The sequence below is a fragment of the Streptomyces sp. GLSS-08 genome (assembly GCF_056387915.1).
Genome location: NZ_JBWJAQ010000019.1, coordinates 54392 through 110550 on the forward strand (window position 1 = coordinate 54392; position 56159 = coordinate 110550).

Genomic DNA, 56159 nt, shown 5'->3' on the forward strand with positions numbered 1-56159 from the left:
CGTACGCCGCCGGTTCCGGCGCCACCGCCAGCGCCTCCGCCGTCTGCAGCGCGAAACGGTCCAGCCGCTCCAGCGCGCGCACTACGGACGCGCGGGTGCCGGCCCGCGTCGCCAGCTGGGTGAGATCGGTGGGGACGGGCGTGATGAGGTCCGGGCGGGCACGCAGCAGCGCGGCCAGGGAGGCGTCGTCCCGCGCGCGGAGGGCCTCCGCCAGGGAGCGCGGTGCGTTCCCCGCGGGTGCGGACTCCGTCGTGGGCTGCTCCTCGGTGCTCATCCGGCCAACGGTAGCGGTTCCGCTTGTCCGAGGGCTCCGCCCCCGGACCCCCGGACCGCACCGGCACGCCCGTCCTCACCCGCCGGACGGACCGGGACCTCCAACCGGCAAAGACCCCTCCGGCGGCTGGGCAACGGGGTCCGGGGCCGAGCCCCGAAGCGGCACGCGACGGGCGGCGGCAGGGGAAGACCCGGTACCGTCGGGGACACTGGGTAACCAACACACCCGCCCCGGAGGGGACTTCGTGGGGATCGAGAGTGATCAGCTCGTCTTCGACTATCTGAGCCGGGTCGGCGACCTGGCCCAGCAGCGGCAGCTGCCGTCCGCGACGCGGATGCGGCTCGTGTCGGAGCTGCGCGGCGAGATCGACCGCCGCCGGGCGAAAGCGCCGGTCGACACCCCCGCGTCCGTCCGCCGCATCCTCAGCCGCCTCGGCACCCCGGACGAGGTCGTCGCCACCGCCGCCGACGGGGCCACGGGCGGCGGGACCGCCGCGGACGAACCGGAGACCCGCGCCGCCGTCCCCGCCCAGCGCACCCGCCCACAGCGCACCCACGACAAGCACGAGCGCCCGGCCGACGACCGCCCCCGCGGCCTGCGCCGCGTCGTCCCGCGCCCGCGCCCCGCGGAACCCGAACCCGTTGAAGCACCCCGCGACGCCGCGTCCCCGCCGCACCTGGCCGGCACCCACGAACTGGGCGACAGCGCCACGCAGCCCGACTGGTGGCGGGTGGACGGCACCACGTTCGGCCCGGGCGAGAGCGTCCCCGGCTTCGTCGGCGGCGTGGAGATCCCCGAAATACTCAAACCACCGCCGGGGAAACCCGAACCCACCGACGCGGACCCGCCCCCCGCCCTCCCGGGCCAGACCCGCACCCCGGCCGCGACGGAGCAGGACGTGGAGGCGGCGCCCGCCCGCCGTCGCCGCCTGCCCCGGCTCGCCGGCCGGCGCAACCCACTGCTGCTGCTCGCCGCGGCGCTTCTCGTCGCGGGCGCCGCCCTCGGCAACTGGATCGCCCTCGGCCTCGGCTGGCTCATCGCCTACACCTCACGCCGGCTGACTCCAGCCGAGGCGAAATGGGCGGTCCTCGTGCTGCCGGGCCTCGCCGTCACGGCCGGAATCGGCTGGCTCTGGGGGCGCACGGAGGGCCGCTGGGGCGATCCCGTCGCCGACGGCCACCTGGGCGACGCGATGGCCGGCACCTGGCCCTGGGTGGTCCGCGGCGCCGCCGTCACCTCGGCGCTCTACCTGGCCTGGCGTTCCCAGCGCCCGCGGTAGCGGCGGAATCCGGAGGACCCCCTTCGATGGGCTCGGCACAATGGCCCGTATGACTTCGCGCCCCCCGACCGTCGGCTTCGACCTCGACATGACCCTGATCGACTCCCGCCCCGGCATCCACGCCTGCTACCGGGCACTCTCCGCCCGGACGGGGACGTACATCGACTGCGACCTGGTCGTCACCCGGCTCGGGCCGCCGCTCGAGGACGAGCTCGCGAACTGGTTCCCGGCCGAGCGGGTCGCCGCCGTCGCCGGCCTCTACCGTGAGATGTACCCCACACACGCCATCACCGGCTCGCCCGCGATGCCCGGCGCCCGCGACGCAGTCGACGCCGTACGGGCGGCGGGCGGCCGCGCCGTCGTCGTCACCGCCAAGTGGGAGCCCAACGCCAAGCTGCACCTCGAACACCTGCGCATCGACGCGGACGCGGTCGTCGGCAACCTGTGGGCCGAACAGAAGGCGGACGCGCTGCGCGAGCACGCCGCGAGCGTCTACGTCGGCGACCACACCGGCGACGTCCGCGGCGCGCGCCGCGCGGACGCGTACTCCGTCGCCGTCGCGACCGGGCCGTGCGACGCGGCGGAACTGACCGCGGCGGGCGCCGACGTCGTCCTCGCGGACCTCACCGAGTTCCCGGCGTGGCTGAGGAGCCACACGGCCCGCTGAGACCGCGCGGTTTCGCGTTCGCGCCGCGCCCCCGGACCGCCCCCGCTACGGCTGCCGAGCGGCGCGGGCCCGGCGGCGCCCGGCCGCGAGCGACTGGAACACCCCGCCCCCGGCCATCAGGAACCCGACGCCCATCAGCATGCTCAAGCCGAACATGTACGTCGGAAAAGGCGTCGTGCCGAGCAGCAGCGGGGCCACGGTGACCAAAGTGGCCACGGCCCCGACGAAGAAGACGATCGCACCGGCACGGATCAGCCAGTCACCGGGCTCGGCGGAATTCGCTTGGGTTTTGTCACGCACCCGACCAGGGTAGTTCCCAGCGCAGAGGAACCGTCCGGCGACGTCTTGTCACCGGCCCCGGGACCATTAGCCTTGGTACCGGCGGGTCCGACGACCCGCTGTAGTGCTGTCCGGGCCCGTTTCCGGGCAGTTGCCCGCGCAGTTGTCACTGAAGTTTTCCGAGCAGTTCCCGACGAGTACGAGGACGAGGACAGACGGTGCCCACCGGCAAGGTCAAATGGTTCAACAGTGAGAAGGGCTTCGGCTTTCTCTCCCGGGACGACGGCGGCGACGTCTTCGTCCATTCCTCGGTCCTGCCCGCCGGAGTCGACGCTCTCAAGCCGGGCCAGCGTGTGGAGTTCGGTGTCGTCGCCGGTCAGCGCGGCGACCAGGCGCTCTCGGTGACGGTCCTGGACCCCACCCCCTCGGTCGCCGCCGCGCAGCGCCGCAAGCCGGACGAACTGGCGTCCATCGTCCAGGATCTGACGACCCTCCTGGAGAACATCACGCCGATGCTGGAGAAGGGCCGCTACCCCGACAAGGCCTCCGGTCACAAGATCGCCGGCCTGCTGCGCGCGGTCGCCGACCAGCTGGACGTGTAGCCCCGCCCCGTCCGGCCGGCTCCCGGCCGGACGTTTCTCCGGCCCACCCCGGACGGTCAGCTCACGGGAAGTCCAGCGCGTCCGGGCCGAGGGGCGGCACCAGTCCCTCGGCCGCCGCTCGCGTGAGCAGCCCGCGCACCGCGGCGTAGCCGTCCTCGCCGAGGTCGGCCGTGAACTCGTTGACGTACAGGCCGATGTGCTGGTCCGCGACGGCCGGGTCCATCTCCTGGGCGTGTTCCAGGACGTAGGGGTGGGAGGCCCGCGGGTCGTCCCAGGCGGCGCGGACCGAGGCGCGCGCGGAGTCGGCGAGTCGGCGCAGCCGCTCCTCGCCCAGCGACCGCCTGGCGATGATCGCGCCGAGCGGGATCGGCAGACCCGTGGTCCGCTCCCAGTACTCGCCCAGGTCGGCGAGCTTGTGCAGCCCGTAGTTCTGGTACGTGAACCGGGCCTCGTGGATGACCAGTCCCGCGTCGACCTTCCCGTCCCGTACGGCGGGCATGATCTCGTGGAACGGCATGACGACGATCTCGCCGACCCCGCCGGGCACCGTGTCCGCCGCCCACAGCCGGAACAGCAGGTACGCCGTCGACGTCTCGCTGGGCACGGCGACCGTGCGGCCGGTGAGTTCCCCGGGGTCCCGGGTCAGCACCAGCGGGCCGCAGCCCCGCCCGAGCGCGCCGCCGCACGGCAGCAGCGCGTACGTGTCGAGTACGTAGGGCAGCACGGCGTACGACACCTTCAGCACGTCGAGTTCGCCGCGCTCGGCCATGCCGTTGGTGACGTCGATGTCCGCGAAGGTCACGTCGAGCGGCGGGGCGCCCGGGACGCGGCCGTGGGCCCAGGCGTCGAAGACGAAGGTGTCGTTCGGGCAGGGCGAGTAGGCGATCCGCAGGGGCGTGGCGGGTGCGGCGGGCTCAGTGGGTGCGGTCATGTCGGTTCCAACTCTCCAGTACGGGCGCGAGCTTCCCGAAGGCCTCGGTGAGGGCCGCGAGGGCGTCCCCGATGCGCCAGGCGGCACGGTCGCGCGGGCCGACGGGATTGGAGACGGCGCGTATCTCCAGTACGGGCACGCCGTGCAGGGCGGCGGCCTCCGCGACGCCGAACCCCTCCATCGCCTCGGCGAGGGCGCGGGGGTGCCGGCCGCGCAGTTCGGCGGCGCGGGCGGCGGTCCCGGTCACGGTGGAGACGGTCAGTACGGTGCCGGTGGCCGCGCCGGTGGCGGCCGCGACGTCCCGTACGAGTGCTGGTGGCGGACGGTGGGTGACGGTCCCGAAGCCGAGAGCGGTGACGGGGACGAAACCGTCCGCGGTGTCCGCGCCCAGATCGGCCGCGGTGATCTCGTCGGCGACGACGATCGAGCCGACGGGGGCGCCGGGCTGGAAGCCGCCCGCGATGCCCGCGCAGACGACGAGGTCGTACGGGGCTCCGGCGAGCGTGGCCGCGGTGAGGGCGCCGGCGGTGGAGGCGGCGGCGAGGGCGGGACCGACGCCGGCGGCGAGCAGGTCGTGGCCCGGCGCGCGGCGCAGGGTCACCCCGGGGAGCGGGACGTCGTGCAGCGGGGCCGGGTGGCCCCGGAGCGGGAACGCCCGGGCCACCGCGTCCCGTTCGGCGGGGACCGCGGTGGCCACCAGGACACGTGCGTGAGACGTGCCCGGGAACTCTTCGGCGGACGTGATCAGGCGTCCTTCTTCAGCTTGAACGACCACAGGCCGGTCACCGACTTGTCGTCGCCCTGCTGGACGGAGATCAGCGTCGAGTTGCCGCTCGCGCCGTACTGCTCGTTGAAGAAGACGCTGCCGGGAATCGTGCGGTAGGTCTTCTTGCTGGAGTCGGTCAGCGGGCGGCCGTTCATCAGGATCGTCCAGCCCTTGTCGGCGACGTCCGGGTCGACACCGAAGCGCACGGTGTCGTCGGGGTCGACCTTGATGGTCTTGATGTCCTTGGACTTCAGGCACTTCGCCAGCTCGGAGGTCTTCACCGTCTTGCCGTCGCCGTAGCAGTCGGTCTCCGAGCTCACCGAGTTCTTGCCCACCGTGACGGTGGTCAGCGGCGTCGGCTTGTCACAGGCGGACAGGGCGAGGAGCCCGGCGGAAACGGCGCCGACGGCGGCGACGGCGCGACGGCGGCGCGCAGAGGAACGCAGGGAGGTCATGGCCGAAGGCTATCGGGCACGTCCACCGGTCTCCCCACGTGGGGTGCGGCGTGCCGCGGGGAGCCGCACGCGCGCTGTCCGGGTTCTGGTCGGTGCCGCCCCGTGACCGGGTGCCGGGCGCCCGCGCCGCCGCGGGGGCGGTGCCGTTCACGCGACCGGGTGCTGGGCGCCCGCGCCGCCGTGGGGGCGGTGCCGTTCAGGCGACCGGTTGCCGGGCGCTCGCGCCGTGCCGGGCCGCGCCGAGCAGCCCCCGCACCGTGGTGAGCCAGCCGACGGCGACGATCGCGGCCGCCACGCTGAGGCCGAGCGTGCCGTTCAGCGGCAGCACGATGCCGATCGCGCCGCCGATCACCCACGCCACCTGCAACAGCGTCTCGGACCGCGCGAACGCCGACGTACGGACCAGCTCCGGGACGTCCCGCTGGATCAGCGCGTCCAGGGACAGCTTGGCGAGGGCCTGCGCGAACCCGGCCACCGCGGCCAGACACGCGACCAGGACCGCTCCGAAGAACACCGCCGCGGTGATCGCCGCCCCCAGCACGAGCGCCACCACCGTCACGATGATGACCTCGGGAGCGCGCGATTTCAGCCAGGCGCCGACCGCGGTGCCGAGCGCGTTGCCCGCGCCCGCGGACACGCCGACGATCCCCAGCGAGACCGCCGCGCTCTCGCCGGTGAGCGGGTGTTCGCGCAGCAGGAACGCCAGGAAGAAGATCAGGAACCCGGACAGGCAGCGCAGGGCGGCGTTGGCGGCGAGCGCGTGCGTGACGGCCGTGCCCACCGTGCGCAGCCCCGGGCGGCGCGCCGTCTTCCGCAGGTGGGGTCCGTGCAGGTGCTCCTCGTCCGACGCCAGCAGCGCCTTGTCCTCGCCTCTCGCCGAGTCGACCTTGGGCGGCAGTGAGAACGACAGGAACATGCCCGCGATGAAGATCACGAAGGCGCCGTACAGCGGCCAGCGCGCGCCGAGTGCCTGCAGGCCCGCCCCGATCGGCGCGGCGACCCCGGTGGCCAGCAGTCCGCCGAGGGTGACCCGCGAGTTGGCCTTCACCAGCGAGAAGCCGGGTGGCAGGAGCCGGGGCACCACGGCGCTGCGCACCACGCCGTACGCCTTCGAGGAGACCAGTACGCCGAGCGCCGCGGGATACAGCTCGATGCTGCCGGTCACCACCGCGCCCGACAGCAGCAGCGCGAGCAGCGCCCGGGCGCCCATCGAGCCGGCCATGGCGGCGCGGCGGCCGTGCGGCACGCGGTCCAGGAGCGGGCCGATCACCGGTGCGAGCAGGGTGAAGGGCGCCATGGTGATGGCGAGGTAGAGGGCGACGCGGCCGCGGGCCTCGTCCGTGGGGACCGAGAAGAACACGGTGGAGGCCAGGGCTACGGTGATCATGACGTCCCCCGCGCCGTTCACCGCGTGCAGTTCGATCAGTTTGCCGAGGCCGGACTCGCCCGCGCCGTGCGCGTGGGTCGCCTTGCGGATTCCGCGGGCCGTTCCCGTCACGGGGAAGTGCAGGGCACGGCCGACCGCGCGGACGGACCCGCTCATCCGGCCCGGTCCGCCACTTCGGATGTTCCCCTTGGTCGCACCGGTTCCGGCGGTTCCCTGGGGCGACCTCGCGGCTGCCACCCCGTCATAGTGCCCCGAGAACGGCGAAGGTAGCGCGGTTACCGCGCGTATGGGCCTGTACGGCGGTCCGCGGGCGCCGCTCTCCGGCGGGGGCGGAGGGCGTACAGGCCCGGAAACAGGGCGGTGTGGGGCCTGCCGCGGGGCCTCGGCGGGGCGGGAGCGGGCCGAAAAATTGGTGCCGGCAGAGGGCGGGACGAGGGTGCGGGCGTGCCGGCGAACGGGGCAGGAAGCGGGTGCGGGGTACGCGGGGTGAGCCGGCCCGCGCCAACCCGGCCGCACGCCGGTGTGGGCCCAGGGGCCGGGAGAAGGTAGCGTGCGTAGCGCGCCTGCGGCGGTTGTTCTCGGCCGCGCGCCTCTCGGCCATCCAGCAGAATGGATGGCGTAGGTGCGCCCGAGTGCGACAGGGCGCGGACGTCGACGCGGCCCTTCGGTCCGCTCCGTCCGCACCTCCGCCGGGTACCGGCGCACCCGTGACGGCGTAGGAGAGAAGCGATACCTGTGAGCGCGACAACGCGAAGCCGCACCCCCGACCGTCTGTGCGCCGAGGCCGTGGGTCTCGCCCGTGCCGCCGCCGAGGAGGCCGCCGCACCGGGCGTCGTCGGTGAGCATGTGGGGCTGGTCTCCGAGGGGGACCGCGTTGTCACCCACTTCTTCGAGTGCGAGGACTGGGGATACCGCGGGTGGCGCTGGGCCGTCACCGTGGCGCGGGCCTCCCGGGCCAAGGTCGTGACGCTGAACGAGACGGTGCTGCTGCCCGGCTCGGACGCGCTGCTCGCGCCGGAGTGGGTGCCGTGGAGCGAGCGGCTGCGGCCCGGGGACATGGGCCCGGGGGATCTGCTGCCGACGGAGGCGGACGATCTGCGGCTGGAGCCCGGGTTCTCCGGTGAGGACGAGCCGCTGCCGAACTCGGTGGTCTCGGACGAGATGGCGGAGCTGGTCGAGGCGGAGGACGCGGAGGTCGCGGGCGGGGCGCCCGCGAGCCTGCCGGTGGTTCCCGCGCGCGGTTCGATCACGTCGGTGGCGGAGGAGCTGGGGCTGCGGCGGGCGCGGGTGCTGTCCCGGTACGGGCTGCATGTCGCCGCCGATCGCTGGGAGGAGGCCTACGGGCCGAAGACCGCGATGGCGCAGGCGGCGCCTGCGGCGTGCGTCAGTTGTGGCTTCCTGAACCGGATCGGGGGTTCGCTCGGTCAGGCGTTCGGGGTCTGCGCGAATGAGTTCTCGCCGGCGGACGGGCGGGTCGTGTCGCTGGCGTACGGGTGCGGGGGACATTCGGAGGCCGCGGTCATGCCGAAGCCGCCGCGGCCGGCTCCGCCGGTGATCGACGAGACGCGGATGGATCCGTTCCCGCTGCGGCCGTCGCCGGACTCCGGGTCGGTGCCGGTGGCCGCGGACGACACGTCGGCGGAGCTGGGGCACTCCTAGGATCGCTGACCGGCGTGGGGCGTCCTCGGCTCCGGTGGGGCGCCCACGGGCTGGTGGGTGGGTCGGGGCCGCGCCGGTACATCCGCCCGTTGCATGTCGGGCGTGTACGTGAGTTGCGGGGGTGGGCCGGGGCCGTCTGCCCGACCTGCAACGGGCATCTGATGTACCGGCACGGCCCCTTCGGTGCGAGGGCGGGTGCGGGTGCGTGGGGGTCGCCGTTGCGGCCTCGGCCGCGGCGCCGGGTGTCGGTGGTGACCTCGGGGGTAGGGCGTCAGGACGAGCAGGACGCCGGACGGGGTGACCGCGTCCGCGCGGTACCTTCGTGCGGCGGCCGGTCCCGCGCTCGCGGCCGTGCCACACGAGAGGGAGAGTGAACCGTGAGCAAGTTCGTGCGGCCGGCGGCCGAGGGTGCGGACCCGTTCGGGACCGCGCGCCTGCGGCGCGGAGTGCTGGACGCCTGGGCCACCAGCGCGGCCCGCTTCCGCGAGGACGCCAACGCCGAGGAGGACCTGGCCCTCGGCGGCTACCGGGACAGACTCGTCGTCGAACTCGCGCAGAACGCCGCCGACGCCGCGGCCAGGGCGGGAACGCCGGGCCGCCTGCGGCTCACCCTCCGCGACGGCGTGCTCGCCGCCGCCAACACCGGCGCCCCCCTCGACGCGACCGGCGTCGAGTCGCTCTCCACGCTGCGCGCCTCCGCCAAGCGGGACGCGCACGACACGGCCGTCGGCCGTTTCGGCGTCGGCTTCGCCGCCGTGCTCGCGGTGACCGACGAGCCGGCCGTCCTCGGCCGGCACGGCGGGGTCCGCTGGTCCCTGGCCGAGGCCCGCGAGCTGGCGGGGGAGACGGCGCGGCACAGCCCGGGGCTCGGCGACGAGATCCGCCGCCGGGACGGCCATGTGCCGCTGCTGCGGCTCCCGTTCGCCGCCGAGGGTTCCGCCCCTGACCCGTACGACACCGTCGTCGTCCTGCCGCTGCGCGACGCCGCCGCCGAGGATCTCGCCGAGCGGCTGCTGCGGGGCATCGACGACGCGCTGCTGCTCGCCCTGCCCGGCCTCGCGGAGGTCGTCGTCGAGACCGGCGACGGGGACGTCCGCACCCTGCGGCGCCGCGCCGACGAGGACGGCGTCACCGTCGAGGACTCCCGCGACGGCACCACCCGCTGGCGTACCGTCGCCCGCCACGGCGGCCTGGATCCCGCGCTGCTGGCCGACCGCCCCGTCGAGGAGCGGCTGCGTCCGCACTGGTCGGTGACCTGGGCGGTGCCGGTCGACTCCGACGGCGGCCCGGCCCGCCCCCGCACCAGCCCCGTCGTGCACGCGCCGACGCCCAGCGACGAGCCCCTCGGCGTCCCCGCGCTGCTCATCGCCTCCCTCCCGCTCGACACCACCCGGCGGCACGCCGCCCCCGGCCCGCTGACCGGCTTCCTGGTGGAGCGGGCGGCGGACGCGTACGCCGAACTCCTCGCCGCCTGGCGCCCGGTGGGCCCCGGGATCATCGACCTCGTGCCGGGCCCGCTCGGCAAGGGCGAGCTGGACGGGGCCCTGCGGCAGGCGATCCTCGACCGGCTGCCCCGTACCGCCTTCCTGCCGCCCGCGGTCGAGGCGGACGTTGCTCAGTCCCCGGCCGACTGGGCCGATCCGGGTGCCGAGGAGACCGCGGCCCCGACCGTCGCACTGCGGCCCCGGGACGCCGAGGTCGTCGAGGGCGCGGGCGCCGACACCGTGCGGGTGCTCGCCGAGGTGCTGCCCAGCCTGCTGCCGGCCGGCCTCGAACGGCGGGTGGAGCTGCGCACGCTGGGTGTGGCCCGGGTGCCGCTCACGGAGGCCGTGGACCGGCTGGCGGGTCTGGAGAAGGAACCCGGCTGGTGGCGGCGGCTCTACGACAGTCTGGCGGGCGTCGATCCGGACCGGCTCTCGGGACTTCCCGTGCCGCTCGCGGACGGCCGGACGACCATCGGGCCCCGCCAGGTGCTGCTGCCGTCCGGCGGCGGGGCGCAGGTGGCTCCCGAGGCGCTGGCGCGGCTCGGGCTCAAGGTCGCCCACCCGGACGCCGCCCACCCGCTGCTGGAGAAGCTCGGCGCGCTGCCCGCCACGCCCCGTGCCGTCCTCACCACTCCCCAGGTGCGTGCCGCGGTGGCCGCGTCGCTGGACGACGAGGGGGGCTGGGATCTGGCGGGCCCGGACGCGGAGGAGCTGGCCGAGACCGTGCTCGCGCTCGTCCGCGACGCCGCTCTCGACCCCGGCGACGAGCCGTGGCTGGGTGCCCTCGCCCTGCCCGACGAGGACGGCGAACTGGCGCCCGCCGGTGAACTGGTCCTCCCGGGCAGCCCGTTCGCCCAGGTCATGCGGGAGGGCGAACTCGCCTTCGTGGACGCCGAACTCGCCGGGCGCTGGGGCGAGCAGCCGCTCGCGGCGTGCGGTGTGCTCGCCGGTTTCGCCCTGGTCCGCGCCACCGACGTGGTACTGGACCCGGACGAACTGGAGCCGCGCGACGGCGACTTCGCCGAGCCGGACGACGCCGGACTGCTCGACGCCGTCGACGTGTGGTGCGAGGACGTCCTGGACCAGCTGCCCGACACGCCCGTGCCGCCGGTCGCCACCGAGCTCGTCGCCGTACGGGATCTGGACCTGGTGGACGACGAGCGCTGGCCGCAGGCGCTGGCCCTGCTCTCGCGGCCGCCGCTGCGGGACGCGCTCACCCAGCCGGTGCGGATCCTGCTGCCGGACGGCACCCACGAGATCGTGCGGCCGTACACCGCCTGGTGGCTGCGCGGTCACCCGGTGCTCGACGGGCGCCGTCCGGCGGGTCTGCGGTCCGCGGGCGGCGACCCGCTGCTGCACGGCCTGTACGAGGAGGCCGACGCGAGCGGCTTCGACGACGAGCAGGTCCTGCGGGCGCTGGGGGTACGGACGTCGGTGGCGGCCCTGCTCGACGAGCCGGGCGGTGCGGCCGAGCTGCTGGACCGGCTCGCCGACCCGGAGCGCGAGGTGTCCGCCGCCCAGCTGCACGCCCTCTACGGCGCTCTGGCCGAGCTGGACCCGGAGAAGGTGACGCTGCCGGAGGAACTGCGGGCCGTCGTCGACGGGCGGGTGAGAGTCGTGGACGCGGCGGACGCGGTGGTCGTCGACTCGCCCGATCTGCTGCCCTTCACGGCCGGCATGCCGCTGCTGCCCGTCCGGCCGGCCCTGGCCGCCGAACTCGCCGAGCTGTTCCAGGTGCGGCGGCTGAGCGAGTCGGTGACCGGTGAGGTGACGTCCGAGGGGACCGAGCACGACGTGCCGGAGTCCGTGCGGGTGCTGCTGGGTCCGTCCGCTCCGGCGTCGTACGTCGAGCACGGGGAGCTGGTGGTCGACGGCACGGAACTGGACTGGCGGCGCACCCGGGACGGGGTGCTGCACGCGTCCACCCTGGAGGGCGTCGCGGCCGGACTCGCCTGGGCGGCCCACCAGTGGCCGCGGCGCTTCGAGGTGGCGGCGCTGCTGGAGGATCCGTCCCGCACGGACGAGCTGGCGCGGGACCGCTGGTTCGACTGAGGTGGTCGGGGGACGGGGCCGCACGGACATCCTCCGGTGCGGCCCCGTCCCTGTGCGGCTTCTGTGATCTTGGTCATGCGCGCGTAAAAACTTCACGTCTCGTACAACTATCCGTTGCCTCCGTGGATCTGATCATCGGAGTCAACAGACTCACACCGCCGTGGGCCCCCGCGTGAAGATGACAACCGCAGGGCCCCTTTCTCCACATGGGGAACGCATGCGCTTTCGTGCCACCGTGGCCGCCGTCTCCGGCGCCCTGGCCCTGTCCGCCCTCGCCGTGCCCGCCGCACAGGCGAGCGGACCCTCGTACGACCACGACGACCTCGTGAAGGCCGCGCAGCTCGCGCGGCAGGCCGCCTCGGGGAAGACCGCGTTCACCGGGGCCACCCCTGTGGACGGCGAGCCGTACGTCCTGGACCTGTCCTTCTCGAACGTGAAGGTCAACGGCGGCAAGCCGATCGTCGCCGGCACCAGCAAGGAGGTGACCGCTCCGGTCACCTACACCGTCACGCACGGCGCCGACGTCGACATCACCGCCGACGACTTCCTGATGGACGTCGAGATCTACCGCGGCTCGTACGACGACCCGGCCAACGTCCTGGTCGACAGCGACTGGCCGTCCTGCACCGAGACGTCCACCACCACCGCCACCTGCACGACCACCATCGACATCTTCCCGGACGTCGAGCTGGCCAACGCCGACGCCGCCTCGTGGAAGGCCCTCGGCTACGCGATCGCCCTCAACGGCGTGGACATGGACGACGAGAACGCCGACTGGAGCAAGGTCGGCCTCGCCGAGCAGGACGCCCTCGCCACGACGAAGCTCCAGCGCTACTCCAAGCTCACCGTCAACGCCTCCCCGGAGCCCGTCAAGAAGGGCCGGACCATCACGGTCACCGGCGCCCTGACCCGCGCCAACTGGGAGACGCACAAGTACGCCGGCTACACCGGCCAGTCCGTCCAGCTCCAGTTCCGCAAGAAGGGCTCGGACACCTACACCACGGTCAAGTCGGTGACCTCGTCCTCCACGGGCGGCCTGAAGACGACCGTCACCGCCGCCACCGACGGCTACTTCCGCTACAACTTCGCGGGCACCTCGACCACCCCGGCCGTCAAGGCCACGGGTGACTTCGTCGACGTGCAGTAAATCCTGACTCCCGCGAGGGAGTTCACGCCGGGAAGCGGCGGTCGACCCATTTCCACAGGAACTCCAGGACGACCGCCGCGACCGCCGCGACGCCCACGGCGATCCACGGCACCACCGAGCCCACCAGCTTCAGCGCGAAGAAGTGCTGGAGCCCGGGCACGACGAGCACCAGCACGAACGCCCCCGCCATCGCCGCCACCAGGCAGACCCGCCACCAGGTGTAGGGCCGGGCGATGATCGCCAGCACCCACATGGAGATCAGGAAGAGCGTCAGGGTCGCCGCGCTCGTCTCCGCGGCGAGCGCGTCCTCCCCGCGGTAGTGGTGGCGGGCGATCAGATACGTCACGAAGGTGGCGACCGCGGCCAGCACCCCGCCCGGGATCGAGTACCGCATCACGCGCCGGACGAAGTGGGGTCTGGTCCGCTCCCCGTTCGGGGCGAGCGCGAGGAAGAACGCCGGCACGCCGATCGTCAGGGTCGAGAGCAGCGTCAGGTGGCGCGGCAGGAACGGGTACTCCACCTGCCAGCACACCACCAGCACCGCCAGCAGCACCGAGTAGACCGTCTTCACCAGGAAGAGCGTCGCGACCCGGGTGATGTTGCCGATGACCCGGCGCCCCTCCGCCACCACCGAGGGAAGCATCGCGAAGCTGTTGTCGAGCAGCACGATCTGCGCCACGGCCCGGGTCGCCTCCGAACCGGAGCCCATGCTCACCCCGATGTCGGCGTCCTTGAGGGCCAGCACGTCGTTCACGCCGTCCCCGGTCATCGCCACCGTGTGGCCGCGTGACTGGAGCGCGCCGACCATCTCGCGCTTCTGCTGCGGGGTGACCCGCCCGAACACCGTGCCCTCGTCCAGCGCCTCCGCCATCCGTTCGCGCTCCGCCGGGAGCCGGCGTGCGTCCACCGTCCCGCCGCTGAGCCCCAGCTTCGCGGCCACCGCGCCGACGGAGACCGCGTTGTCGCCGGAGATCACCTTGGCCCGTACGTCCTGCTCGGCGAAGTACCGCAGCGTGTCCGCCGCGTCGGGGCGCAGCCGCTGCTCCAGCACGATCAGGGCGGTGGGCCGCACGCCCTCCGTGACCCGGGCGTCCTCGAGGTCGCGGGAGGTCCGGACGAGCAGCAGCACCCGCAGCCCCTGCTCGTTGAGCCGCTGCGTCTCGTCGAGCGCCGGATCCTTGGGGGCCAGCAGCACGTCCGGGGCGCCGAGCAGCCAGGTGCTGCTCCCGCCGTCGCCCTCGCTGAAGGTCGCGCCGCTGTACTTGCGGGCCGAGGAGAAGGGCAGCGACTCGGTGCAGCGCCACTCCTCGCTGTCCGGGTAGGCGGCGACGACGGCCCGCAGGGAGGCGTTCGGGCGCGGGTCGGACTCGCCGAGCGCGCCGAGCACCTTGCGTACGTACACCTCGTCGCTGTCGCCCAGCGGACGCAGCTCGGTGACGTCCATGCCGCCCTCGGTGAGCGTGCCCGTCTTGTCGAGGCAGACGGTGTCGACGCGGGCGAGGCCCTCGATCGCCGGCAGTTCCTGGACCAGGCACTGCTTGCGGCCGAGCCGGATGACGCCGATCGCGAAGGCGACGGAGGTCAGCAGGACGAGCCCTTCCGGCACCATCGGCACGATGCCGCCGACCGTGCGCGCGACGGAGCCCTTGAAGTCGTTCTGCTTGACCACCAGCTGGCTGACGACGAGCCCGAGCGCCGTCGGGATCATCATCCACGTCACGTACTTGAGGATCGTGGAGATGCCGCTGCGCAGCTCGGAGTGGACCAGCGTGAAGCGGGACGCCTCCTCGGCCAGCTGCACCGCGTACGCCTCCCGGCCCACCTTCGTCGCCGTGAACGCGCCGCCGCCCGCGACCACGAAGCTGCCCGACATCACCTGGTCGCCCGCGTGCTTGGCGACCGGGTCGGCCTCACCGGTGAGCAGGGACTCGTCGATCTCCAGGCCCTCGGCCTCCACACAGGTGCCGTCCACGACGATCTTGTCGCCGGGCCCGATCTCGATGACGTCGCCCAGCACGATCCGCGAGACGCTGACCTCGGCGGCCACCCCGTCCCGGCGGACCGTCGGTCTCGCCTCGCCGATCACCGCGAGGGAGTCGAGGGTCTTCTTGGCCCGCCACTCCTGGACGATGCCGATGCCGGTGTTCGCGAGGATCACGTAGCCGAAGAGGCTGTCCTGGAACGGCGCCACGAACAGCATGACCAGCCAGAGCACCCCGATGATCGCGTTGAACCGGGTGAGGACGTTGGCCCGGACGATCTCCCGCAGTGAGCGGCTGCTGCGCACGGGGACGTCGTTCACCTCGCCGCGCGCGACCCGCTCGGCCACCTCGGCCCCGCTCAGCCCCCGCGCCCGTCCGGGCGGGGGAACGGGATGCACCGGGTCGAGTTCGGCGCCCGCTTCCATGTGCGTCATGGACTCGACGGTATCTGCGGACATACGGCTTCACCCGCCGAGTGCGCCGAAGATCCGACCAGGGGAGGACGGTGCCGCCGCCGAGTGCTGCCGTGGGCGTACGGGGGCCGGCTATTCCGCGGGAGCGGCGTCCCTGGCGGCGGCCTCGCGCTTGATGGCCGCGTCGCGCCTGCGGACGTACCAGATGCCGATCAGGCCGAGTCCGGCTCCGGCCAGGCACGTCCACACCCACCAGGTGTGTCCGTGCTCGTCGAACCAGCCGTAGAAGGGGAGCTGCACCAGGAAGAGGACGAACCAGAGGATCGTGCCGCCCGTGATGGTGGCGACGACGGGCCCCTCCAGGGGCTCCGGCGCCTCGTGCTTGGGGGTCCACTTGGCCATGGGCACAGCTTACGAGCACGCCCGGCGGGCTCGGCCGGGCCCGGCCCCGGCCGGCGCGGAACCGTCGCTTCCCCGGTACACCAGGGGTCTACGCGCGGAGATAGCGATTTCCACCTCATATGTTCATACTGAAACGGCTTGATGCTGGCTCTTTCTGTTCGTACGAAACTCCAACAGAAACGTCGACGAAACCTTCTGGTGATCAGCTGACGGCCAGACTCGGTCACGTTCCGCCGCGCGAACCCTTCCGCCATCCGGCTCCGCCCGGCGCCCGTCCTGGCCCTCCGAGGCCCCGCACGTATGAGGTCCCGCATGTCCCCGTCGGCCACGACCACGGCCCCCACACCGGAGAAGCAGCCGTCCCCGCGGCCCGCGCACGGTGCACTCGACCGCTACTTCAAGATCTCCGAACGGGGCTCGACCCTGGGGCGTGAGGTCCGCGGCGGTCTCGCCACCTTCTTCGCGATGGCCTACATCATCGTGCTCAACCCGATCATCCTGGGCAGCGCGAAGGACATGTACGGGCACCACCTCGACAACGGCCAGCTGGTCACCGCGACCGCCCTGACCGCGGCCTTCACCACGCTGCTCATGGGCGTCATCGGCAACGTGCCGATCGCGCTCGCCGCCGGACTCGGGGTGAACACGGTCGTCGCCCTCCAGCTCGCGCCCCGCATGTCGTGGCCGGACGCCATGGGCATGGTCGTCCTCGCGGGCCTCGTCGTGATGCTGCTGGTCGCCACCGGTCTGCGTGAGCGGGTCATGAGCGCGGTGCCGCTCGGCCTGCGCAAGGGCATCGCGATCGGCATCGGCCTGTTCATCATGCTGATCGGCCTGGTCGACTCCGGGTTCGTCTCGCGCATCCCGGACGCCGCGCAGACCACCGTGCCCCTCCAGCTCGGCGCCGACGGCCACCTCAACGGCTGGCCCGTCCTGGTCTTCGTCCTCGGCACACTGCTCACCCTCGCGCTGATCGTGCGCAAGGTGCCGGGCGCGATCCTCATCTCGATCGTCGCGATGACCGTCCTCGCGGTGATCGTCAACGCCGTCGCCGAGATCCCGTCCTGGGGTCTGACCACCCCGAAGTGGCCCGGCAACCCCGTCGCCACCCCGGACTTCGGCCTGGTCGGCAAGGTCAGCCTCTTCGGGGGCTTCGAGAAGGTCGGCGTGCTGACCGGCGTCCTGTTCGTCTTCACGGTCCTGCTGTCGTGCTTCTTCGACGCGATGGGCACGATCATGGGCGTCAGCGACGAGGCCAAGCTGACCGACGCCCAGGGCAACATGCCCGGCATCAACAAGGTCCTCTTCGTCGACGGCATCGCGGTGGCCGCGGGCGGCGCCAGCTCCTCCTCGGCCACCACCTGCTTCGTGGAGTCCACCGCCGGCGTCGGCGAGGGCGCGCGCACCGGGTTCGCGAACGTCGTCACCGGCCTGCTCTTCGCCGTGGCGCTGTTCCTGACCCCGATCGCCACGATGGTCCCGTCGCAGGCGGCGACCCCGGCGCTGCTCGCGGTCGGCTTCCTGATCCTGTCCCACTCGATCAAGGACATCGACTGGGCGGACTACACGATCGCGATCCCGGCGTTCGTGACGATGCTGATGATGCCGTTCACGTACTCGATCACGAACGGCATCGGCATGGGCTTCATCACCTTCGTGGTGCTGCGCCTCGCGGTCGGCCGGGCCCGGGAGATCCCGGTCGCGATGTACGTCGTGGCGGCGGTGTTCGGCTTCTACTACCTGATGCCGGCGCTCGGGCTGACCTGACCCGACCGGCACCGCTCCCGCGCGGCGGCGGGGTCCCCGTGACCCCGTCCCCGCGCGGCGGCGGGGTCACGTGACCCCGTAGAACTTCTCCGTCTCTTCGACGGCGGTCTGGAACCGCTCGTCGAAGTCGTCGCGAACGAGCGTCCGGACGACATAGTCCTGGACGCTCATTCCTCTTCTGGCGGCGTGAAGCCGGAGCCGGTCGAGCAGCTCCCCGTCCATCCGCAGGCTGAGCACGCTGGTCCCCATGCGGACGAGAGTCGCGGCACTCCCCGGGTGCGGGGGCCGGTTTTCGCGCTCGGCTCACTCGTACGAGTGACTCACGGGCTCAGTGGTCCGCTTCACGGGCAGCCCGGTGGTCTTTAGTCAGGGTAATGAGTTACGCTAAAGAACATGCCTGACCTCCCCCATGGCGACGACGCTGCCGCCGTGAACTCCCTGCGTTCCGCCGTGATGCGCCTGTCGCGTCGGCTCAAGCACCAGCGGGTCGACGAGTCGCTGAGCCCCACCGAGATGTCGGTGCTCGGCACCCTCGCCCGCTGCGGCTCGGCCACCCCGGGCGAGCTGGCCCGCAAGGAGCACGTCCAGCCGCCCTCGATGACCCGCATCGTGGCGCTGCTCGAAGCCAAGGGACTGGTCAGGCTGGAGCCGCACCCCGAGGACCGGCGCCAGAAGGTCGTCACGCAGACCGAGCAGGCCGAGGCCATGCTCGAGGAGAGCCGCCGCCGGCGGAACGCGTGGCTGGCAGGACTGGTCGCCGCCCTCGACGAGGACGAGCGCGCCAAGCTCCGCGCCGCCGCCCCCGTCCTGGAGAAGCTCGCGCATCTGTGACCCGCCGCATCCGCCGGCCGCCGACGTCGAACCACCCCGCCCGAGGAGGCGAACGCTGTTGAGTTCGGGACCCGGAGCAGACTCCGCCCCCGCACCAGCCACCCACGACACCCCGCCCGACCCCGGGACCGCCAGGTCCTCGATGTTCAGCTCGCTGAGGATCCGCAACTACCGCCTGTTCTTCACGGGCCAGGTCGTCTCCAACACCGGCACCTGGATGCAGCGCATCGCCCAGGACTGGCTGGTGCTCAGCCTCACCGGCTCCTCCGCCGCGGTCGGCATCACCACCGCGCTCCAGTTCCTGCCCATGCTGCTCTTCGGGCTGTACGGCGGTGTCCTGGTCGACCGGCTGCCCAAGCGCCCGGTCCTGCTGGCCACCCAGACGGCCATGGGCCTCACCGGCCTCGCCCTCGCCTTCCTGACCCTCTCCGGCCATGTCCAGGTCTGGCACGTCTACGTGGCGGCCTTCGCCGTCGGCCTCGCCACCGTCGTCGACAACCCGGCCCGCCAGTCCTTCGTCGCCGAGATGGTCGGCCCCGGCCAGCTGCAGAACGCGGTCAGCCTGAACTCCGCGAACTTCCAGTCCGCCCGCCTCGTCGGTCCCGCCGTCGCGGGTCTGATGATCACCGGCGTGGGCACCGGCTGGGCGTTCCTGTGCAACGGCCTGTCCTTCGTCGCACCGGTCGTGAGCCTCCTGCTCATGCGCGGCCGCGACCTGCACCAGGCCCGGCGCACCCCGCGCGGCAAGGGCCAGCTCCGCGAGGGCCTCAGCTATGTGGCGAGCCGCCCGGAGCTGATCTGGCCGATCGTCCTCGTCGGCTTCATCGGCACCTTCGGCTTCAACTTCCCGGTCTGGCTCTCCGCCTACGCCGACGACGTCTTCCACGCCGGCGCCGGTGCCTACAGCCTCTTCAACACCCTGATGGCGCTCGGCTCCCTGGCCGGCGCGCTGCTCGCCGCCCGCCGCGGCACGGCCCGGCTGCGCGTGCTGAGCGGCGCGGCCCTGGCCTTCGGCGTGCTGGAGGTGGTGGCGGCCCTCGCCCCGTCCCTGTGGCTGTTCTCCCTGCTCATGGTCCCGATCGGCGTCTTCGGCCTGACCGTCAACGTCACCGCGAACACGGCGGTCCAGATGGCCACCGACCCCGCCATGCGCGGCCGTGTCATGGCGCTGTTCATGATGGTCTTCATGGGCGGTACGCCGCTGGGCGCGCCCCTCGTCGGCTGGGTCACGGACGCCTACGGCCCGCGCGTCGGCTTCGCGCTGGGCGGGCTGGTGTCGGCGTTCGCCGCGGCCACCGTGGGACTGGTCCTGGCCCGCGTCGGCGGGCTGCGCCTGTCCGTCGGCTGGCACCGCGGCCACCCCCAGGTCCGCTTCGTACCGAAGGAGCGGCTCACCGCGGCCGCGTGAGCCCTCCGCCGCGGACGCCTGCCGCCACCCGGGCCCGGGCCGGCCGGGCGAGGCGGCGTCCACGGCGGGGGCCGCTCGCCAGGTGATCCGTTCCCTGCCAGGGTGACGGCATGAGACTCTTCGCGGCGGTGCTGCCACCCGAGGACGCGGTGCGGGAACTCGCCGCCGCCGTGGACGGATTGCGGCGGCTGTCCGGCGCGGACACGCTGCGCTGGACCGGCCGCCCCGGCTGGCACTTCACCCTCGCCTTCTACGGCGAGGTGGCGGACGACCTCGTCCCGGAGCTCTCCGGGCGACTGGCGCGCGCCGCCCGCCGCACCGAGCCGTTCGCGCTCGCCCTGCGCGGCGGCGGCCACTTCGGCGGCCGGGCGCTGTGGGCGGGCGCCGCGGGGGACGTCGGCGCGCTGCGGCTGCTGGCCGAGCGTGCCGCAGCCGCGGCCAGGAAGGCGGGCGTGCCGACGGAGGAGCACCGCCGGTACCGGCCGCATCTGACGGTGGCCCGCAGCCGCGGCACGGCCGACCTCGGCCCCTGCGTCACCGCCCTGGACGCCTTCGCCGGACGGGAGTGGACCGTGGGCGAGCTGAGCCTCGTCCGCAGCAACCTGCCGGTGTCGGGGGTGCCGGGGGAGCCGCCGCGGTACGAGACGGTCGCCCGGTGGCCGCTGGGAAAGGGCGGCTGAAGCCCCGGCGGGGGCGGGCGGCCGAGGCCCGCCGGCGGCGGCCGGATAACCTCGACCCCGTGGACCCGAAGACCCGGAACCGGATCATGGCCGGTGTGCTCGTGCTGATGTTCGTCGTCGTGGCGCTGGCGGCGGCGGTCAAGTAGACCGCCGCCGCCGGACGTGCCGTGCCCCGGGGCGCCGCACGTCAGGATCCCGAGGGGCCCCGGTGCACGGGGCGGCCCCGGTCTACCAGGCGAACGCCTCGGGCGACGGCCCGGGACCCGGGAAGATCTCGTCCAGGGACGTCAGCACCTCCTCCGACAGCTCCAGCTCGACGGCGCGCAGCGCCGATTCGAGCTGTTCGGCCGTACGCGGGCCGACGATCGGGCCGGTGACGCCGGGACGGGTCAGCAGCCAGGCCAGCGCCGCCTCGCCCGGCTCCAGGCCGTGCTTGTCGAGCAGGTCCTCGTACGACTGGATCTGCGCGCGGATGGTGGTGTTGGCGAGGGAGTCCGCGGCGCGGCCGCTCGCCCGGCGTCCGCCCTGCGCCTCCTTCTTGATCACCCCGCCGAGCAGTCCGCCGTGCAGCGGCGACCAGGGGATGACCCCGAGCCCGTACTCCTGCGCCGCCGGGATGACCTCCATCTCGGCGCGGCGCTCGGCGAGGTTGTAGAGGCACTGCTCGCTGACCAGGCCGTAGCTGCCGCGGCGGGCGGCGGCCTCGTTGGCCTGGGCGATCTTGTAGCCGGGGAAGTTGGAGGACCCGGCGTACAGGATCTTGCCCTGCTGCACCAGCACGTCGATCGCCTGCCAGATCTCCTCGAAGGGAGTCCTGCGGTCGACGTGGTGGAACTGGTAGACGTCGATGTAGTCGGTCCCCAGCCGCTTCAGGCTGGCGTCGACGGCGCGCCGGATGTTCACCGCGGAGAGCTTGTCGTGGTTGGGCCAGGCGTCTCCGTCGGCGGCCATGTTCCCGTACACCTTGGTGGCGAGCACGACCTTGTCGCGCCGCTCGCCGCCCATGGCGAACCAGCTGCCGATGATCGATTCCGTACGGCCCTTGTTCTCGCCCCACCCGTACACGTTCGCTGTGTCGAAGTAGTTGATCCCCGCGTCCAGGGCCGCGTCCATGATGGCGTGGCTGTCGGCCTCGTCGGTCTGCGGGCCGAAGTTCATGGTGCCGAGGACGAGCCGGCTGACCTTGAGTCCCGTGCGTCCGAGCTGCGTGTACTTCATGGGCCCCAAGCCAACGCGCTGGAGTGCGCTCCAGGCAAGGGTGGCAGGGCGGCGGCGCGCTCAGTCGCGGGGGAAATTCCCGGTCTCGAGGGTGAAGCCGGTGCCGCTGACGGTCAGTTCCACGTCTCCGCCGAAGGCGACGGTGGTCTCCGTGACGTAGTCGCCGTTCTTGGGCTGGGTGTGGACGTGGCACTTGCCCGCGTACGGATCCACGATGAGGTAGACCGGGACTTCGGCGCAGGCGTAGGCGCTCTTCTTGGGTCCGTAGTCGTTAGGGGCCGTCGCCTTGCTGAGCACTTCGGCGACGAATTCGATGTCCTGGGTGAGCCAGTGCCCCGCGGCGTCCTGCCGCGCCCCGTCGCGCAGTTTCGCCACGTCGGGGCAGAAGCCGTTCCGGTGGCCCGGGAAGTCGATCCGGACGTCGGACAGGACCAGGGCATCCATGCCGAACGTGTCGTCCAGGGCGTGGACGATCCTGCGGATGACCATCCAGTGAGTGCTCCGCTGCGGCACCATGAAGACGGCCCCCTCGACGACCTCTGCCTTGAATCCCTCGGGGGCGGCGCGCTCGATGGACTCGAACAGCGCGTCCAGAGTCGGCTCGCCGTTGTCGTCGGCCATCTCGATCCTGTCTTCAAGGACGGTCATCGTGGCGCTCCTCCCCGGTCGCGACTCGGTCGAGTGCGGCCGCGCGGTACAAAGATACGCACGGTCACGAGGTCACCAAGGGACCCGCGCCCTGCCCGGTCCGGTCGTCCGGTCAGACGGTGACGGCGTAGGGCGCGCCGAGGCCCCACGCCTGGTGCATCGCCGTCGCGAATCCCTCCGCGATCTTGTGTTCGCCGCTCGCGTTCGGGTGGGTGCCGTCGTACGTGTCCAGGTGGATGTCGTACGAGGCGGGCGGCGACGCCAGCAGGAGGGGGGAGCGCGGCTGGTCCAGGTCGGCGACGGCCTTGGCGAGCAGGACGTTGAAGGCGGCGACCTCGTCGGCGAACGGCGCGTCGGACTCCGCGCGCACGTTGGGTATCACCGGCAGGAGGACCATCCGGACGCGCGGGTTCGCCTCGCGGGCCTCGGTGACGAAGCGGCGCACGTTCCGCGCCGTCTGCTCCGCGTTCGTGTAGAAGCCCAGGTCGATCAGCCCGAGGGAGACCAGCAGGACGTCGGCGCGCTCCGCGCGGACCGTCTCGCGGATCAGCGGGGCCATGTGGAGCCAGCCCTCGCCCCAGCCGGCCAGGTGGGCGCGGGGGAAGTCAGGGTCGGCGTACGCGTACGAGCCGGGCGAGCCGGTCGCCGGGTCGTACAGCGTCTCGCGCGGGCCGACGATGGAAAACGGCCCGCCGTGCGCCGCGCGCAGGTGCTGCCACAACCGGTAGCGCCACGTGTGTTCGCCCGGGCTTCCGATCGTCATCGAATCGCCTACGGGCATGAACCTGAGCATCCGCTCATCATCGTCGATCACCGGGGCGGGCGGGATGTGAGGCTGACCACGCGGAGTGAACTACGGGCGCGGATGGCAGGCTTGGCGCATGCGCCGACCGTTCTCTCTCCTCGCCGGGGCCCTGCTCGCCGCCTCCGGGACCCTGCTCGCCGCGGGCCCGGCCGCGCCGGCCGCCGCCGACGACGGCGGGTTCACCATCGAGGACCCGCGGATCACCGAGTCCAGCGGGCTGGCCGCCTCGCGGCTGCACCCCGGCGTGTACTGGACCCACAACGACAGCGACGACGGACCCTACCTGTACGCGGTCGACAGCCGGACCGGGAAGACGGTCGCCACCGTCACCCTGAGCGGCATCGGCGCGCCCCGGGACGTCGAGGCCATCTCCGTCGGACCGGGCAACCGGATCTGGGTCGGCGACATCGGCGACAACTTCGGCGGCAGGTGGGACCACGTGTGGCTCTACGAGCTGCCCGAGCCGAAGAAGCTGGAGGACCGGACGATCCGTGCCACGCAGTACGTCGTGAAGTACGCGGACGGCCCCCGGGACGCCGAGGCGATGATGGTGCACCCGAAGACCGGGCGGGTCTACATCGTCTCCAAGAACGAGGACGGCGGCGGCCTGTACGAGGCACCCGCCCGGCTCTCCGCCTCCGGCACCAACGTCTTCCGGCGCGTCGCCGACATCGGCCTGTGGACCACCGACGGGGCGTTCTCCCCGGACGGGAGGCAGCTCGCCGTGCGCGGCTACCTCGGCGGCATCGCATACCGGTGGAACGGCGGGAAGCCCGAGCGGGAGGCGGGGCTCGACGTGCCGTTGCAGGGCCAGGGCGAGTCCGTCACCTACACCGCCGACGGGTCCCGGCTGATGTACGGGACGGAGGGGGAGCGGAGCGCGGTGCGGGCGGGGAGCGTACCGGGGTCCGGGGACGGCAAGTCCCCCTCCGGGGGCGGCGGTTCGGCGGACGGCAAGAGCGACGGGGACGGCGGGGCCACCGGTGGTTCCAGGGTCGGCACCGGCGCCGTCGTCGTGGTGGCGCTCGCGGCGGCGGCGGTGTTCGGCGGCCGCAGGCTGCGCCGCCGGGGGTGAGCGCCCCGGCGTCACCGGGCCAGGGGGCACGGGAGGGTGGGGTCCGTGCGGTTCGGGGAGCAGGTGACCAGCGCGAGGGAGAGGTATGAGGGGCGTTCCAGATAGAAGCCCCACGACAGGTCACCGCCGGACCTGAGCCCCTCCGCCGCCGACGCTACGAGGCCGGTCAGGTGACCGGCGTCGCGCTCGGCCCCGGACGCGAACCGGGGCGCGTACTCGGCCAGTCGGGCACCGAGCCAGGTCACCGCCCGCCCCGGGTCCGGCCAGGTGCCGCGAACCAGCGAGCGCGGCTTGACGAGCCAGTACGCGGTTTCCAGCGGGGGCAGGTCGCAGACCGGGAACTCCGCGGCCACGGCGCGGTACCGCTGGATGAGTTCGGGTCGGGCGTCGGGCGGTGGGGGCTCGGGGTGGGGCGCCCTGCGGAGCGCTTCCTGGTCGAAGCGGTCTTTGGGACCTGCCCACAGGTAGCCGTGGTGGTGCACGGGGGTCCTGTCCGGTGTGCCGTCTCGGCGGTCGCGAGACCCCGGCCGTCCCTCGTGGATCGCGTACGTACCAGGGCCGGCCGGGGCGGGAAAAGGGGTGGTTCAGCTGGTCAGGCCGAACCGCGCGGGGTCGATCCCGGCCGCACCCAGTTCCTCGGCGGTGAACCGCAGCGGTTCCTTGTCGGGGCGCTTGCTGTCGCCGAGGGCCCAGGCGTCCTCACCGATCCGGGCCAGGGTCACGCACCCCTCGGTACAGGGGCCCCCGCACGCCTGCTTGAACGAGGCCGAGGTGAGATCGAGCGCGTAGAGGTCGCTTCCGTGCAGCATGGTGGTGCCTTCCCGTATCGCCTGTGTGGCTGGCCGCTTGCTCTGCGTGATCACCGTAGGCGGCGGCAGCTCGGGGAGGCGCGAAATATTCTCCGTTATTCTCGCGCGACTACTCAGCATGCGTGGACATGCACTCAGCGGAGTCGAGAAGCTGGGCGCACGGAGATCGTCGCGACCGAAGGGGATTGCATGGCGCGCAGGCTACGTTTCAATGGGACTGGCAGTGACATCAGCGGATGTCCGTCCTTGCACGAGGACTTGGACACCGGGGAAGTCGTGGTGCACGGGCCTCTGTTGTCCGACCCCCACGATGTCGCGCAGCTTCGGCACCTCTCTGCGGGTGAGGTCGCGGTCGTGGTTCCGCGGGACCTGCTCGTCGACTGGTCGCCGAAGGGGCGGGCGCGGCAGGCGCGGACGATCGACCTCGATGAGTTCAACGGCCTGTTCGCCAGGTTCGAGCACACCGCATGGCGGCTGGAGACGCGTCGGCGCTACGCGAGTGACGAGTCAACGGACCGCTGGGGCCGGTTCATCGAGACCGGAACGGTCGGGGACGACTCGGTGTTGGGCGCGGAGCACAACCGATTCGGCGACATGATCCGCGCGCAGACCGCGCAGGGAAAGCGGATCGAGCGAGTGCGCATCGTGGACCGGCCCCCCACGACCGGTCAGCTCTATCTCCTCGACGGTGCCAGGTGGAACATCGGCAACGGTGAGGACATCCGCAACCTGTGGCGGGGCGACGCGGACCGACTCCGGCTTCCCGCCGAGGACTTCTGGTTGTTCGACAGCCGTCTCATGGCCCTCCTGCGGTTCGATGACGACGACCAGCTCACCCACGTGGACCTGATCACGGAACCCGTGGAGGTGGTGCGCTGCTCCATGGTGCGAGATGCTGCTTGGCACCACGCCGTGTCGCGACAGCAGTTCATGGCGGAGATGTGCAACGACGGGTAAGGGCGAGAACGGTACAGGTGAGCACCGACTATCAAAGGGCGCGCGAGGAACTGGGCCGCAGGCTCCGGGAGTTGCGTATGGAGTGCCCAGGTGGTCGGCTCACCGGTGATCAGCTCGCGCAGCGGCTTGGCTGGCAGCAGTCGAAGGTCAGCAAGCTGGAGAACGGCCGGCAGACGCCCACGGACGACGACCTGCGGGCCTGGGTCGAGGCGACCTGCCAGGCCGCCGCCTTCGGTGAACTGCGTGCGCGACTCAAGGGGTTCGAGAGCCACATCCGCTCCTGGCGACGTCAGCTCGCGGCCGGGCGCGGCCCCGTGCAGGAGACCTGGAACACCCTCACCTCCAACGCTCAGAGCATGCACGCACTGAGTAACGCCGCCGTCAGCGGGATGCTTCAGACGGCCGAGTATGCCCGCTATGTCTTCGAGCACCACGCCGTACTCCAGAATGCGCCACGGGACACGGAGAGCGCGGTACGGGGGCGTATGAAACGACAGGAGTGGTTGTACCGGCCGGGCAAGCGGTTGAACCTGCTCATGCACGAGAGTGTGCTGTGGGCCCGGATCTGTCCGCCGGAGGTGCTGGCCGCCCAACTCGACCGACTGCTCGGCGTGGTGGGCATGGACACCGTGCGCATGGGGATCCTGCCGCTCGATGCCCAGCTGCGGACGGCGCTGGGCAATTCGTTCTGCATGCTGGACGAGCGCCTGGTCGTCGTCGAGGACTGGCACGCCGAACTCTGGCTGGACGACGCGGAAACGATTGCCCTGTACCGGCGGGTCTGGGACACCTTCGCGGAGTCCGCCGTCTTCGGCGCCGACGCCCAGCAGGTGATCGCTCGCGTCCGTCGGGGGATCAGGGTCTGAGGACGAGGGGCCCCGCCGACCGCCCCCACAACCGCGGATTTCGTCCGCTCACTTGACGTGTCCACAGTCGATACGTTCGATAGAGGCACGCGGTCTAGTGGGAGCGCTCCCACTCGGTTCCGGAGCCGCGTCCCTCCCCGGAAGGGACCAGCGACATGCGCCTCACGCATCCGAAGCGCCTCACGCGCCTCGCCCGCAGAGCCCTCACGGCGGTCGCCGCCGTGTGCGCGCTCGTGCTGCCGCTCGCGGTCGCCCAGACCGCGCACGCGGCGGCCACCGCGCCCGGTGCCGGCTACTGGCACACCAGCGGCCGGCAGATCCTGGACGCCGACGGCCGGGCCGTACGCATCGCCGGTATCAACTGGTTCGGCTTCGAGACCGGCAACCACGTGGTCCACGGCCTCTGGTCGCGCGACTACAAGAGCATGATCGACCAGATGAAGACGCTGGGCTACAACACCATCCGGCTGCCCTACAGCGACGACGTCTTCAGGAGCGGGACCGTCCCCACGGGCGTCGACTTCTCCGGCGGCAAGAACGCGGACCTCCGGGGTCTCAACTCCCTCCAGGTCATGGACAAGCTCGTGGCGTACGCGGGCCAGGACGGACTGAAGGTCATCCTGGACCGGCACCGTCCGGACTCTGGCGGCCAGTCCGCGCTCTGGTACACCTCCGCCGTCCCGGAGTCGACCTGGATCGCCAACCTCAAGGCGCTGGCGACGCGTTACGCGGGCCAGGACACCGTCATCGGCATCGACCTGCACAACGAGCCGCACGACCCGGCCTGCTGGGGCTGCGGCGACCAGGCGACGGACTGGCGGCTCGCCGCGCAGCGCGCCGGCAACGCGGTCCTGGCCGTGAACCCCGGTCTGCTGATCTTCGTGGAGGGCGTGCAGACGTTCGCCGGGGTCTCCGGATGGTGGGGCGGCAACCTCATGGGCGTCGCGCAGTACCCGGTGCAGCTGGACGTGGCGAACCGGGTCGTCTACTCCGCCCACGACTACGCCACCAGCGTCGCTCAGCAGAGCTGGTTCAGCGACCCGTCGTTCCCCGCCAACATGCCGGGCGTCTGGGACAAGTACTGGGGCTACATCTTCAAGCAGAACATCGCCCCGGTGTGGGTCGGCGAGTTCGGTACGACGCTCCAGTCCGCCGTGGACCAGAAGTGGCTGGCCGCGCTGGTCTCGTACCTGCGGCCCACGGCCGACGCGGGGGCCGACAGCTTCTCGTGGACGTTCTGGTCCTGGAACCCCAACTCCGGTGACACCGGCGGAATCCTGAAGGACGACTGGACGACCGTGGACACCGTCAAGGACGGCTACCTGGCGAGCATCAAGGCACCTGGATTCCCGGGCGGCGGTGGCGGCGGTGGCGGTGGCGGTGGCGGCGGGAGTACGCCCACGTGCAGCGCGGCCTACACCGTCAGCAGCGACTGGGGCAGCGGCTTCAACGCCGAGGTGAAGGTGACCAACACGGGTACCACCGCGATCAACTCGTGGCGGGTGACGTGGACCTGGAGCGCCGCCCAGAAGGTCACCAGCATGTGGAACGCCTCGTACACCCAGAGCGGCGCGAGCGTCACCGCGTCCAGTGCGGCACACAACGGCGCGCTGGCGGCGGGCGGTTCGGCGAGCTTCGGGTTCGGGGGTGCCCCAGGTGGCGGGATCGTGCCGACGGTGAGCTGTTCGGCGGCCTGACCGGAACGGCCCTCCGGGGGCGCCCGGCGTCACGGTCTGAGGACGTACGGCCGCACGACGTCCTCGTCCGTCTCCCAGGCGGGTGGCCGGGTGCGGTCCGGGGTCTGCTGCCAGCACGTCTCCTCACGCGGGAAGGGGAGTCGTCGGCCGCAGGCCCAGGACCGCCTGGACCAGCGCCGCCAGCGGGCCTCGTACGGGCTCGGCAGCCGCCACACGTACGGGTCGGGCGTCCGCACCTCCCGTGCGAGGTGCCGGTCGTCCGGCCCGGTGGTGCCGGTGCGGGTCCGGACCGACAGGCGGGCCACCGCCTCACGGAGTCGACGGAACACGTGAGCCCTCCGGCCTCGGTGCCGCCGGGAGTGCGAACCGGGCCCACACGCACTTGGCGTGCGGCTCCCGTCGGCACCCCCACGAGTCGGCCAGCGCCGCCACCAGCGCCAGTCCGCGCCCGCCCTCCTCGTCCGGGTCCGGGTGGTGCGGGGCGGGGAGCCTGTCCCGGTCCGGGTCGGACACCTCCAGGACCAGCGCCGGACCGTGCAGGACGAGCGTGACCCGCACCTCGGCGTAGGAGACGCGGCAGTGGGTCACCGCGTTGGTGACGAGTTCGTTCGCCAGGAGTGCGACGTCGTGGGCGAGTTCGCCCTCGATCCCCCAGTCCGCGAGGGCCTTCAGTAAGTGCCGGCGGGCCGTCGGCACGTGCCTGCGGTGCTTGGGGATGCGGAAGGTTTCGGTGGAGGGCATGACCGGAAGGTACGGCCGTATTCAGCGCGAGTGCAACGGATCCGGGTGAATACATTCAGTCGTGCACTCGATCGAGTGATCTCCTCACGAAATCGTCGGCCCGTATGGCATCTTGGCCGGAGACGAGGGGAGATCCATGCCCGCAGGTGGACGGCCGACGGTACGCAGCAGGCGTTTGGGAACTGCGCTCAGGCGGTACCGGCTCGCCGCGAAGTACGACCAGCCGAAGGCCGCCGAGGTGATCGCGGCAAGCCAGGCCAGGATCAGCCGCCTTGAGAGCGGGACTGTTACCGCCCGTGTCATTGAGGTGCGGTTGCTGCTGGACGCGTATGGCGTCGAGGACGCGGAAGTGCGCTCCAAACTGGAGGAGTTGGCCAAGCACTCCAAGAACCGGGGCTGGTGGCTGGAGCATGCGGAACATCTGCGGCCGGACTACCTGGACCACATCGCGTTGGAAGACGACGCGACCTACATTCGGCAGTGGCAACCCGCGCTCATTCCCGGCTTGTTGCAGACCCCGGCCTACGCGGAAGCGATTATCGAGGCTGGGCCTGGCTACATCGCTCCGGAGGTGTTGGAGCAGTTGGTGAAGGTCAGGGAAGGGCGCCAGGCGAAGATCGGGGAGGGCGGGGCCTCGTACACCGCCATCTTCTGGGAGGTCGCCGTCGCGCACCCCCTGGTGAGCGTCGACACCCACCGGGAACAACTGTCCGCGATCCTGGCGGCGATGAAGAGGCAGAACGTCACTGTGCAGGTTCTGCCGCTCGGTGCGGGAGTGCTGGTGGGCTCGATCCCGGCGTTCTCGTCGTTCAGTTTCGACTCGGAGCCCACCGTCGAGGCCGTGGCCATGGAGAACCTGCGAGGCACGTCGGTACTCGAAGCGCCGGATGATCTCGCGGCTTACGGCAACGCGTTCGACCTACTACGATCGGCGGCACTGGCACCGGAGGAGAGCGCGCGACTCATCCGGGACGTACTGCGGAGCATGAAGGAAGAATGATGGTGACCGAGGTTGTGGGCTCCTTTCGGAAGTCGTCGTACTCCGCCCAGCAGGGGGACTGCGTAGAGGTCGCCCCCACCGCCGACCGCGGCCGGGCCGTCCGTGACAGCAAGCGGCAGGACGGCCCCCTCCTCACCGTCTCCCGTGAGGGATGGCAGGCGTTCCTCCGGCAGTTCTGACGCACGACGCGACGAAGGGCGCCCCGCGGTTCTCCCGCCGGGCGCCCTTCGTCGTCGTACTGCGTGGGGCTACAGCTTCTCGATCACGTAGTCGATGCACTTCGTCAGCGCCTCGACGTCCGCCGGGTCGATCGCCGGGAACATGGCGACGCGGAGCTGGTTGCGGCCGAGCTTGCGGTAGGGCTCGGTGTCCACGATGCCGTTGGCGCGCAGCACCTTGGCGACGGCGGCGGCGTCGATCTCGTCCGAGAAGTCGATCGTGCCGATGACCTGGGAGCGCTTGGCCGGGTCGGTGACGAACGGGGTCGCGTGCTTCGACTCCTCCGCCCAGCCGTACAGGCGGGACGAGGAGTCCTTCGTACGGGCCGTGGACCAGTCCAGGCCGCCCTGGCCGTTGATCCACTCCAGCTGCTCGTTGAGCAGGAAGAGGGTGGCCAGCGCCGGGGTGTTGTACGTCTGGTTCTTGCGGGAGTTGTCGATCGCCGTCGGCAGCGAGAAGAACTCCGGCACGTGACGCCCGCTCGCGTGGACGCGCTCGGCGCGCTCGATCGCGGCGGGGGAGAAGACGCCGATCCACAGGCCGCCGTCGGAGGCGAAGGACTTCTGCGGGGCGAAGTAGTAGACGTCGGTCTCGGCGATGTCGACGGGCAGGCCGCCGGCGCCGCTCGTCGCGTCCACGAGCACCAGGGAGCCCGCGTCGGCGCCCGCGACCCGCTTGATCGGGGCGGCGACACCGGTGGAGGTCTCGTTGTGGGTGAACGCGTAGACGTCCACGCCCGCCTCGGCGGCCGGCTCGGGGTGCGTGCCCGGGTCGCTGGCGATCACGGTGGGCTCGGCCAGCCAGGGGGCGAGCTTCGACGCCTTCGCGAACTTCGACGAGAACTCGCCGAAGTTCAGGTGCTGCGACTTGTTCTCGATGAGGCCGTGGGTCGCGACGTCCCAGAACGCGGTGGAGCCGCCGTTGCCGAGGACGACCTCGTAGCCCTCGGGCAGCGAGAACAGCTCGCTCACGCCCTCGCGGACCTTGCCGACCAGGTTCTTGACCGGAGCCTGGCGGTGGGAGGTGCCCAGCAGGGAGGTGCCGGTGGCGGCCAGGGCGTCCAGCGCCTCTGTCCGCACCTTGGAGGGACCCGCGCCGAAACGTCCGTCAGCGGGCTTGATGTCGGAGGGAATCTGGATCTCAGCCACGGCCGGAGCCTAGCCGTTTCCGCAAACGTGGGTGAAACGTCGTCCGTCGGGTGAGACGAGGGGGGCGGCCCCACGGGGGTCGCGCCCCCTCCGCCCCTGCCCGTCCCGTCCCGTCCCGTCCCCGGGGGCTGTGCCCCCGCGTCGCGTCGCGCCTCGTCCTCAGACGCCGGACCGGCCGGAACCGGTCCTCAGGCGTACCGGCAGTTCGAAGAGGTCGTTCTGGGTGACCACGGGCTTGTTGCGGAGGGAGTCCGCTGGGACCGCGAGGTCGAGGTCGGGGAAGCGCTCGTAGAGGGCGGGCAGGGCGACGCCCGCCTCCAGGCGGGAGAGCGCGGCGCCGGGGCACACGTGGGGCCCGTGGCCGAACGAGATGTGCCGGTTCGCGGACGTGCGGGTGATGTCGAAGTCGCCCGCCGTGGGCCCGTGCGCCTGCTCGTCCCGCCCGATCGCCCCGTACGACACGATGAGCGCGTCCCCCGCCGGGATGACCCGGTCCCCGACGCGGACGTCCTCGGTCGCGAAGCGGATCAGGACGTGCGAGGTCGGCGTCGCGTACCGCAGGGTCTCCTCGACGACCGCGGACCAGTCGGCCTCACCCGACAGGACGAGCGCGCGCTGCTCCGGATGGGTGGACAGGTTCACCACCGCGTTGACGATCAGGGAGATCGTCGTCTCGTGGCCCGCGGCGACCATCAGCTGGAGGGTGGAGACGATCTCCTCGTCGGTGAGGTGGTCCCCGTCCTCCGAGGCGAGGATCAGCGCGCTGGTGAGGTCGTCGCCCGGCGCCTCCCGCTTCGCCGCGACGGTCTGCGCCATGATCCCGGCCAGCTCGGTGAGCGTGGCGATGACCTCCGCCGGCGGGGTCTGGGTGGAGAAGAACTTCTCGAACAGCACCTTCAGCCGGGGCAGCTTCGCCTCGTCGATGCCCATGAGGTCGGCGACGACGTACATCGGCAGCGGGTAGGCGAACGCGGCCTTCAGATCGACGACGTCGCCGGTGGAGCGGGACAGCCCTTCGAGGAGCCCCTCGGTCAGCTCGGCGATCCGACCGCGCATCCGCTCCACGCGGCGGGGCGTGAGGGCCTGCGCGACGAGCGTGCGCATCCGCCGGTGGTCGGCGCCGTCCACGGTGAGCATGGAGCGGCCCGGGTTGGCGAGCCCGATCAGCGGCCAGTCGGGGGCTATCTCGCCGCGCTGCCAGGCGCCCCAGTCGTTGATGTCCTTCACCAGCCGGGGGTCGGTGAGCAGCGCGCGGGCCTCGGCATGGTGGGTGACGGCCCACACCGGGACGCCGCCGGGCAGTTCCACGGCGGCCAGCGGTCCCGCCTCGCGCAGCCGGGCGCTCTCGCCGTCGAGGTCGGTGACGAAGGGGTCCAGGGCGATACGCGTGGTCTCGGCGTCGGCCGGACTCGTCTGGGTGGTCATGCGGGCGTGCCTCCAAGGGCCGGGGTCGGGGTGAACCGCACAGGGAGCTCGCTGAGCCCGCGCAGCCAGGGCGACGGGCGGCGGGAGAGGGCGTCCGCGGGGACGGCGAGATCGATGTCCGGCAGCCGGTCCAGGACGACCTCGATCCCGGTCCGCGCGATGACCTCGGCGACCTCCTGGGCCGGGAACGGGCAGCGGTGCTCGCCGTGGCCGAAGGAGAAGTGGGCGTTGTTGCCGCCGGTCAGGGCGGAGCCGTCGGTGCGGATCTGCGGATCGGAGTTGGCACCCTGGAGGCCGAGCAGCAACAGGTCCCCGGCGCGGACGCGGCGGCCCCCGAGCTGGGTGTCGCGGGAGGCCCAGCGGCCCGCCACGTTCTGGCTGGGGGTGTCCTCCCACAGGACCTCGTTCATGGCCTCGGCGACGCTGTTGCGGCCGCCGAACAGCGAGGCCGCGAAGCGCGCGTCCGTGAGCATCAGGCGCAGCGAGTTCCCGATCCAGTCCGCGGTCGGCTGGTGGCCCGCGGCCATCATGACCATCAGGTCCTGCACGATCTCCTCGTCCGTGAACCCGGAGGGGTCCGCGAGCATGCGGGAGACCACGTCGTGCGCGGGCTCGGCCTTCCGGTCGGCGAGCAGCCGGGCCATGGAGGACGCGAGGTGCCGCTGGCCCTCCAGCGCGCCCTCGCGTCCGTTGATCATGTCGTTCAGCGCGGTGACCAGGCCCGGCCCCTCCTCGTCGGAGAAGCCGTACAGCCGGGCCAGTACGCGGACCGGCAGCAGCGCCGCGTAGTCCCCGACGATGTCCGCCTCGCCCTTGGCGCAGACCGCGTCGATCAGCTCGTCGGCGAACTTCTCGGCGTGGGCGCGCAGTTCGAAGGGGTCGACGCCCTCGAGCGCGTTGCTGATCATCGCGGCGCGTTCGCGGTGCCGCTCGCCGACCGTGTAGAGGATCGAGGGCTGCTTGCGGCCGATCATCGGCAGCAGCGGCCAGTCGTCGGGGATGCGGTCCCACTGGTTCCACAGCTCGGAGTCCCGGCTGAACAGCACGGGGTCGCCGGTCACCTGGTGCAGCTCGCGGTAGCCGAGGACCAGCCACGCCGGGATGTCGCCGTCGAGGACCACCGGGGTCACGGCGCCGTGTTCGCGCCGCAGCTCCCGGTACATCGCTGCGGGTTCGGTCTGGAACCTGGGCCCGCTCAGGGGCACGGGGGCGGAGGTCACAGGGCCAACTCCGGGGATTGAATGGCGTCGTCACCGGCGGTCCGGGCGGCGGGGACGGTGCCGCCGCCCTCGGCCGGCCGGGCCGCGTACAGGGTCTGGAGGTGCTTGACGAGGGTGATCAGCACCTGTTTGCTGGACGCGCGGGACCGGGCGTCGCAGTCGAGCAGCGGGACGTGCGGGTCGAGGTCGAGGGCCTCGCGGATCTGGGCGGGGGTGTGCGTGGGGCCGCCGAAGTCGTTGCAGGCCACGATGAACGGCGTGCCGTGGTGCTCCAGGCGGTCGATGGCGTACCAGGAGTCGTCGATGCGGCGGGTGTCGACGAGGACGACCGCGCCGAGCGTGCCCGCGAACAGCCGGTCCCACAGGAACCAGAAGCGCTCCTGTCCCGGCGCGCCGAAGAGGTACAGGACGTTGCGCGCGTCGAGCGTGATGCGGCCGAAGTCGAAGGCGACGGTGGTCGCGGACTTGCCGCGCACCTCACTGATGTCGTCGACGGCCTCGCCGGCCTGGGTCATCGTCTCCTCGGTGTTGAGGGGACGTATCTCGCTGACCGAGCGGACCAGGGTCGTCTTGCCGACGCCGAAGCCGCCCACGACCACGATCTTCAGGCCGTTGTCGGCGGTGGCCCCCAGCGGGGTCCGCGCGTCAGAGGTTACGGAGTCCAACGAGCACCTGCTCCAGGATGTCGGGATCGGGAAGAGCGTCCTTCTGCGGGTGGCGGGCGCTGATGCGGCCCGCGGCCAGGAGGTCGGAAAGCAGGATCCGGGTGATGCTCACCGGCAGCCGCAGCTCGGCGGCGACCTCCACGACCGCGGTGGGCCGTTCGGCCAGCCGCAGGATCGCGGCGTGCTCGGACTGCATGCCCGTGACCGGATCGCACTCGGCGACCACCAGCGTCACCAGGTCGAACGGGGTGTCGGGCCCGGACCGGGTGCGCCCTCCGGTGAGGGTGTAGAGCCGGTCGGGGGCATCGTCCCTGCCGGGGCGGCTCATGACGTACGCGGCTGCGCGCTCAGGTGTTCGCCGAGTTGCTCCACGAGTTCGCTCATGTTGTGCCCGACCAGACCGGCGTCGGCGTCCTCGCCGGTGACCACGGCGAGGTGCGCGCCCTCGCCGGCCTCCACGATGAACAGGACGCCGCCGTAGAACTCGGCCATCGCCGAGCGCACGCCGCCGCTGCCGTCGCCGAACTCGACGGACGCCCCGTGGGACAGCGACTGGATGCCCGCGGCGATGGCGGCGAGCTGGTCGGCCTGGTCGACGGAGAGTTCCGGCGTACGGCACAGCTTCAGGCCGTCGCGGGAGAGCACGAGTGCGTGCCGGGCTCCCGGGGTGCGCTCCAGCAGGCCCTCGATGAGCCAGGTGAGCTTCTCGTCGGCGGTGGTGGTGCCGGTCATGGGGTGGTGTCGCCTTCCGGGTGCGAGGGGCCGGCGGGGGCGTCGGCCGGTTCTGGGGAGGTGGCGGTGGGGCGGTCGGTGTCCCGGTGCGCCGCCGGGGCGACGTGCGCGGTCTCCGGGGGGAGGGCGGTGTGCGTGGCGCGGGCGGGGCCGGCGTCCTCGGCGGCGGGCGTGCCGCCGTCCCGAGCTGCGTCCTGGGAGGCGTGCGTGCCGCGGGTGGGGCCGGTGTCCTCGGCGGCGGGCGTGCCGCCGTCCCGAGCTGCGTCCTGGGCCGCCGCCGCACCGCGTACGGCCTGGCGGAAGCTGCCGAAGCGGGCGACGCGGGCCCTGGTGTCGTCGGCGGACGGGGCCTCGCGCTCCGTCCTGGCGTGGGCGCCGGTGCCGTGGGCGCGGCGCTCGGCCGCCGCGAGGGTGCGGCCCCGGCGCCGCTTGGGCAGACCACCGGTGGCGCTCGGGCCGGGGGCGTGTCCGGCGCGGGCGGGCGACTCGTGGGTCGGGAGCGGGTCCGGGTCCAGGTCGGCGGCGGCACGGGCTGCGGCGTACGACACCGGGGGCCGCGGCGGCGACGGTTCGGTGGAGCCGTGACCGGCGGGGGCCGCCGGGGAGGCCGGGGCCGGCTCGGCGGGGGCGTTCCTCATCAGGGTGGGCCGGGTGATCGCGGCGGGCGCGGGCACGGCCGGCTGCGGGGCGGCGGGCGGCGCCAGGAGGTCCTGGGGGATGAGCACCAGGACGCCGGTGCCGCCGCGCGCGGACGGCCGGAAGGACACCTTGAGGCCGTGCTTGCGCGCCAGCCGGCCCACCACCGCGAGTCCGAGCCGGGTGCCGGTGAGTCCGCCGAGGCCGGTGACCTCGCCGGACACGGCGCTCTCGGCGCGGCGCAGCTGGACGTCACCCATCACCAGGCCGCTGTCCTCGACGGAGACGATGACGCCCGCCGGCACCTCTTCGACGTAGACGTGCACCTCGGCGGTCGGCGGCGAGAAGTTGGCAGCGTTGTCGAGGAGTTCGGCGAGCGCGTGCATCACGCCCTCGGCCGCGTGTCCGGAGACGGCGACCTCGCTGGCGGAGTGCACCCGCACGCGCTGGTAGCCGCTGATGCGGCCCATCGCGCCGCGCAGGATCGACTCCATGACGATCGGCCGGGCCCAGCGGCGTCCGGAGCGGGCGCCCGCGAGGACCGCGACGGAGTCGGCGAGACGGCCGGCCTGCGCGGTGCGGTGATCGAGGTGCAGGAGGTCGGTGAGGACCTCCTCGTCGGAGTGCCGTTCCTCCATCGCGCGCAGGTCGGCGAGCATGCCGGTGGCGAGGGCCTGCATCCGGCCGGCCGCGTTGGCGGTGGCCGAGAGGGCGGCGTCCCGGGCGTTCTCGGCCTGCCGGGTGCGCTCGGCGAGGCGGGCATTGTCCCCGGCGAGCCGGGCCCGGTCCTCGGTGAGCCGCTGCCGCTCCCGGGCGGACTCCTCGCCGAGCCGCGCCGCCTCCTGCGCGAACTCCTCGGTGAGGCGCACCCGTTCCCGTGCCGCGTCCTCGGCGAGCCGGGCGCGGTCCTGCGCCAGCTCGCCCGCCAGGCGCCCGCGCTCCTGCGCGAACTCCTCGGCCATTCGCGCCCGTTCGTGCAGGAGCCGGCCGGTGTCGGCCGTCATGGCGTCGAGCCGGCGGCGCAGCGTCCTGGACGTCTGCGCGGCGCGGGTGGCCACGGCGACGGCGGCGCACAGCAGTACGGCACCCGCGCCGGCGCCCCAGGCGAGGGGCGTGCGCACGGAGTCCGGGGCCAGCGCGACCGAGCCGGCGACCACGAGGGCGGCCAGGACGGCGGTGAGCAGCGGAAGGGGCGCGACCGTACGGAAGGTGGGCCGTTCGCCTGGAGGGAGGGGCGCGGTCATGAATCGTGTCCTCGGTCGGGGCCTCGGTCGTGTTCTGGGCGAGAGTCATGTTTCTGCGCGGGAAGCGACGCCTGATGCCCAACAGCCGGTCACTATATGAGAGTTCGTGATCGAATTGGGAAGGTTCCGTTCCCGGTCTCAGAATCCGGCCGCATTTTGCCGGAACCATGGCACGCGCGGGCGGGCGTGAGGGCTGTGGCGGACGGGCACGGGACGCGTGGCGGACGGGCATCGGGACGCGTGGCCGACGGGGCATCGGGACGCGCGGTGGTCGGATGAGGAGCGCGCGGCCGGCCGGCGACGGACGGCGTGAACAGCAGGCCCGCGGCGCACGGCGGGCAGCCCCGGAGCGGGTGGCAGGCGGGCACGGAATCCACTGCCGGCGGGCCCGCAGCGGACAGCAGGCGGGCCCGGAACGCGCGGCGGACGGTCACCGTCGGGGCCCGGGGGCATCCTGGGCTCATGACGGAACTCGGGCGGCAGGGCGGCACGGACGGTCTCGGCGGCCGGGGCGCGAAGAGTCCCGGGGAGCGGGGCGGGCGGACCCCCGCGGACCCGGGAGAGCTGCGAGCCGCGCTGGTCGCGGCCGTACGCGGTGAGGTCGCCTTCGACGCGACGGCCCGCGCGCTGCACACGATGGACGCCTCGAACTACCGGCGCGTCCCGCTGGGCGTCGTCTCCCCGCGGGACGCCGACGACGTGGCCGCGGTGCTGTCGGTCTGCCGCGCCCACGGCGTGCCGGTCGTACCGCGCGGCGGGGGCACGTCGATCGCGGGGCAGGCCACCGGCACCGGTGTCGTCCTGGACTTCACCCGTCACATGAACCGGCTCCTGTCCCTGGACCCCGAGGCCCGCACGGCGGTGGTCCAGCCCGGGCTCGTCCTCGACCGGCTCCAGGAGGCGGCGGCCCCGCACGGCCTGCGGTTCGGCCCGGACCCCTCGACCCACAGCCGGTGCACGCTCGGCGGCATGATCGGCAACAACGCGTGCGGCTCGCACTCCGTGGCCTGGGGGACGACGGCCGACAACGTGCGCGGCCTGTCGGTGCTCACGGCGCGCGGCGAGGCGCTGCGGCCCGGCCGGGACTGGGCGGGCGCCCCCGACGGCCTGCGACCGCTGGTGGAGGGCGAATCGGCGCGGCTGCGCACGGGCTTCCCGGACCTCCCGCGCCGCATCTCCGGTTACGCACTGGACGCGCTGCTCCCGGAGCGCGGCGCGGACGTCGCCCGCTCGCTCTGCGGTTCCGAGGGCACGCTGGCCGTGCTGACGGAGGCGGTCGTCGGCCTGGTGGCGGCCCCCCGCGCGCGTGCCCTGGCCGTCCTGGCGTACGCGGACGAGAGCGCGGCGGCCGAGGCGGCCGCGGGCCTGCTGCCGTACGGGCCGCTGACGGTGGAGGGCATGGCCGCGGACCTGGTCCGCTCCGAGGCGGGCCTGCCCAGGGGCGGAGCCTGGCTGTTCGTGGAGACGGGCGGCGCGGACCCGGGTGAGGCACGCGCGCGTGCCGACGCGATCGTGCGGGCCGCCGACGTCCTGGACGCCCTCGTGGTCACCGACCCGGCCGGGCAGCGCGCCCTGTGGCGCGTCCGCGAGGACGCGAGCGGTACGGCGACCCGGATGCCGGAGGCGGCGGGCGGCGGTGAGGCCTGGCCGGGCTGGGAGGACTGCGCGGTGCCGCCCGCCCGGCTCGGCGCGTACCTGCGGGACTTCCGGGGCCTGCTGACGGCCCACGGCCTGCGGGGCACGCCGTACGGCCACTTCGGCGACGGCTGCATCCATGTGCGCATCGACTTCGACCTGATCACGACCGCCGGGGTGGGCCGCTTCCGGCACTTCTCCGAGGAACTGGCGGAACTGGTCGTCTCCCACGGCGGCTCGCTGTCGGGCGAGCACGGGGACGGTCAGGCGCGGGCGGAGCTGCTCCCGAAGATGTACGGGAGCGGGATGGTCGCGCTCTTCGAGCGGGTGAAGACGGTCTGGGACCCGGACGGTTCGCTCAATCCCGGCATGCTGGTGCGGCCCCGTCCGCTGGACGGGAACCTGCGCTTCGCGCCGCTGCCGCGCGAACCGGTGGACGTGGTGTTCGGATACCCGGCGGACGGCGGCGACTTCGCGGCGGCCGTGCGGCGCTGCGTCGGGGTCGCCAAGTGCCGCACGGCGGAGCCCGGTCCCGGAGTGATGTGCCCGTCGTACCGGGTGACGGGCGAGGAGGAGCACTCCACGCGGGGGCGGGCGCGGCTGCTGCACGAGATGCTGGCCGGCGAGGTCGTGACGGACGGCTGGCGCTCGGCGGAGGTCAGGGACGCGCTGGACCTGTGCCTGTCCTGCAAGGGCTGCCGCACGGACTGCCCGGTCGGGGTGGACATGGCCACGTACAAGGCGGAGTTCCTCCACCACCACTACGCGGGGCGCAGGCGCCCGGCGGCGCACTACGCGATGGGGTGGCTGCCGCGCTGGCTGGACCTCGTCGCGCGGACCCGTTCGGCCCGCCTGGTCAATTTGCTCACCTCCGTACGGCCGTTGGCCGCTCTCGCCCGGCGGCTCGGCGGCATCGCGCCCGAGCGGCCGGTCCCGCGGGTGGCCGTCGAACCGTTCGGCCGGTGGTGGTCGCGGCGGGTGCGGCGCTCGCTGCGGGACCTGCGGCACGGTGGTCCTGGCCCCTTCGCCGGCGCCGGGCGCGACACCGTCGTCCTGTGGCCGGACACCTTCACCGAGCACCTGTCCCCGTCCGTGGGCCGGGCTGCCGTACGGGTCCTGGAGGCGGCCGGACTGACGGTCCTGCCGCCGCCCCGGGCACGGCTGAAGCGGGCGCCGGTCGGGGACGGCGTGACCCGCGGGCCGCTGGGCCCCGGCACCCTCGCGGGGCTCCGCCGGGGGCGCGTCTGCTGCGGCCTGACGTACGTCTCCACCGGCCAGCTGGACCGGGCCCGGGCGGTGCTGCGCCGCACCCTGGACCTGATGGAACCGGTCCTTGACAGCGGGCTGCCCGTGGTCGTCCTGGAACCGGGCTGCGCCGCCGCCCTGCGCACCGACCTGCCGGAACTCCTCCACGACGACCCGCGCGCACCGCGGCTGGCGGCGGCGGTGGTCACGTTCGCCCAGGCGCTGGAACGCCACGCGCCGCACTGGGCCCCGCCCCGCGTCGACCGCCCGGTGGTGGGCCAGACCCACTGCCACCAGCACGCCGTCCTCGGTGACGAGGCGGAGCGGCGGCTGCGCGAGGCGGCCGGTCTGACCGGGTCCCTCGCGGGCGGCTGCTGCGGCCTGGCCGGCAACTTCGGGTTCGAGAAGGGCCACTACGAGGTCTCGGCGGCCTGCGCGGAGGAACAGCTGCTGCCCGCGGTGCGCTCGGCACCCGAGGACGCGGTGGTCCTCGCGGACGGCTTCTCCTGCCGCACGCAGCTGGACCAGCTGGCGGGGCGCGCGGGACGGCATCTGGCGGAGGTCCTGGCGGAGGCACTGGACGCGGGGCGGGCGGGCCGCTGAGACGGTCGCCGAGGCGCTCGCCCCGGCCGCCCGGCGGTGACTCGTCGCCGGCGCGTCGTAAGCTGCGAAAGTGGTTCACCATCCTGACCGGGTCCATTACTCTGGACTTGAAAGTACAGTGAGATAGACGCTCTCGAAACGACTCCTCGAACGACTCCACGAGCGACCCCTTGGACGGCCCCCGTGACTCTCCCCAGTGCCGACCGGCCCCCCGTGGTCGCCGCCGCCGCGACGGCGAGCGAGCCGTCCCTCGCGGCGGCGGCCGGTGCCGCGACCGAGGACGGCAGCCGGGGCCGGGGCGCCCTCGGGCCGGTGGGGCTGGTCCTCGCCGGCGGGATCTCCGTGCAGTTCGGCGGCGCCCTCGCGGTGAGCCTGATGCCGCGCGCGGGAGCCCTCGGTGTCGTGACCCTGCGGCTGGTCGTGGCCGCGGTCGTGCTGTGCGCCGTGTGCCGGCCCAGGCTGCGCGGACACTCGCGCGCCGACTGGGGGACCGTCGTCGTCTTCGGCGCCGCCATGGCCGCGATGAACGGGCTCTTCTACCAGTCGGTGGCCCGCATCCCGCTCGGTCCCGCCGTCACCCTCGAGGTGCTCGGCCCGCTCGCCCTCTCCGTCTTCGCCTCCCGTCGCGCCGTGAATCTGCTGTGGGCCGGGCTCGCCCTCGCCGGCGTGTTCCTCCTCGGCGGCGGGGGCTTCAGCAGCCTGGACCCGGCGGGGGCCGCCTTCGCGCTTGGCGCGGGCGTCATGTGGGCCGCGTACATCGTCTTCAGCGCGCGCACCGGGCGCCGCTTCCCGCAGGCCGACGGGCTGGCCCTCGCGATGGTGGCGGCGGCGGTGCTGTTCCTGCCGCTGGGCATCGCCGAGTCCGGCTCCAGGCTCCTGGTGCCGACCACGGTCGCGCTGGGCGCGGCCGTCGCCGTCCTGTCCTCCGTCCTGCCGTACACCCTCGAACTGCTCGCGCTGCGCCGCCTGCCCGCGTCCACCTTCGCGATCATGATGAGCCTCGAACCCGCCATCGCGGCCACCGCCGGGTTCCTCGTCCTGGACCAGGCGCTCTCCGTCTTCGAGGGTCTCGCCATCGCGCTGGTCATCGCCGCGAGCATGGGCGCCGTACGGACCCAGGTCGGCCGGACCAGGCCCAGGAAACCGAAGTCCTGACCGCGGTTCGCCGCCCCTGAGCGCGGGGAGCGCCGACGCCGTTCACCGTCCTCGACCGCAGGAGTCCTGGCCGCCCACCGCTGCCCGCGGTCTCCGGTCGGGCGGCGCATGCCTGCCGGTCGCCGCAAGCAGGCCAGGCGCCCGTCGAGAGGCGCAGGGACAGGGGCCAACCGCCCCGAGGCACCGGACATCCGGCTTGCGGAAGCCCCGGACATCCGGCCTGCCCGGGGCGGGCCCGGCCAGGTGCTGACAGATCTGGTCAGCGGAGCAGCCTCTTACGCGCCCAAAGGCACCCAATCGCCCCGCCGACAACCACCAGGTACACCGTCAGTGGTCCGTCGTTCAGGATGAGGCCGGGCATGGCGATGACGGCCACGATCAGGAGCCATCCGCATCCGGCCATCGCGATGTCCGCCGAATCAGGGCGTCGCCCTCCGTTGTCCACCCGTTCCCCCTTCGCTGGCTGGTACCTGACCGGCACATCCATCTGGACAGTCAGTATGCGTAGCACTGCTGCGCAGGGTGTGACTTCCAGGCCGGGCCTGCGGCGGCGCCTCCGGGGCGCGTGTGTGTGTGGGCCCGCCCGGCGCGGTCGTCCGGGTGCCGGAACACGCCTCGCGGAAATTAATGCAAGCATGCTTGCTTGTTTCTGACGGCGCTGCCATGCTCCCTGCACGCCGTCGTCCCCGAGGGGAGCGCATCGTGTCCGAACCGTCGTCCGTGATCGACGATCTGTGCCGGGAGAGCGAGGAACTCGACCGGCTGGTGGGGGAGCTGGACGCGGGGCAGTGGGCCCTGGCCACGCCCGCCGCCGGGTGGAGCGTCGCCCACCAGATCGCCCATCTCGCCTGGACGGACCACTCGGCCCTGCTCGCCGTCACCGACGCGCAGGCCTTCGCGGCGGAGGTGGACAAGGCGCTGTCGGCGCCGGACACCTTCGTGGACGAGGGCGCCGACGCGGGGGCCGCGCTGCCGCCCGCCCGGCTGCTCGCCGAGTGGCGGCAGGGGCGCGCGGCGCTCGGACAGGCCCTGCGCGCGGCACCCGCCAAAGCCCGCTTCCCCTGGTACGGGCCGCCCATGTCGGTCGCCTCCATGGCCACCGGACGCCTCATGGAGACCTGGGCGCACGGACAGGACGTCGCCGACGCGCTGGGCGTGGTCCGCGCCCCCACCGACCGGCTGCGCCACGTGGTCCGGATCGGGGTGCGGGCGCGCGACTTCGCCTTCGGGGCGCGGGGGCTGGACGTGCCGCCGGACGAGTTCCGGGTGGAGGTGGTGGCGCCGTCCGGGGAGCTGTGGACGTACGGGCCGAAGGACGCCGGCCAGCGGGTCACCGGACCGGCGCTCGACTTCTGCCTGCTGGTCACCCAGCGGGCCCACCGCGCCGACCTCGCCGTACGGGCCGAGGGGGCCGACGCCGACCGCTGGCTCGACATCGCGCAGGCCTTCGCGGGACCGCCGGGCGCCGGGCGCGCGCCCAGGGGCGGCGACCGGTGACCTCACCCGCCCCCCTGCGCATCGGCAACGCCTCCGGCTTCTACGGCGACCGGTTCGACGCCCTGCGCGAGATGCTCACCGGCGGCCCGCTGGACGTCCTGACCGGCGACTACCTTGCCGAGCTGACCATGCTGATCCTGGCCCGGGACCGGCTGCGCGACCCCTCGCGCGGATACGCAGGGACGTTCCTGCGGCAGCTGGAGGAGTGCCTCGGGCTGGCCCGTGAGAAGGGCGTACGGATCGTCGCCAACGCCGGCGGTCTGAACCCCGCGGGACTCGCCGCAGCCGTGCGGGAACTGGCCGCGCGGCTCGGCATCCCGGTCCGGGTCGCCCACGTCGAGGGCGACGACCTCGCCGCGGGCCACCCGGCGAGCCTGGCCGCGCACGCGTACCTCGGCGGCGGCGGGATCGCCGCCTGCCTGCGCGAGGGCGCCGACGTCGTGGTCACCGGGCGGGTGACCGACGCGGCGCTGGTCACCGGACCCGCCGCCGCCCACTTCGGCTGGGGGCCGGACGCCTACGACCGGCTCGCGGGCGCCGTCGTCGCCGGGCACGTCCTGGAGTGCGGCGCGCAGGCGACCGGCGGCAACTACGCGTTCTTCACCGAGCACGACCCCGGCAGGCTGCGCCGCCCCGGCTTCCCGCTGGCCGAACTCCACGCGGACGGCACCGCCGTCATCACCAAGCACGACGGCACCGGCGGGGTCGTGGACGTCGGCACGGTCACCGCGCAGCTGCTGTACGAGACCTCCGGCGCCCGGTACGCGGGCCCCGACGTCACCGCCCGGCTGGACACCGTGCGGCTGACCCAGGACGGTCCGGACCGGGTGCGGATCGACGGGGTGCGCGGAGAGGCCCCGCCGCCCACCCTCAAGGTCGGGCTCAACCGGCTCGGCGGGTTCCGCAACGAGGTCGTGTTCGTGCTGACCGGGCTCGACATCGAGCGGAAGGCGGCGCTCGTCCGGGACCAGATGGAGGCCGCGCTCGACGCCGCCGAGTGCCGCCCCGCCGACGTGCGGTGGGACCTCGCGCGCACCGACCGTCCCGACGCCCCGACCGAGGAGACGGCGAGCGCCCTGCTCCGGCTCGTCGTACGGGACGCGGACCAGGACGTGGTGGGCCGGACCCTCAGCGGGGCGGCCGTGGAGCTGGCGCTGGCCAGCTACCCCGGATTCCATGTGCTGGCGCCACCAGGGAAGGGCGCGCCCTATGGGGTCTTCGAGGATGTGTACGTCGACCACGGAGCCGTGGACCATGTGGCCGTCCTCCACGACGGGCGCCGGATCCCCGTGGCGCCGCCCCAGGACACGCGCGTACTGGCGACACCGCCGGCGCCACCGCTGCCCGACCCGCCCCCGGCCGGCGGCCCGACCCGCCGCGCCCCGCTCGGTCTCGTCGCCGGCGCCCGCAGCGGTGACAAGGGCGGCGACGCCAACGTCGGGGTGTGGGCGCGCACCGGCGAGGTCTGGCCGTGGCTCGCGCACACCCTCACGGCCGACCTGTTCCGCGCACTCCTGCCCGAGGCGGCCCCGCGAGCCGTCGTACGCCATGTGCTGCCGAACCTGCGCGCGCTCAACTTCGTCGTCGAGGGGATCCTCGGCGAGGGCGTCGCCTCGCAGGCCCGCTTCGACCCGCAGGCCAAGGGCCTCGGCGAATGGCTGCGCGCCCGCCACCTGGACATACCGGAGGCCCTGCTGTGACGGTCATCGCGTCCGCCCTGGACGCCGACAGCCCCGACCACCGTGCGAACCGCGCGGCCATGCTCGCCCGGCTCGCCGAGCTGGACACCGAGCACGCGAAGGCCCTCGCGGGCGGCGGCGAGAAGTACGTGGCCCGGCACCGGGGGCGCGGCAAGCTCCTCGCCCGCGAACGCGTCGAGCTGCTGCTCGACCCCGACACGCCCTTCCTGGAGCTGTCGCCGCTGGCCGCCTGGGGCAGCGACCACGCGGTCGGCGCCTCCCTGGTGACCGGCATCGGGGTGGTCGAGGGCGTGGAGTGCCTGATCACCGCGAACGACCCGACCGTGCGCGGCGGTGCCAGCAACCCGTGGAGCCTCAAGAAGGCGCTGCGGGCCAACGACATCGCGCTCGCCAACCGGCTGCCCTGCATCAGCCTCGTGGAGTCCGGCGGCGCCGACCTGCCGTCCCAGAAGGAGATCTTCATCCCCGGCGGGGCCATCTTCCGCGACCTCACCCGGCTCTCGGCGGCCGGGATCCCGACGGTCGCCGTCGTCTTCGGCAACTCCACGGCGGGCGGCGCGTACGTCCCCGGCATGTCCGACCACGTGATCATGGTCAAGGAGCGGGCGAAGGTCTTCCTCGGCGGGCCGCCGCTGGTGAAGATGGCCACCGGCGAGGAGAGCGACGACGAGTCCCTCGGCGGCGCCGAGATGCACGCACGCGTGTCGGGCCTCGCGGACCACTTCGCCGTCGACGAGCGGGACGCCCTGCGGCAGGCCCGGCGCGTGGTCGCCCGTCTCAACCACCGCAAGGCCTACGGCGATCCGGGCCCGGCCGCGCCGCCGAAGTACGCCGAGGACGAACTCCTCGGCGTCGTCCCCGGCGACCTCCGGCAGCCCTTCGACCCGCGCGAGGTCATCGCCCGCGTCGTCGACGGCTCCGACTTCGACGAGTTCAAGCCCCTCTACGGGACCAGCCTGACGACGGGCTGGGCGAGCCTGCACGGCTATCCCGTCGGGGTGCTGGCCAACGCCCAGGGCGTGCTGTTCAGCGCCGAGTCCCAGAAGGCCGCCCAGTTCATCCAGCTCGCCAACCAGCGCGACATCCCGCTGCTGTTCCTGCACAACACGACCGGCTACATGGTCGGCAAGGAATACGAGCAGGGCGGCATCATCAAGCACGGCGCGATGATGATCAACGCGGTGAGCAACTCGCGGGTCCCGCACCTGTCCGTCCTCATGGGCGCCTCGTACGGGGCCGGTCACTACGGCATGTGCGGGCGGGCGTACGACCCGCGGTTCCTGTTCGCCTGGCCCAGCGCCAAGTCCGCCGTCATGGGCCCGCAGCAGCTCGCGGGCGTCCTGTCGATCGTCGCCCGGCAGTCGGCGGCGGCGAAGGGACAGCCGTACGACGACGAGGCCGACGCGGCCCTGCGCGCCATGGTGGAGCAGCAGATCGAGTCGGAGTCCCTGCCGATGTTCCTGTCCGGGCGGCTTTACGACGACGGGGTCATCGACCCGCGCGACACCCGCACCGTCCTCGGCCTGTGCCTGTCCGCGATCCACACGGCGCCCTTCGAGGGCGCGCGCGGCGGCTTCGGCGTCTTCCGGATGTGACGGCCATGACGGATGTGAGGTCCCCCCGAGTGATCACTTCAGTCCTCGTCGCCAACCGCGGCGAGATCGCCTGCCGAGTCTTCCGCACCTGCCGCGAGCTGGGCATCCGGACCGTCGCCGTGCACTCCGACGCCGACGAGAACGCCCTTCACGCGCGCGTGGCGGACGCGGCGGTGCGGCTGCCGGGCGCGACACCCACGGACACGTATCTGCGCGGCGAACTCATCGTGCGGGCCGCCCTGGACGCCGGGGCGGACGCCGTGCACCCCGGGTACGGCTTCCTGTCCGAGAACGCGGACTTCGCGCGGGCCGTGACCGACGCGGGCCTCGCGTGGATCGGACCGCCGCCCGGGGCGATCGAGGCGATGGCGTCCAAGACGCACGCCAGGAAGCTGATGGGGCTCACCCCCCTGGAGAAGGTCACCGGGGACGACCTCCCGGTGCTCGTCAAGGCGGCGGCGGGCGGCGGCGGACGCGGCATGCGCGTCGTACGCGAACTCGACCAATTGGAAGCCGAGTTGACGGCCGCGCGGGCCGAGGCGCTGAGCGCCTTCGGGGACGGCGAGGTCTTCGTCGAGCCGTACCTGGAGGGCGGGCGGCACGTCGAGGTGCAGATCCTGGCCGACACGCACGGCACGGTGTGGACGCTGGGCACCCGGGACTGCTCCCTCCAGCGGCGCCACCAGAAGGTCATCGAGGAGGCACCGGCGCCCGGCCTCACCCCCGAACTCGCGGCGGAACTAGGTGAACTGGCCGTGCGCGCCGCCCGCGCGGTCGACTACACCGGCGCCGGCACCGTCGAGTTCCTGGTCGCGGACGGCAGGGCCCACTTCCTGGAGATGAACACCCGCCTCCAGGTCGAACACCCCGTGACCGAAGCGGTCTTCGGCATCGACCTCGTGGCGCTGCAGATCCGCGTCGCCGAGGGCGCGGCCCTCGACGACGGTCCGCCCGCCGCCCGCGGCCACGCCGTCGAGGCCCGTCTCTACGCCGAGGACCCGGCCCGCGACTGGGCCCCGCAGACCGGCACCCTGCACCGCCTCGCCGTCCCGGACGGCATCCGCCTGGACACCGGTTACACCGACGGCGACCTCATCGGCATCCACTACGACCCGATGCTCGCCAAGGCCGTCGCCCACGCGCCCACCCGCGCCGAGGCGGTCCGCAAGCTCGCCCGCGCCCTGGAATCGGCCGACGTCCACGGCCCCGTCACCAACCGCGACCTGCTCGTACGGTCCCTGCGGCACCCCGAGTTCACCGGCGCGCGCATGGACACCGGGTTCTACGAACGGCACCTGGCCGCGCTCACCGAGGCGGCCCCGGACCCGTACGCGCCGCTCGCCGCCGCGCTCGCCGACGCCCACGGGCGCTCCCGCCTCGGCGGCTGGCGCAACCTCCCCTCCGCGCCGCAGACCAAGCGGTACCTGATGAACGGCACCGAACACGAGGTCCGCTACCGCCACACCCGCGACGGCCTGACCGCCGAGGGTGTGCGCGTCGTCCACGCCGACGCGGCTCTCGTCGTCCTGGAGACCGACGGCGTACGGCGGAGGTTCCCCGTAAGCCGGTACGGCGACCGGGTCCACGTCGGCGCCACCGCCCTGACCGCCCTGCCCCGCTTCCCCGACCCGGTGGCCGACCGCACCCCCGGTTCCCTGCTGGCGCCGATGCCCGGAACCGTCGTCCGCGTGGCGGAGGGCCTGGCCGAGGGGTCCGCCGTGGAGGCCGGACAGCCCCTGCTGTGGCTGGAGGCGATGAAGATGGAACACCGGATCACCGCCCCGGCCACGGGCACGCTCACCGACCTGTGCGTCACCCCCGGGCAGCAGGTGGCGGTGGGGTCCTTGCTGGCAGTGGTGCGCGAGGCCTGAAGCGCGGGAGGACATCGCCCGGACGGCACCGCCGCGTGGGCGCGACGAGCCACGACGAAACCCGCAGACGAAGGAGCCGCATGAGCCCCGTCATCGAGTCCGACGAGCACAAGGCCCTCAGGGCCGCCGTATCCGCCCTCGGCAGGCGCCACGGCCGCGAACACGTCCGGGAGGAACTCTGGTCCGAGGCGGCAGGGCTCGGCTACCTCGGCGTCAACCTCCCCGAGGAGTACGGCGGCGGTGGCGGCGGGATCTCCGAACTGTCCATCGTGCTGGAGGAGTTGGGTGCGGCCGGCTGTCCGCTGCTGATGCTGGTGGTCTCGCCGGCCATCTGCGGCACCGTGATCGCCCGCTTCGGCACCGACACCCAGAAGCGCGAGTGGCTCCCCGGCCTGGCGGACGGCACCCGCACGATGGCCTTCGGCATCACCGAGCCCGACGCCGGCTCCAACTCCCACCGCATCACCACCACCGCCCGCCGCGACGGCGACGACTGGCTGCTCAGCGGGCGCAAGGTGTTCATCTCCGGGGTCGACATCGCCGACGCCACCCTCATCGTGGGCCGCACCGAGGACGCCCGCACCGGCCGCCTCAAGCCCTGCCTGTTCATCGTCCCCCGCGACACCGAGGGATTCGGGCGGCGGCGGATCGACATGGAACTGCACAGCGCGGAGAAGCAGTTCGAGCTGACCCTGGACGACGTACGGCTGCCCGCCGACGCGCTCGTCGGCGAGGAGGACGCGGGCCTGCTCCAGCTGTTCGCCGGACTCAATCCCGAGCGCGTCATGACCGCCGCCTTCGCGATCGGCATGGGCCGCTACGCCCTGTCCAAGGCCGTCGAGTACGCCCGCGACCGCACCGTCTGGCGTCAGCCCATCGGCGCCCACCAGGCCGTCGCCTACCCCCTCGCACAGGCCCACATCGACATCGAACTCGCCCGCCTGATGATGCAGAAGGCGGCCTTCCTCTACGACTGTGGGGACGACGCCGGCGCGGGAGAGGCCGCCAACATGGCCAAGTACGCGGCCGCCGAGGCCTGCGTGAAGGCGGTCGACCAGGCCGTGCACACCCTCGGCGGCAACGGCCTCACGCGGGAGTTCGGCCTCGCCTCGCTCGTCACGGCCTCCCGCGTGGCCCGTATCGCCCCGGTGAGCCGGGAGATGATCCTGAACTACGTCTCCCACCAGACCCTGGGCCTGCCCAAGTCGTACTAGCAGTCGTACCAGGACTCGGACCAGAAGCCCTACCGGGACTCGTACCAGGAGGAACCGTGCTCCACAGCGCGTACGCAGGGCGGGAGCGGTCATGACGCTCGTCGCCGTCACCCGGGAACGGGGTGTCGCCACGCTCGCCCTGGACTCGCCGGGCAACCGCAACGCCCTGTCCGCCCCGCTCGTCGCCTCCCTCGCCGACGCCCTGACCGCGTGCGGCGAGGACCCGGGCGTACGCGCCGTCGTCCTCACCCACACCGGGAACACCTTCAGCGCCGGGGCGGATCTCAGGGAGCCGCCGGACCCCGCCGCGTTCGTGGCCCTGCTGCGGCAGGTCGTGGAACTGCCCGAGCCGGTCCTCGCACGCGTCACCGGCCACGTACGGGCGGGCGGCCTCGGGCTGGTGGGCGCCTGCGACATCGCGATGGCCGGTCCTGAGGCGTCCTTCGCCTTCACCGAGGTCCGCATCGGGGTCGCGCCCGCCGTGATCTCCATGCCGCTGCTGCCCCGCCTCGACCCGCGCGCCGCCGCCCGCCACTACCTCACCGGCGAGCGCTTCGACGCGGCCGAGGCGGCCCGCTGCGGCCTGCTGACGGAGGCCGCCGAGGACGTCGACGCGAGCCTCGCACCGGTCCTGGACGGCCTGCGCCGGGCCTCACCCGAGGCCCTGGCCGAGACGAAGCGGCTGCTCACGGCTAGGGTGCTGGAGACCTTCGACCGGGACACCGCCGCGCTCACCGCGCTCTCGGCACGGCTGTTCGCCAGCGACGGCGCCCGCGAAGGGATGACGGCCTTTCTGGAACGACGGGATCCCGCATGGGTGCTGTGACCGCGACCGGCGTCGACCGTGCCCCGAAGCAGGACCGCAGCCGGGCCACCCGGCAGCGGCTGCTCGCGGCGGCCGTGGCCTGCCTCGCCGAACACGGCTGGGCGGGCTCCACGGTCTCCGTCGTCGCCGAACGCGCCGGCGTCTCCCGGGGCGCCGCCCAGCACCACTTCCCCACCCGCGAGGACCTGTTCACCGCGGCCGTCGAGTACGTCGCCGAGGAACGCTCCACCGCCCTGCGCGCCCTCTTCCCGGAGGGCGCCGCCGACCGCCCCGCCGTCGTCTCCGCCCTCGTCGGCCTCTACACCGGGCCCCTCTTCCGCGCCGCCCTCCACCTGTGGGTCGCCGCGTCCAACGAGGAACAGCTGCGCCCCCGCGTGACCGAGCTGGAGGCCCGCGTCGGCCGCGAGAGCCACCGCATCGCCGTCGACCTGCTGGGCGCCGACGAGTCCCGCCCCGGCGTCCGCGAGACCGTCCAGGGCCTGCTCGACATGGCGCGCGGCCTGGGCCTGGCGAATCTGCTCACGGACGACGCGGGCCGCCGCGAACGGGTCGTCGCGCAGTGGGCCGCGCTCCTCGACGACGCCCTCGGCTGACGGCGCGGGCCCGGCCCGGTCACGTCAGGGGCTGAGCCGCTCCACCCGCCAGGCGCCGTCCGCCCCGGCCACGTACCGGAGCCGGTCGTGCAGCCGGTTCTCGCGCCCCTGCCAGAACTCGACCGACCGCGGGGCGATCCGGAACCCGCCCCAGTGCGGCGGCACCGGCACCCGCTCGCCCTCCGGATGGCGGGCGCTCAACTCCTCGTACGAGGCGTCGAGCTCCGTGCGCGAGGCGATCACCGCGGACTGCGCGCTCGCCCAGGCGCCGAGCTGGGAACCGTGCGGGCGGGTGCGGAAGTACGCCGCCGTTTCGTCGCGTCCGGTGCGCCGCGCGACCCCCTGGACGATCACCTGGCGGGCCATCGGATGCCACGGGAACAGCAGCGACACGTACGGATTGGCGGCCAGCTCGCGCGCCTTGCGGGAGTCGTAGTTGGTGTAGAAGACGAAGCCCCGCTCGTCGTACTGCTTCAGCAGCACCGTGCGCGCACTGGGGCGGCCGTCCGCGTCCGCGGTGGAGACGACCATGGCGTTCGGCTCGTACACCACGCCCTGCACGGCGGCCTGCGCCGCCTGCTCGAACCAGCGGCCGAACTGGTCCATCGGGTGGGGAGCGAGGTCCGGCTCGTCGAGACCCTCCGCGCGGTAGTGCGCGCGCATCGCGGCGGGGTCGGCGGCGGGCGGTCCGCCGGCCGCCTCGGCGGCCTCGGCCGCGCGCTGGACGAGGGGCTCGGCGGCGGATTCATCCGGGTAGCGGTCGGTCACGCGGCCATCCTGCCGTACGGACCCGGGCTCCCGGGGGTGAGCTGCGGGAGCGGATGCGCGAGCGACTGCTCCACGGGTGCGCTTCGTCACTGTGTGGCACTGAGTGCCGCACACTCTCCCCAAAGGTGGCACTCAGGGATATCGTGCTGCTGCCGTTCCGGTTTGGGTGACCGCCGACCGCACGGGGCACTACCGGGGTGACCGCTTCGGACCGCGAGCCGCCGGGGACTTCGGGCAGTCCCGCACGAGTCTTCGGACACGGCCGTGGAACCGGACCGGACCCGCCCCGCCCACGTCCGGCACATGGTCGCCGAACCCCCGCACACCATCTGTCGCACCCACCACGAGGAGCCGCCTGATGTCCGACTTCGTACCCGGGCTTGAGGGAGTCGTCGCGTTCGAGACGGAGATCGCCGAACCGGACAAGGAGGGTGGCGCGCTCCGGTACCGGGGCGTCGACATCGAGGACCTGGTCGGCCACGTCTCCTTCGGGAACGTCTGGGGCCTCCTCGTCGACGGCGCCTTCAACCCCGGACTGCCGCCCGCCGAGCCCTTCCCGATCCCCGTCCACTCCGGCGACATCCGCGTCGACGTGCAGTCCGCGCTCGCCATGCTCGCCCCCCGCTGGGGTCTCAAGCCGCTGCTCGACATCGACGAGCAGCAGGCCCGCGACGATCTCGCCCGCGCCGCCGTCATGGCCCTGTCGTACGTCGCCCAGTCCGCCCGCGGCCAGGGCTTGCCGATGGTCCCGCAGAGTGAGATCGACAAGGCCCAGTCCGTCGTCGAGCGGTTCATGATCCGCTGGCGCGGCGAGCCGGACCCCAAGCACGTGGCCGCCGTCGACGCCTACTGGACCTCCGCCGCCGAACACGGCATGAACGCCTCGACCTTCACCGCCCGCGTCATCGCGTCCACCGGCGCGGACGTGGCCGCGGCGCTGTCCGGCGCCGTCGGCGCGATGTCCGGCCCGCTGCACGGCGGCGCCCCCTCCCGCGTCCTCGGCATGATCGAGGAGATCGAGCGCACCGGCGACGCCGAGGCCTTCGTCAAGCGGGCCCTCGACAAGGGCGAGCGCCTGATGGGCTTCGGGCACCGCGTCTACCGCGCCGAGGACCCCCGCGCCCGCGTCCTGCGCCGCACCGCCCGCGAGCTCGGCGCCCCCCGCTTCGAGATCGCCGAGGCCCTGGAGAAGGCCGCCCTCGCCGAGCTGCACGCCCGCCGCCCCGACCGGGTGCTGGCCACCAACGTCGAGTTCTGGGCGGCCATCGTCCTCGACTTCGCCGAGGTGCCGGCGCACATGTTCACCTCGATGTTCACGTGCGCCCGCACCGCGGGCTGGTCGGCGCACATCCTGGAGCAGAAGCGCACCGGCCGCCTCGTACGGCCGTCCGCCCGCTACGTGGGCCCCGGCTCCCGCAGTCCGCAGGACATCGCGGGCTACGGGGGCATCACGTCCTGACCCCGGCCCGGTACGCCGTCCGCCCTCACGCGGGCACGAGCAGCCCCGCGTGGTGGCGGGCGGCGACCAGCGGATGCGCGCGGAGCTTGCCCTTCAGCTCGTTGCGCCCGTACTCCGCGAAGAGCGGGTTGGCCGGGTCCGTCGTCACCCCCGGCGCCGCGGGCGCGTGCGGGAACGGCAGCGGCTCGATCCGGGCGTCGAGCCGCGGGTTGTAGAAGAACGGCACGGAGAACCGCTCGGTGGCCCCGGGCGGGCTGACCACCCGGTGGTTGGTCGCCAGCAGGTAGCCGTTCGTCGCCACCTCCAGCAGCTCGCCCAGATTGACGACGAACGCCCCCGGGACCGGCGGCACGTCGTGGAAGAGTCCGTCCGCGCGCTGCACCTGGAGTCCGCCCACCTCGTCCTGGAGCAGCAGCGTCAGGAACCCGTAGTCCTTGTGCGCGCCCACTCCCTGGCCTGCGCCGTCGCCCGCGCTGCCCGGGTACCGCACCAGCTTCAGCTGCGGATGGGCACGCTCCCCGAACGCGGGCCCGTAGAAGTCGCCGGGGGCGCCGATCGCGGTCAGCAGCTCGCGCAGCAGCCGCGCCGCGACGGAGCTGAGCCGGTCGATCCACGCGAGCGCGGCGGTACGCAGTTCCGGCAGCGCGGCCGGCCACTGGTTGGGGCCCTGAAGCCACCAGTACGCCGGTTCGTCCGGCCCTGGGGTCCTGGCGGACCGCTCGGGGCCGATGTCGAGCTGGTCCCGCCAGTCCCGGCTGCCGCCCGTCCGCTCGTCCCCGGTGCGGGTGTAGCCGCGGAAGTGCGGGGAGTTGACGTTGTCCAGGGCCAGCCGGTCTGCCTCCGGGAGCGCGAAGAACCGCCGCATGGCACCGAGCAGGGCGGAGGTCTCGGCCTCCGGCACCCCGTGCCCGACGAGCTGGAAGAAGCCCACGTCGTGGGCGGCGCTGTGCAACTGAGCGTGCAGCAGCGCACGCGCCTGAGGACCCCGGCCGGCGGCCGACAGGTCGATGATGGGGAGCTGCTGGTACGACGGGTTCGTCGCGGCATTCGTCATGGGATGCGTCCGCAGGGGTGTACGGGTGCCCGGGCCGCCGCCGGGGGTGGGGCGGGCGCCACGGGTGCCGGGTGGGCGTGGGGAAGGAGGGCACTCCCGGGAAGAACCGGGAGGCGGGTGGTGCGGGGCCGGGGTCAGACGGACCGTCGACAGCCCATGCTCGTGACGCGGACGTAGTCCACGTGGCGGCGTCGTACGAGCGAAAGCATGCGCCCAGCGTACTGCGGGTCCCCCGAGCGGGATGCGGCGCCGGTCACATCCGTGGTCCGCTTCCGCGAAATCTCCAGGCTGCGGGCGCTCCGCGCCCCCGACGCAGGCGACCCGCGGGCTCTGGTCCCCTCGCCCGGGCGAGGGGGCCGGCCGGACGTACCGGCGAGCCCGCGGGTCGGGTGACTGCGTGGAAATTCGGCCGGCTGCACGCACGAACGCGCGTGCTGGTCCGGCACCGCACTGCATGGGGTGGCGGGCCGCTAGCCCGCAGCCACCTCGCTCGTCCGGGTTCCATACATCTGCCGGATCACCTCCTTTCTCAGCGTGCGCCCAGCCTAGGAACCGATCCCGCACGGCTCAACCGTTTTTTCCGGGACGCCTGCGGTTGGGCATCCCGGGCAGGCGAGGGACCATGGGAAGTGCGCGGCGACGGAGCCGCCGGGGACCAGGGGACGGAGCTTCGCCCCGCGACGATTTCCCCCGAACTTCGGGGAACGTGGTGTGGGCTGGGTCACGTTCCAGTTGAATGATGACGAGTGAGCGAACCGACGCGCCGTACGTGCGGACGCAGCCTGCAGGGGGTTCAGGTGAGTGCTTCCCGGCGTAGTGGGACCACCGACGAGCTGGGGCCGGACGAGCCCGAGCACGACGGTTCGGATCTTCTTGCCGCGCTGCTGGACGGGATGGACGCGGCGCTGTGCGCCTTCGACGCCGACGGCGTCGTCACGCACTGGAACCGCGAGGCCGAGCGGATCCTCGGTTGGACCGCGGCCGAGGCCGTCGGCCGGCGCGGGTTCGCCGGGTGGGCCGTGCGGACCGCGGACGCGGCGGAGGTCGCGGAGCGGCTGATGTCCGCGATGGACGCGCCCGGACGGCAGGTCCACGAGTTCGCGCTGGTCACCAAGGACGGCGGCCGCGTCCTCGTGCGGACGCAGTCGGCGGCCGTCCGCGGACCCGACGGCAAGCCCGCCGGGGTCTACTGCGCCTTCAGCGAGGTGCACACCCAGATAGACCTGGAGCGCTCCATCGCCCTGAGCGAGGCCCTCTTCGAGGACGCCAGCTGGGGCGTGGTGCTCGTGGACGCCGACCTGCGGCCCGCCGTGGTGAACGCCCACGCGGCCCGGGCCCTCGGCACCGGACGCACCGCCGTCCTCGGCCGCCCCC

At 73.1% G+C, this 56159-nt stretch carries 53 protein-coding genes (2 of these 53 running past the window's edge); 28 read left to right on the top strand and 25 right to left on the bottom strand.

The window, feature by feature from the left end; genetic code table 11:
• On the bottom strand, positions 1-274 hold the beginning of the coding sequence (locus AC0ZLC_RS27705; protein ID WP_476754693.1) for a helicase-associated domain-containing protein. Its footprint begins 2531 nt before the window's first position; 274 of the gene's 2805 nt are visible here — the first part of the coding sequence; its start codon is at positions 272-274; its stop codon lies beyond the left edge, outside the window.
• A 244-nt stretch (positions 275-518) separates the two neighbouring features.
• Here AC0ZLC_RS27705 and AC0ZLC_RS27710 point away from each other — a divergent pair, with 244 nt between their 5' ends.
• Both AC0ZLC_RS27710 and AC0ZLC_RS27715 read left to right on the top strand, forming a co-directional pair.
• Positions 519-1553, top strand: a complete 1035-nt coding sequence (locus AC0ZLC_RS27710; protein WP_476754694.1) for a hypothetical protein — start codon at positions 519-521, stop codon at positions 1551-1553.
• Positions 1554-1593: 40 nt separating this feature from the next.
• Entirely contained in the window at positions 1594-2220 is a 627-nt protein-coding gene (locus AC0ZLC_RS27715) for an HAD family hydrolase (RefSeq protein WP_476754695.1), read from the top strand.
• 45 nt (positions 2221-2265) lie between these two features.
• Here AC0ZLC_RS27715 and AC0ZLC_RS27720 read toward each other — a convergent pair whose 3' ends face one another.
• Positions 2266-2520: a hypothetical protein gene (locus tag AC0ZLC_RS27720; protein WP_476754696.1), complete on the bottom strand. Its 255-nt coding sequence runs from the start codon at positions 2518-2520 to the stop codon at positions 2266-2268.
• A 197-nt stretch (positions 2521-2717) separates the two neighbouring features.
• On the opposite strand from AC0ZLC_RS27720, the gene AC0ZLC_RS27725 reads away from it, so the two are divergent.
• The gene (locus AC0ZLC_RS27725; protein ID WP_358854300.1) at positions 2718-3101 is read left to right on the top strand and encodes a cold-shock protein; all 384 of its coding nucleotides are present in this window, start codon (positions 2718-2720) and stop codon (positions 3099-3101) included.
• A 61-nt stretch (positions 3102-3162) separates the two neighbouring features.
• On the opposite strand, the gene AC0ZLC_RS27730 is transcribed toward AC0ZLC_RS27725, so the two are convergent.
• The 4 genes from AC0ZLC_RS27730 to AC0ZLC_RS27745 form a co-directional block, all read right to left on the bottom strand.
• The gene (locus AC0ZLC_RS27730; RefSeq protein WP_476754697.1) at positions 3163-4032 is read right to left on the bottom strand and encodes a 1,4-dihydroxy-6-naphthoate synthase; all 870 of its coding nucleotides are present in this window, start codon (positions 4030-4032) and stop codon (positions 3163-3165) included.
• Positions 4016-4807 (bottom strand): futalosine hydrolase, encoded by a 792-nt coding sequence (locus AC0ZLC_RS27735; RefSeq protein WP_476754698.1) that lies wholly within the window; start codon positions 4805-4807, stop codon positions 4016-4018. Before AC0ZLC_RS27735 ends, AC0ZLC_RS27730 begins: the two co-directional genes overlap by 17 nt.
• The gene (locus AC0ZLC_RS27740) at positions 4777-5253 is read right to left on the bottom strand and encodes a DUF2771 domain-containing protein (RefSeq protein ID WP_476754699.1); all 477 of its coding nucleotides are present in this window, start codon (positions 5251-5253) and stop codon (positions 4777-4779) included. The genes AC0ZLC_RS27735 and AC0ZLC_RS27740 overlap by 31 nt, the downstream gene beginning before the upstream one ends.
• A gap of 196 nt (positions 5254-5449) precedes the next feature.
• Positions 5450-6877, bottom strand: coding sequence for an MFS transporter (locus AC0ZLC_RS27745; protein ID WP_476754700.1), 1428 nt, complete (start codon positions 6875-6877; stop codon positions 5450-5452).
• A 498-nt stretch (positions 6878-7375) separates the two neighbouring features.
• Here AC0ZLC_RS27745 and AC0ZLC_RS27750 point away from each other — a divergent pair, with 498 nt between their 5' ends.
• The 3 genes from AC0ZLC_RS27750 to AC0ZLC_RS27760 all read left to right on the top strand — a co-directional run bounded on the left by AC0ZLC_RS27750 (position 7376) and on the right by AC0ZLC_RS27760 (position 12982).
• Entirely contained in the window at positions 7376-8299 is a 924-nt protein-coding gene (locus AC0ZLC_RS27750; RefSeq protein ID WP_476754701.1) for a DUF3027 domain-containing protein, read from the top strand.
• A gap of 377 nt (positions 8300-8676) precedes the next feature.
• The gene (locus AC0ZLC_RS27755; RefSeq protein WP_476754702.1) at positions 8677-11835 is read left to right on the top strand and encodes a sacsin N-terminal ATP-binding-like domain-containing protein; all 3159 of its coding nucleotides are present in this window, start codon (positions 8677-8679) and stop codon (positions 11833-11835) included.
• A gap of 217 nt (positions 11836-12052) precedes the next feature.
• Positions 12053-12982, top strand: a complete 930-nt coding sequence (locus AC0ZLC_RS27760) for a hypothetical protein (RefSeq protein ID WP_476754703.1) — start codon at positions 12053-12055, stop codon at positions 12980-12982.
• Positions 12983-13004: 22 nt separating this feature from the next.
• Here AC0ZLC_RS27760 and AC0ZLC_RS27765 read toward each other — a convergent pair whose 3' ends face one another.
• Complete coding sequence (locus AC0ZLC_RS27765; protein WP_476754704.1) at positions 13005-15398, bottom strand: HAD-IC family P-type ATPase; 2394 nt, start codon at positions 15396-15398, stop codon at positions 13005-13007.
• A 111-nt stretch (positions 15399-15509) separates the two neighbouring features.
• A complete protein-coding gene (locus AC0ZLC_RS27770; RefSeq protein ID WP_358854308.1) occupies positions 15510-15779 on the bottom strand; it encodes a DUF2530 domain-containing protein in 270 nt (89 codons plus the stop codon).
• 312 nt (positions 15780-16091) lie between these two features.
• Between AC0ZLC_RS27770 and AC0ZLC_RS27775 the strand changes: the two genes are divergently transcribed.
• On the top strand, positions 16092-17546 hold the full coding sequence (locus AC0ZLC_RS27775) for an NCS2 family permease (RefSeq protein WP_476754705.1): 1455 nt from the start codon (positions 16092-16094) through the stop codon (positions 17544-17546).
• A 66-nt stretch (positions 17547-17612) separates the two neighbouring features.
• On the opposite strand, the gene AC0ZLC_RS27780 is transcribed toward AC0ZLC_RS27775, so the two are convergent.
• Positions 17613-17795, bottom strand: a complete 183-nt coding sequence (locus tag AC0ZLC_RS27780; RefSeq protein ID WP_476754706.1) for a ribbon-helix-helix protein, CopG family — start codon at positions 17793-17795, stop codon at positions 17613-17615.
• A gap of 144 nt (positions 17796-17939) precedes the next feature.
• Between AC0ZLC_RS27780 and AC0ZLC_RS27785 the strand changes: the two genes are divergently transcribed.
• The 4 genes from AC0ZLC_RS27785 to AC0ZLC_RS27800 all read left to right on the top strand — a co-directional run bounded on the left by AC0ZLC_RS27785 (position 17940) and on the right by AC0ZLC_RS27800 (position 20611).
• Positions 17940-18377, top strand: coding sequence for a MarR family winged helix-turn-helix transcriptional regulator (locus AC0ZLC_RS27785; RefSeq protein ID WP_358853977.1), 438 nt, complete (start codon positions 17940-17942; stop codon positions 18375-18377).
• Positions 18378-18435: 58 nt separating this feature from the next.
• A complete protein-coding gene (locus tag AC0ZLC_RS27790; RefSeq protein WP_476754707.1) occupies positions 18436-19785 on the top strand; it encodes an MFS transporter in 1350 nt (449 codons plus the stop codon).
• Positions 19786-19895: 110 nt separating this feature from the next.
• Complete coding sequence (gene thpR, locus AC0ZLC_RS27795) at positions 19896-20465, top strand: RNA 2',3'-cyclic phosphodiesterase (protein WP_476754708.1); 570 nt, start codon at positions 19896-19898, stop codon at positions 20463-20465.
• Positions 20441-20611 (top strand): hypothetical protein, encoded by a 171-nt coding sequence (locus AC0ZLC_RS27800; RefSeq protein ID WP_476754709.1) that lies wholly within the window; start codon positions 20441-20443, stop codon positions 20609-20611. The genes thpR and AC0ZLC_RS27800 overlap by 25 nt, the downstream gene beginning before the upstream one ends.
• Before the next feature lie 82 nt (positions 20612-20693).
• On the opposite strand, the gene AC0ZLC_RS27805 is transcribed toward AC0ZLC_RS27800, so the two are convergent.
• The 3 genes from AC0ZLC_RS27805 to AC0ZLC_RS27815 form a co-directional block, all read right to left on the bottom strand.
• Positions 20694-21683, bottom strand: a complete 990-nt coding sequence (locus tag AC0ZLC_RS27805; protein ID WP_476754710.1) for an aldo/keto reductase — start codon at positions 21681-21683, stop codon at positions 20694-20696.
• A gap of 60 nt (positions 21684-21743) precedes the next feature.
• A complete protein-coding gene (locus AC0ZLC_RS27810) occupies positions 21744-22331 on the bottom strand; it encodes a Uma2 family endonuclease (RefSeq protein WP_476754711.1) in 588 nt (195 codons plus the stop codon).
• A 112-nt stretch (positions 22332-22443) separates the two neighbouring features.
• Complete coding sequence (locus AC0ZLC_RS27815; protein WP_476754712.1) at positions 22444-23124, bottom strand: GDSL-type esterase/lipase family protein; 681 nt, start codon at positions 23122-23124, stop codon at positions 22444-22446.
• An 88-nt stretch (positions 23125-23212) separates the two neighbouring features.
• Between AC0ZLC_RS27815 and AC0ZLC_RS27820 the strand changes: the two genes are divergently transcribed.
• Entirely contained in the window at positions 23213-24211 is a 999-nt protein-coding gene (locus AC0ZLC_RS27820; RefSeq protein WP_476754713.1) for a WD40 repeat domain-containing protein, read from the top strand.
• 11 nt (positions 24212-24222) lie between these two features.
• Here AC0ZLC_RS27820 and AC0ZLC_RS27825 read toward each other — a convergent pair whose 3' ends face one another.
• A complete protein-coding gene (locus AC0ZLC_RS27825) occupies positions 24223-24693 on the bottom strand; it encodes a hypothetical protein (protein WP_476754714.1) in 471 nt (156 codons plus the stop codon).
• Between the two features lie 102 nt (positions 24694-24795).
• Positions 24796-25020 (bottom strand): DUF397 domain-containing protein, encoded by a 225-nt coding sequence (locus AC0ZLC_RS27830; RefSeq protein ID WP_476754715.1) that lies wholly within the window; start codon positions 25018-25020, stop codon positions 24796-24798.
• A 189-nt stretch (positions 25021-25209) separates the two neighbouring features.
• Here AC0ZLC_RS27830 and AC0ZLC_RS27835 point away from each other — a divergent pair, with 189 nt between their 5' ends.
• The 3 genes from AC0ZLC_RS27835 (at position 25210) to AC0ZLC_RS27845 (ending at position 28540) form a co-directional block, all read left to right on the top strand.
• A complete protein-coding gene (locus tag AC0ZLC_RS27835; protein WP_476754716.1) occupies positions 25210-25977 on the top strand; it encodes a DUF6879 family protein in 768 nt (255 codons plus the stop codon).
• A gap of 17 nt (positions 25978-25994) precedes the next feature.
• Complete coding sequence (locus AC0ZLC_RS27840; RefSeq protein ID WP_476754717.1) at positions 25995-26843, top strand: helix-turn-helix domain-containing protein; 849 nt, start codon at positions 25995-25997, stop codon at positions 26841-26843.
• 155 nt (positions 26844-26998) lie between these two features.
• The gene (locus AC0ZLC_RS27845) at positions 26999-28540 is read left to right on the top strand and encodes a cellulase family glycosylhydrolase (protein ID WP_476754718.1); all 1542 of its coding nucleotides are present in this window, start codon (positions 26999-27001) and stop codon (positions 28538-28540) included.
• 29 nt (positions 28541-28569) lie between these two features.
• On the opposite strand, the gene AC0ZLC_RS27850 is transcribed toward AC0ZLC_RS27845, so the two are convergent.
• Positions 28570-28869 carry a hypothetical protein gene (locus tag AC0ZLC_RS27850; protein ID WP_476754719.1) on the bottom strand — a complete coding sequence of 100 codons (300 nt, stop codon included), beginning with the start codon at positions 28867-28869 and terminating at the stop codon, positions 28570-28572.
• Positions 28850-29281, bottom strand: a complete 432-nt coding sequence (locus tag AC0ZLC_RS27855; protein ID WP_476754720.1) for an ATP-binding protein — start codon at positions 29279-29281, stop codon at positions 28850-28852. The genes AC0ZLC_RS27850 and AC0ZLC_RS27855 overlap by 20 nt, the downstream gene beginning before the upstream one ends.
• A gap of 136 nt (positions 29282-29417) precedes the next feature.
• Here AC0ZLC_RS27855 and AC0ZLC_RS27860 point away from each other — a divergent pair, with 136 nt between their 5' ends.
• Positions 29418-30281, top strand: a complete 864-nt coding sequence (locus AC0ZLC_RS27860; RefSeq protein ID WP_476754721.1) for a helix-turn-helix domain-containing protein — start codon at positions 29418-29420, stop codon at positions 30279-30281.
• The gene (locus AC0ZLC_RS27865; protein ID WP_476754722.1) at positions 30281-30460 is read left to right on the top strand and encodes a DUF397 domain-containing protein; all 180 of its coding nucleotides are present in this window, start codon (positions 30281-30283) and stop codon (positions 30458-30460) included. Before AC0ZLC_RS27860 ends, AC0ZLC_RS27865 begins: the two co-directional genes overlap by 1 nt.
• Before the next feature lie 69 nt (positions 30461-30529).
• Here the strand turns inward: AC0ZLC_RS27865 and serC are convergent, their stop codons facing one another.
• From serC to AC0ZLC_RS27900, 7 genes are all read right to left on the bottom strand, one after another.
• Entirely contained in the window at positions 30530-31648 is a 1119-nt protein-coding gene (gene serC / locus AC0ZLC_RS27870; protein WP_476754723.1) for a phosphoserine transaminase, read from the bottom strand.
• Positions 31649-31807: 159 nt separating this feature from the next.
• Positions 31808-33073 carry a cytochrome P450 family protein gene (locus AC0ZLC_RS27875; RefSeq protein ID WP_476754724.1) on the bottom strand — a complete coding sequence of 422 codons (1266 nt, stop codon included), beginning with the start codon at positions 33071-33073 and terminating at the stop codon, positions 31808-31810.
• On the bottom strand, positions 33070-34236 hold the full coding sequence (locus AC0ZLC_RS27880; protein ID WP_476754746.1) for a cytochrome P450: 1167 nt from the start codon (positions 34234-34236) through the stop codon (positions 33070-33072). The genes AC0ZLC_RS27875 and AC0ZLC_RS27880 overlap by 4 nt, the downstream gene beginning before the upstream one ends.
• Positions 34237-34289: 53 nt before the next feature.
• Positions 34290-34925 carry a GTP-binding protein gene (locus AC0ZLC_RS27885; RefSeq protein WP_476754747.1) on the bottom strand — a complete coding sequence of 212 codons (636 nt, stop codon included), beginning with the start codon at positions 34923-34925 and terminating at the stop codon, positions 34290-34292.
• A gap of 13 nt (positions 34926-34938) precedes the next feature.
• A complete protein-coding gene (locus AC0ZLC_RS27890) occupies positions 34939-35286 on the bottom strand; it encodes a DUF742 domain-containing protein (protein WP_358853959.1) in 348 nt (115 codons plus the stop codon).
• Positions 35283-35690, bottom strand: a complete 408-nt coding sequence (locus AC0ZLC_RS27895) for a roadblock/LC7 domain-containing protein (RefSeq protein WP_121402281.1) — start codon at positions 35688-35690, stop codon at positions 35283-35285. Before AC0ZLC_RS27895 ends, AC0ZLC_RS27890 begins: the two co-directional genes overlap by 4 nt.
• Positions 35687-37570, bottom strand: coding sequence for a sensor histidine kinase (locus tag AC0ZLC_RS27900; RefSeq protein WP_476754725.1), 1884 nt, complete (start codon positions 37568-37570; stop codon positions 35687-35689). The genes AC0ZLC_RS27895 and AC0ZLC_RS27900 overlap by 4 nt, the downstream gene beginning before the upstream one ends.
• Positions 37571-38032: 462 nt before the next feature.
• Between AC0ZLC_RS27900 and AC0ZLC_RS27905 the strand changes: the two genes are divergently transcribed.
• From AC0ZLC_RS27905 to AC0ZLC_RS27945, 9 genes are all read left to right on the top strand, one after another.
• The gene (locus AC0ZLC_RS27905; protein WP_476754726.1) at positions 38033-41053 is read left to right on the top strand and encodes an FAD-binding and (Fe-S)-binding domain-containing protein; all 3021 of its coding nucleotides are present in this window, start codon (positions 38033-38035) and stop codon (positions 41051-41053) included.
• A 183-nt stretch (positions 41054-41236) separates the two neighbouring features.
• Positions 41237-42208, top strand: coding sequence for an EamA family transporter (locus AC0ZLC_RS27910; protein ID WP_476754727.1), 972 nt, complete (start codon positions 41237-41239; stop codon positions 42206-42208).
• Between the two features lie 702 nt (positions 42209-42910).
• The gene (locus AC0ZLC_RS27915; RefSeq protein WP_476754728.1) at positions 42911-43705 is read left to right on the top strand and encodes a TIGR03084 family metal-binding protein; all 795 of its coding nucleotides are present in this window, start codon (positions 42911-42913) and stop codon (positions 43703-43705) included.
• Positions 43702-45405, top strand: a complete 1704-nt coding sequence (locus AC0ZLC_RS27920; RefSeq protein WP_476754729.1) for an acyclic terpene utilization AtuA family protein — start codon at positions 43702-43704, stop codon at positions 45403-45405. Before AC0ZLC_RS27915 ends, AC0ZLC_RS27920 begins: the two co-directional genes overlap by 4 nt.
• A complete protein-coding gene (locus tag AC0ZLC_RS27925; protein ID WP_476754730.1) occupies positions 45402-47000 on the top strand; it encodes an acyl-CoA carboxylase subunit beta in 1599 nt (532 codons plus the stop codon). The genes AC0ZLC_RS27920 and AC0ZLC_RS27925 overlap by 4 nt, the downstream gene beginning before the upstream one ends.
• A gap of 29 nt (positions 47001-47029) precedes the next feature.
• Positions 47030-48871, top strand: a complete 1842-nt coding sequence (locus tag AC0ZLC_RS27930; RefSeq protein ID WP_476754731.1) for an ATP-binding protein — start codon at positions 47030-47032, stop codon at positions 48869-48871.
• Positions 48872-48951: 80 nt separating this feature from the next.
• Positions 48952-50085: an acyl-CoA dehydrogenase family protein gene (locus AC0ZLC_RS27935; protein ID WP_476754732.1), complete on the top strand. Its 1134-nt coding sequence runs from the start codon at positions 48952-48954 to the stop codon at positions 50083-50085.
• Positions 50086-50176: 91 nt separating this feature from the next.
• Positions 50177-50911 (top strand): enoyl-CoA hydratase family protein, encoded by a 735-nt coding sequence (locus tag AC0ZLC_RS27940; protein ID WP_476754733.1) that lies wholly within the window; start codon positions 50177-50179, stop codon positions 50909-50911.
• Positions 50899-51504: a TetR/AcrR family transcriptional regulator gene (locus AC0ZLC_RS27945; protein ID WP_476754734.1), complete on the top strand. Its 606-nt coding sequence runs from the start codon at positions 50899-50901 to the stop codon at positions 51502-51504. Before AC0ZLC_RS27940 ends, AC0ZLC_RS27945 begins: the two co-directional genes overlap by 13 nt.
• A gap of 24 nt (positions 51505-51528) precedes the next feature.
• Here the strand turns inward: AC0ZLC_RS27945 and pdxH are convergent, their stop codons facing one another.
• The gene (pdxH, locus tag AC0ZLC_RS27950; protein WP_476754748.1) at positions 51529-52167 is read right to left on the bottom strand and encodes a pyridoxamine 5'-phosphate oxidase; all 639 of its coding nucleotides are present in this window, start codon (positions 52165-52167) and stop codon (positions 51529-51531) included.
• Between the two features lie 463 nt (positions 52168-52630).
• On the opposite strand from pdxH, the gene AC0ZLC_RS27955 reads away from it, so the two are divergent.
• Complete coding sequence (locus AC0ZLC_RS27955; RefSeq protein ID WP_476754735.1) at positions 52631-53731, top strand: citrate synthase 2; 1101 nt, start codon at positions 52631-52633, stop codon at positions 53729-53731.
• 25 nt (positions 53732-53756) lie between these two features.
• On the opposite strand, the gene AC0ZLC_RS27960 is transcribed toward AC0ZLC_RS27955, so the two are convergent.
• The gene (locus tag AC0ZLC_RS27960) at positions 53757-54785 is read right to left on the bottom strand and encodes an isopenicillin N synthase family dioxygenase (protein WP_476754736.1); all 1029 of its coding nucleotides are present in this window, start codon (positions 54783-54785) and stop codon (positions 53757-53759) included.
• 797 nt (positions 54786-55582) lie between these two features.
• On the opposite strand from AC0ZLC_RS27960, the gene AC0ZLC_RS27965 reads away from it, so the two are divergent.
• Positions 55583-56159 carry the start of a PAS domain-containing protein gene (locus tag AC0ZLC_RS27965; RefSeq protein ID WP_476754737.1) on the top strand. It continues 815 nt past the right edge of the window, so the window shows 577 of its 1392 coding nt (coding positions 1-577); the start codon lies at positions 55583-55585; its stop codon lies beyond the right edge, outside the window.

Bases quoted from the DNA above. Each gene is read 5' to 3' on its own strand.
- AC0ZLC_RS27715 (WP_476754695.1), top strand. From the start codon at position 1,594: ATGGCCCGTATGACTTCGCGCCCCCCGACCGTCGGCTTCGACCTCGAC.
- AC0ZLC_RS27730 (WP_476754697.1), bottom strand. From the start codon at position 4,032: ATGACCGCACCCACTGAGCCCGCCGCACCCGCCACGCCCCTGCGGATC.
- AC0ZLC_RS27740 (WP_476754699.1), bottom strand. From the start codon at position 5,253: ATGACCTCCCTGCGTTCCTCTGCGCGCCGCCGTCGCGCCGTCGCCGCC.
- AC0ZLC_RS27760 (WP_476754703.1), top strand. From the start codon at position 12,053: ATGCGCTTTCGTGCCACCGTGGCCGCCGTCTCCGGCGCCCTGGCCCTG.
- AC0ZLC_RS27765 (WP_476754704.1), bottom strand. From the start codon at position 15,398: ATGACGCACATGGAAGCGGGCGCCGAACTCGACCCGGTGCATCCCGTT.
- AC0ZLC_RS27770 (WP_358854308.1), bottom strand. From the start codon at position 15,779: ATGGCCAAGTGGACCCCCAAGCACGAGGCGCCGGAGCCCCTGGAGGGG.
- AC0ZLC_RS27775 (WP_476754705.1), top strand. From the start codon at position 16,092: ATGTCCCCGTCGGCCACGACCACGGCCCCCACACCGGAGAAGCAGCCG.
- AC0ZLC_RS27780 (WP_476754706.1), bottom strand. From the start codon at position 17,795: ATGGGGACCAGCGTGCTCAGCCTGCGGATGGACGGGGAGCTGCTCGAC.
- AC0ZLC_RS27785 (WP_358853977.1), top strand. From the start codon at position 17,940: ATGCCTGACCTCCCCCATGGCGACGACGCTGCCGCCGTGAACTCCCTG.
- thpR (WP_476754708.1), top strand. From the start codon at position 19,896: ATGAGACTCTTCGCGGCGGTGCTGCCACCCGAGGACGCGGTGCGGGAA.
- AC0ZLC_RS27805 (WP_476754710.1), bottom strand. From the start codon at position 21,683: ATGAAGTACACGCAGCTCGGACGCACGGGACTCAAGGTCAGCCGGCTC.
- AC0ZLC_RS27810 (WP_476754711.1), bottom strand. From the start codon at position 22,331: ATGACCGTCCTTGAAGACAGGATCGAGATGGCCGACGACAACGGCGAG.
- AC0ZLC_RS27815 (WP_476754712.1), bottom strand. From the start codon at position 23,124: ATGCTCAGGTTCATGCCCGTAGGCGATTCGATGACGATCGGAAGCCCG.
- AC0ZLC_RS27820 (WP_476754713.1), top strand. From the start codon at position 23,213: ATGCGCCGACCGTTCTCTCTCCTCGCCGGGGCCCTGCTCGCCGCCTCC.
- AC0ZLC_RS27830 (WP_476754715.1), bottom strand. From the start codon at position 25,020: ATGCTGCACGGAAGCGACCTCTACGCGCTCGATCTCACCTCGGCCTCG.
- AC0ZLC_RS27835 (WP_476754716.1), top strand. From the start codon at position 25,210: ATGGCGCGCAGGCTACGTTTCAATGGGACTGGCAGTGACATCAGCGGA.
- AC0ZLC_RS27845 (WP_476754718.1), top strand. From the start codon at position 26,999: ATGCGCCTCACGCATCCGAAGCGCCTCACGCGCCTCGCCCGCAGAGCC.
- AC0ZLC_RS27855 (WP_476754720.1), bottom strand. From the start codon at position 29,281: ATGCCCTCCACCGAAACCTTCCGCATCCCCAAGCACCGCAGGCACGTG.
- AC0ZLC_RS27860 (WP_476754721.1), top strand. From the start codon at position 29,418: ATGCCCGCAGGTGGACGGCCGACGGTACGCAGCAGGCGTTTGGGAACT.
- AC0ZLC_RS27865 (WP_476754722.1), top strand. From the start codon at position 30,281: ATGGTGACCGAGGTTGTGGGCTCCTTTCGGAAGTCGTCGTACTCCGCC.
- AC0ZLC_RS27875 (WP_476754724.1), bottom strand. From the start codon at position 33,073: ATGACCACCCAGACGAGTCCGGCCGACGCCGAGACCACGCGTATCGCC.
- AC0ZLC_RS27880 (WP_476754746.1), bottom strand. From the start codon at position 34,236: ATGTACCGGGAGCTGCGGCGCGAACACGGCGCCGTGACCCCGGTGGTC.
- AC0ZLC_RS27890 (WP_358853959.1), bottom strand. From the start codon at position 35,286: ATGAGCCGCCCCGGCAGGGACGATGCCCCCGACCGGCTCTACACCCTC.
- AC0ZLC_RS27895 (WP_121402281.1), bottom strand. From the start codon at position 35,690: ATGACCGGCACCACCACCGCCGACGAGAAGCTCACCTGGCTCATCGAG.
- AC0ZLC_RS27900 (WP_476754725.1), bottom strand. From the start codon at position 37,570: ATGACCGCGCCCCTCCCTCCAGGCGAACGGCCCACCTTCCGTACGGTC.
- AC0ZLC_RS27905 (WP_476754726.1), top strand. From the start codon at position 38,033: ATGACGGAACTCGGGCGGCAGGGCGGCACGGACGGTCTCGGCGGCCGG.
- AC0ZLC_RS27935 (WP_476754732.1), top strand. From the start codon at position 48,952: ATGAGCCCCGTCATCGAGTCCGACGAGCACAAGGCCCTCAGGGCCGCC.
- AC0ZLC_RS27940 (WP_476754733.1), top strand. From the start codon at position 50,177: ATGACGCTCGTCGCCGTCACCCGGGAACGGGGTGTCGCCACGCTCGCC.
- AC0ZLC_RS27945 (WP_476754734.1), top strand. From the start codon at position 50,899: ATGGGTGCTGTGACCGCGACCGGCGTCGACCGTGCCCCGAAGCAGGAC.
- pdxH (WP_476754748.1), bottom strand. From the start codon at position 52,167: ATGCGCGCGCACTACCGCGCGGAGGGTCTCGACGAGCCGGACCTCGCT.
- AC0ZLC_RS27955 (WP_476754735.1), top strand. From the start codon at position 52,631: ATGTCCGACTTCGTACCCGGGCTTGAGGGAGTCGTCGCGTTCGAGACG.
- AC0ZLC_RS27960 (WP_476754736.1), bottom strand. From the start codon at position 54,785: ATGACGAATGCCGCGACGAACCCGTCGTACCAGCAGCTCCCCATCATC.